Raw genomic sequence first — 57,671 nt, 5'->3', positions numbered from 1 at the left:
CCCCGAAGAGTTTATTCATCATAAGAACGAGATCCATGACTATGCCTATGAAGCATTGGGTATGGAGTATGTGAAGAATAGCTGGGTGCGCAATTGTGCTTTTCACGATTGGAATGAAGGTATTTATTTCCGTGCCGGATATCAGGTGAGCGTGTTGGAGGTGACTTTTAAAGGGAAGAAAGGACATGCTTCGGTTCATGCCCGCACCGGTTATGGCGTCTTGATCAGGAATTGTCATTTCAATGGGGCGCAGCATCATGGTGCTGGTACCGGCTATGGTGCTTCAGGAACCGTGATCACCCAGTGCGATCTGGGTACCGATCAAAATTTTGATATTCATTCCGGCCAGCCCTATGCTACCTTGTATGACGATATTGCCGGTGGTGTATTTTATAACCTGGGTGGTCCCGAACCTGGCCATCCGCATCATGCCAGGCAATTAACCCTGTGGAATTTTCAACATTCATCAAATAAAGAGCAGCATTATAATTTTTGGGATATGGATCGCCGCAGGAACTATACCATTGCAGCACCCATACTGGTAGGCTTTCAGTCTGACAGGAAAGTGGATTTTGAAAATGCCGGTATTAATCAATTGCAAGGACAATTGGTGTATCCGCGGTCTTTGTTTGAAGCACAATTGAAATTCCGGTTATCAGCCAATCAGGCGGTAGCTGGTAAGAACTGATTACCCCTTTTACAGTCTGTACCGTTCGTTTGTAAGGTAGGCTGCCTGGTGCAGCATACAGGATTTTCTTTGCCCTAAAGGGAATAATCATCCGTATAGATTTGAATGCGTATGCTGCCTGCCGCAGTGTACAAGCCTTCTTGTGCCCTGTACGGGATAATAATTGCGTTGTTTTCTATTCATTAATAAAACTGCCGTTATGAAATTTGCTTGCATTAATCAGCTATTATCCGGGTGGCGGATAAAGACATTCCACACGGGCATCTATGCCAGGCCGGTATATATGCTGGTGTGTTTTTTATTACTAGTAGGACCTGCATTTGCCCAAACGGGTACAGGTAAAACAATTACTGTTAAAGGGGTGATTAAAGATGCCAAAGGCGCTCCCCTGTCAGGTGTTAGCATTACTGAAAAAGGAGGAGAGAAAGCTACCTTGACATTTGCCGATGGGTCTTTCTCTTTATCAGTTCCCCCAATACTACGTTGCTGATCTCCTATGTGGGGTATGCCGGACAGGAGATCATTACCAGGAATATTGACCTCTTGAATATATCATTATCACTTACTCCTGGAAAGGGAGCACTGGATGAAGTGGTGGTGGTGGGTTATGGTACCCGGAGGAAGTCAGAACTTACTGGTTCAGTTGTTTCTGTCAACGAGCAATCTATCAAAGACATCCCAACCCAGAGCCTTGCTTCGGCCTTGCAGGGGCGTGCTGCCGGTGTTGATATTCAAAAGGCTGGTGGTAATAGTAAACCTGGTGCAGGGGTGTCCATATTGATACGTGGCGCCCGTTCCGTGCGCGCCAGCAATGCACCACTCCTGATCGTGGATGGAATTCCCTTTAGCGGAAGTTTCAATGACCTTAACCAGGATGATATTACTTCCGTTGAAATATTAAAGGATGCATCTGCAACCGCCATATACGGTTCACGTGGCGCCAATGGCGTATTGCTCATTAGTACCCGCCGTGGTAAAGCAGGGAAGGCTGTTATTTCCTATAATGGCTATACTGGTTTCAGCAAGCCAATCGGCGAATACAAATTGATGAATGCCCAGGAGTTTGCAGAGTTGAAAAAATGGGCCAGGTACCTCGGTGTTTGGACCACCGCCACTCCCTCTGAGAAAAAATATTCAGGGCCCAACGATCCGTTATTGATCTCCGAAGTATTTTCAGGAGAAGAGCTGGAAGGTTTGAAGGGCGAAGGAACCAACTGGCAGAAGTTGGTGTACAAAACTGGTTTTACTACCAGCCATCAATTAGGTGTATCTGGTGGTACCGAACAAACCCAGTATGCGATTTCCGGCAACTATTATAAGGAAACGGGTATTTTCCCTGGTCAGGAGTTTGAACGTTTTACAGTTAAACTAAGCGTCGATCAACAATTGAACAAAATGTTCAAAGTAGGAGTAAGCTCATTAAATAATTTTTCTACCACCCTGGGCGAAGGGTTTAATCCAATGAGCCAGGCCTTGCGTGCTTCCCCACTTATTGGGCCTTATGATGCTGATGGAAAACTGCGCAACGAATTTTTACCAGGCAGTCAAAGTCAGGTATGGAACCCCCTGGCCGATTTTTGCCAGGCGCCAAATCAGAACGGAAAAAGACTGGGTACCTTTACTACTGCATATCTGGAAGCAAACCTGGGCCAGTGGGTAAAGGGACTTAGGTACCGCCTCAATGCAGGTACCGAGATCAGATCGGAAAATTATGGCAATTTCTACGCCAGTAAAACGACCGATAGGGGTGGTGGTCAATCATCTTCCCGTAACCGCAACAGCGCTGGTACTAATTGGACTCTGGAAAACCTGTTGACTTACGATAACACATTCTTTGGCAAGCATAAGGTTAATTTTACCGGCCTTTTCAGCTCCCAACAGGATAAATCATCTTCTACCACCTTCAATAATTTGGACCTGGTGGCTGACTACCTGGAAAATTATAACCCCGAATTGGCAGGCAGCCTTACAGGTTCTGGTGGTTATAGTGAATGGGGCCTGGTTTCCTATATGGGCCGTTTGAACTATGGTTTTGACGACCGTTACCTGCTTACCCTTACCATGCGTTCGGATGGTTCGTCCCGCCTGGCCAAAGGCAATAAGTGGCAACCTTCCCTTCTGCAGCCGTTGCCTGGAATATCCACAATGAAAAATTCTTTAAAGTGGATTTCATCAACAACCTCCGCCTGCGCGCCAGCTATGGAAAAGTAGGCAATGCCTCCATTGACCCCTACGGAACAGTGCCGCAGCTCGGGGCAGTTGTTTATAATTATGGAGATGTATTTACGCGTGGTTACTATCAAACCACCGTTGGCAATAATTCGCTTACCTGGGAATACACTTCCACAGCCGAGCTGGCCATTGATTTCGGGTTACTCAATAACCGTATTGCCGGTAATATCAATCTATACAAGGCATGGACCGATAAATTGCTGTTGCCCAAAAACCTGCCGCCTACCAATGGTATTGAAGACGCCGTGTTGACCAATGTAGGTAAAACAGAAAATAAAGGGATTGAGCTGCAAGTAAGTGCGGCTGTATTTGTTCCCAAAAACCGCAATGATTTTGGCTGGAATGTAGACCTTAATTTTTCCATCAACCGCGGTAAGATCACACAGCTTGCTGATGGAAACACCCAGGATATTGGTAATGGCTGGTTTGTAGGGCAACCCATCGGTGTGTTCTATAATTATCGGAAAACAGGTATCTGGCAAAATTCAAAATCAGATTCACTGGAAGCCGTTCGCCTGGGATTAACTACCACGGGTTCATCAAGTGTAATTGGTGATATTAGAGTGGCCGATCTTAATGGAGATGGTGCTATTACCGATGCTGATCGTGAGATCATTGGTACAACACAGCCCGATTGGATTGGAGGTATGACAAACCGTTTCTCTTATGGCGGTTTTGATCTGACTGTAGTTGCGTTTGCCCGCTGGGGAGCAACCATGAACAGTACACTCCATGGTGGTGGCTTTGTAAATACCTTCCAGGGTACTTACAACAATATTAAAACACGTTATTGGACACCTTTGAATAATGAACAGGAATATCCTAAAGCCAACTATGGCCGGCAAAATCCAGCCAACCTGGGTTTGCTGGGATTCTTCGATGGCAGCTTTTTAAAAGTACGTACCATCACCCTTGGTTATACTCTTTCTCAGGCACTTCTGAGAAGGACCGGCGCCAAAAGTTTACGATTCTATGCCACCGTGGAAGATCCGTTCATCCTTTTCTCCCCTTTCCGCAATCATGAATTTGGCGGACTGGATCCTGAATCAGGCGGTGGCTCCACTAGTCCTACCGTAGGCACCAACCTGGGTATTGATACACCTCCTGCCAGACAGATATTATTTGGTCTCAGTGTTTCCTTATAACAAATGCGTTGCATGAAACCTGATACACCAATTAAAACAACAAAACAGTTTAGTATGAAAAAGTTAATCATAGCTACAAGCCTCCTCGCAGCATTAGCAGGCCTGGGGTGCAATAAATTACTGGAGGAAGAAGTAAAGTCTATCCTTACTCCTGAGTTCCTGAGTACCGAAAAAGGTGTTAGTGCCGGTGTAGATGCGGCGTATGCTGGTAATCGACTGTTATGGGGAAACCAGGACCTGTTTACCCTGACCGTTATTGGAACGGATGAATTTCAACGTGGCGTAGATGGAAACGGTGATGTGAATAATTATTCCAGCGGGTTCACCAATAGTAGTGGACAGGGCAATAATATCTGGACCAACTGCTACAAGTATATCAATGCCTGCAATGGGGTTATTAAATTCGCACCAACGGTAGATATGGATGCAAATGTGAAAAATAAGAATTGCCGAAGCAAAATTTCTCCGCGCACAATATTATTCCGTATTGGTACAATTCTGGCGGGATGTTACCATTACAACCGATTTCCTGGATCAGCCGGTAACTGCTGCCAGGCGCGAGCCCCTGGCCAGTGTTTATGCCCTGATCATTAAAGACCTGAATGAAGCCATTGCCGATCTGCCTGCTGGGCCAAGAAGCAGTGGCGTTCAGGTTGGCAGGGCAAGCAGTGCGGCAGCCCGCCATTTGCTGGCAAAAGTGTACCTGGCCAAAGCCGGTACCCCCGCTAAAGAAGCCAATGATTATGAAGAGGCCTACAAACTGGCAAAAGACCTGATCGATAAGAAGAGCACCTACGGCTTGAACCTCCTGCCCGATTTTAAAGATGTACATAAAGAAGGCAATGAGAACAATACTGAAGTGATCTGGACCGTCCAGCATACTACCAACCTTATCTACAATGGTCCTAATAACAGTGGTGGCGCCGACAATATACTCAACCACATGTTCATTGGTCAGTATGATAAACTGGGAATGAAACGAAGCAAGGAATATGGCCGCCCCTATATCCGTTGTGTGCCTACAAGATGGACAACGGAAACGGCTTTCGCCGAAAGAGTATATGATACCAGGTATGCCAAAACATTCCAGACCATCTGGTTGGCTAACTCAACCGCCAAAGCCGACATTGAGAACCTCAAATGGCCCGATCCACTTCCTCCAGGCGCTCCTCCCGGTGCAGTAGCTGGTCAACCTAAGATCAAAAAGATAGGCGATACCGCCATCTATATGCCGGGTGTTGATAAAACCGATCAGGAAATAGCCGTAGCGCCCTACCTATTAATGCCACCACGGACTTATAGCGCACAGATCGCGCCCACCGTCATGAAATATTTTGACGCTAAAAAGCGGGTTTAAATGATCCGTCCATACGTCCTGTGATCGTATACCGATTTGCCGAGACCTACCTCATCGCGGCTGAAGCAGCACTCATGACCAATCGTACTACAGAAGCTGTTGCTTATATTAATGCAGTGCGTGAAAGAGCCGCCTCTACAGGCAACGTGGCCAATATGCGCATTACCAATGCTACCCTTACAAGTGGTGGCATCGATTTCATCCTCGATGAGCGTACCCGGGAATTGGTGGGTGAGAATTTAAGATGGTGGGACCTGGTAAGAACCGGTAAACTGCTTGAGAGAGTAAAACTGTACAATGGTGATGCGGCACCCAATATTCAGCCCAAGCATATCCTGCGTCCTATACCCTTAAACCAGTTGAATAGGACCACTACGGGTGAACCCTATAGAAATGATATCTATTTCCCGGCCTGGAATTAGGAACCGGGTAGGTGCATTGCGAATCGCGAATAACTAAAGTTGTGCTTGCCGGATTGTTCTGGCAGGCACAACTTGTTTTTGAACCAGGAAAAAGGAACCTTATGCAAGTTCAACGAGTACTTTTTTCACAATGAGTATATTACTCTCTGGTACTGTTCTCGCACAGGATACGGTAAAACCCAAGCCGCCCACCCAGCGGCCTGCTGCCCGCGCTCTGGTACCGGAAGTATTACCAGGTCGGGCGTCTGGCCAATGGCAATACCGTGATCTGCAACCATAATCACCATCCTTACCTAAATATGCTTCTATGAACTGGTTTTGTAAACAATGTTTTTATTGATGTTGACCTTATACGTTGTTAAAAGTAGTAAGGCCCAGCACCGCGCCGACTGGTTGCAAAAGGCAGGAATGTGCCCGTACAAACCAATGGTCCTATTCCGGCTGAATATATCAACCAGCTGATGGCACTAAAAACCTTACAGGCAAAGTAATTAACCTCTATTTGCAGGGCCGGGGGCGGTTTATCCAATATCTGCCAAAATAGCTTAATAGTAAGCGAAATTCAGGACACAAGTAGTTGACCATTATCATTCTATTGCAGAATAATTTAGTCACTTTTGAGCAATAGCATTTCTATGATGATAAAACGATTCATGCTTGCGGGCTTGCTAGCGTCCGTACTTGCCACCCAGGCCCAGGATGAAATGTGGGATAGATCCGTCTCCGGTAAACAACATCCCCATATTCAATGGTTCAAAGATGCTAAGTTTGGTATGTTCATCCATTGGGGATTGTATTCCAAATTGGGGGCGTGTGGAACAGCAAACGGTATTATGGCAGTGGCGAGTGGCTTATGAATCAGGCAAAGATACCAGCCAATGTATATGCAGCGGAAGCGGCTACTTTCAATCCCGTAAACTTCAATGCCGGGGAATGGGCCTCCCTGGCACAGGAAGCCGGTATCAGGTACATCGTGATCACCGCCAAACACCATGAAGGTTTTGCCATGTACGATTCCAAGGTGAGCGACTTCACCATTGTAAAATCAACCCCCTATAAAAAGACCCCATGAAGGCCCTGGCCGAAGCTACCCGCAAACGGGGCATCCAATTCGGCTTTTATTACTCCCAATTCCTGGATTGGCATGAGCCCAATGGAGGCGGTAATCGCTGGGATTTTGAGGAGTCCAAAAAGATTACCAGGCTTATTACCGGGAGAAATCTATTCCCCAGCTAAAAGAATTGCTAACCCGCTATGGCCCCCTGGGTATTGTATGGTTTGATATGCCGGGCGGACTTACCAAACAGCAAACCCAACAACTGGTAGATAGCCTGCGCCTATTGCAACCGAAAAGTTTATTCAGCAGTCGCGTAGGGCAGGGGCTGGGCGATTACCGCGATTTTGGCGATTCAGAAGTGCCGCCTGCTCCCATCAACGAAATCTGGGAATCTATTTATACACACAATGATTCCTGGGGATATATAGCGCATGACATGAACTTTAAATCACCCCGCGAAATTATTCGGTTACTGGCCAATGTGGCTTCCAAAGGGGGCAACCTGATGTTGAATGTAGGACCCGATGGTGAAGGCAATATTCCTTACTATTCCGTTCAATACCTGAAAGCAACAGGCAAATGGTTACAACAAAATGGCGAGAGCATCTATGGCACTACTTATGGTTTTATTCCGGCTCAGCCCTGGGGTGTTACCACCGCCAAACCCGGTAAGCTCTATCTGCATGTACTGGACAGGCCGGCAGATGGTAAGTTATTGTTGCCTGGTTGTGCCGTGCAGGCGAATAAGGTATATACCCTGGTGGGCAAGGCGCCCCAATCTTTCACCAAAAAGGAACAGATCTCTGGGTGAAAATGCCCACTATGGCTACCAATAGCCCCAATACCGTATTGGTAGTAGAATACAGTGGCAAGCCACCCGCCTACAATGCATCAGCACCCGTAACCATATCCGCCCAATTGCCGGTTAATGTGATTGAAGCCGTACATGCAACTACTGCCGACAGCGCCCGGATAAAAAGTCTTACTTATAGTCACTATTTTGGCGACTGGAAACATACCGTATGCGTCACCAATATGATGGGGCCAAAAGATGCCGCCTCTTTTAATATTCGTGCTACCGGGGCGGCCGATTATAAGGTAGTACTGGAATATGCCTGTAATGCCGAAAGCGCCAGGCAGGAAGGCTGTGTGCAGCTAAATGGAAAGGAATACCTTTTCCGTTCCTTGCGTAGTTCAGAATTTGATAAAAGCAATCCTTTGATGTTCATTCAACATCCAGTGGCTATTACTACTATTGAAAAACCTGGTTTATATACCATTACCGTTAAACCCTTACAACAGGGCAAGGAATTGTTCAAACTGAAAAGTATCAGACTGGAGCCATCCTGGCCCCCTAAGGGGCGTTTTACCGGCCGCAGGTCATAGTTGACCGGTCATAATAGGTCAATACCGGTCATATTGGTCACTTTCGGTCTGCTGTATTGGGTACCAATTCCTTTTGCAGGTAGGTTTGCTCAAGAACGAGGGGTAAATGGAAGGGGCAGCGTATATCGTTAGTGTATGGATAGTGTATGGATGGTGTATAGATGCTGTATGGATGGTGTATGGATAGTGTATGAAAATAGTCACAACAACAAAATTGCGACCCTTGCTAAAATAGCTGAATAGGAGGTAAACTGTGCGGTATGCATATTGAGATTTTATCCGTCTATTGCAGTAGTTAAGTAAAGGTGAGCGCAGAATATAGCAAGGTTTACAAATAGCATGAGCAAGCAATTTTAATCAATTCAGCTCACTTTTACTTACGTTGATAAGTAGTAGTGAGCCACCTCCGCATTACGGGGGTGGCTCACTTTAATAAAAGCCACCTGTGTATACAAACAATTGATGTCTATGAATACAACCTTCAAAACCCTGTTGCTGGCAACAGCTGTTGTTTCGCTTGCCGGGTATACCGGTTACACCCAATCTAAAATTGATGGTGGCCTGAAGAACTGGCCCAAAGGCGCTTCACCCCTGGAAGTGGGTAAAAAGTAGCAGCCCGTTTCGTAGAATCGCCCCACCAAAATTATGGAAGGCCCCAGCCGCCCAAGTACATTACCTACCCCGAAGTGTGTGCCTGGTATGGCGCACTCACCTTTGCCAAAGAGAGCAAGGATAAAGGGTTGACCAGGCAACTGGCCGACCGCTTTGAACCCCTGTTCACCACAGAGGCCAGCATGATACCAGTACCCGACCACGTGGATTATTGCGTATTTGGTTCCGTACCCCTGGAACTGTATATGCAAACCAAAGATCAACGGTACCTCCATATGGGTAAGGCCATTGCCGATAAACAATGGGGTCCGCCCGAAGGGGCGCGCGTAAAGCCCGAAAGCCATGACTTTTATAACCGTGGTTTAACCTGGATGACCCGTATGTGGATTGATGACATGTTCATGATCACCGCTGTACAGGCACAGGCTTACCGCGCTACCGGCGATAAAAACTACATTGAACGCGCTGCCAGGGAAATGGTGGTTTACCTCGATTCACTCAAAAGCCCAATGGCCTTTTCTACCATGCACCCGATGTGCCTTTCTTCTGGGGCAGGGGCGATGGCTGGATGGCGGTAGGTATGGCCGAGTTACTCCGTTCTTTACCTAAAGACAATCCCAACCGCGGCCGTATTATGCAAGGGTACAAACTCATGATGTCTTCTTTGCTCAAATACCAGGCGCAGGAAGGGATGTGGCGTCAACTGATCGATGATGCAGCATCATGGCCAGAAACTTCCTGCACCGGTATGTTCACCTTCGCCATGATCACCGGAGTGAAAGAGGGGTGGTTAGATAAAAAGACCTACGAGCCGGCAGCCCGTAAAGCCTGGCTGGCACTGATCTCGTATATCGACGAAAAAGGGGATATCAGGGAAGTGTGCGAAGGCACCAATAAGAAAAATGATCGCCAGTACTACCTGGACCGCAAACGCAATATTGGCGATATGCATGGCCAGGCCCCCGTATTGTGGTGCGCTACCGCCTTGCTGAGATAAACCTATGGGTTGATCAGGTTGCGGTCGCTGATAACTTACAACCGTGATCCGAATGGTCAAATGTTAAATGTTTTAACAAAGGGCAGTCATTTTGGCTGCCCTTCGTTATTGAATCGTTATAATGTCCTGATCCAGTAAACTTTTGCCCACCGTTTGCAGTCTATATAAGCAAATCGTGAGTTATGAAAAAGCTACTGATGATCATAATAACAATAGGACTGGCATTAGGAGTTTCAGCGCAAAAAGTTGTTGGCCGTGGTGGTTATCATACCGTAAGACCCCGTGTTTCCGTGGGCGTCGGCTGGGGGTATTCTCCTTTTTATTCCCCTTGGTATTCGCCTTTTACAATCCCTGGTATTACCCGCCCTATGGGTATAACAATGGCTATAGACCATCCAGGTTGGACAGAACAGTACAGGACATAAAATCTGATTATGCCGACAGGATCAAATCGGTAAGAATGCAGGATGACCTGACTGGCCGCGAAAAAGGCAAACCATTCGTGAACTTAGGCAGGAAAGAGACAAAGCCGTGGTGCAGGCCCAAAAGGATTACTATTACAAACGGTCGGGGAAGAGCAGATCTTCCGGCAATAGTAACGACATGGATAACGACAACAATAACAACAGCGACAACAACAATAGCAACAGTAAGTAAGGAACTTACTGTTTACCAGTCTTCAGGGTGAGTGGCTTCAACAAGCTACCCACCCTTTTCATTTGCCTGCCTACTGTTTGCCAACAAGATTGTTGTAATATTGGAGCTGTAAATATTGAGGTGCTGGAACTGCCAATTGATAAAGCCCTTGAAATGATTGCGACCGGTGAGATCAAAGATGCCAAGACCATCATGCAGTTGCAATACGCCCAACTGAATAAACTGCTATAAACAGGAATTGTTAATTCGGGCCACCATTGATCTTATACCTTACCATCCTCTTCTATCTTTATTAATGGTACTACTACCGCAAATGTCTTTTCGTTTTCCTGTACAATAATATCATCCTGTTTTAGCAGTTTGTATTTCTTGACAATGTTGTTAAGCCCAACTTTGTTGGATGATATCCTTTTTTACGTTGAAGATTATTGGAAATGATCAATCGGGGACCGGCAATGGTGGTGATCACGATTTGCAGCGGCCGGTCCTTCAACATCATATTGTGCTTGACCGCATTTTCTACCAGCATTTGCAGCGTGAGCGAGGGGATGCGATACCAAACCAATTCATCAGGAATATCCACTTCCAGGAACAAACTATCGCCATAACGCGTTTTCAACAGGTGATAGTAAGATTGGATAAACTGCATTTCTACCCATAGCGGAGCCAGGTCGTCCTCACTATTGCGCAATAGGTACCGGTATACCTTACACATCTCATCCAGGAATTTCTCGGCTTTAACCGGGTCTTCACTGATCAGGGAAGACAAGGAGTTGAGACTATTGAATAAGAAGTGTGGGTTCACCTGTGCTTTTAGACTTTCCAGCTGCGTTTGCAGGTTTTCTTTCTTGAGCTGTTCCGCCTCGTCTGTTACCTTTTTCCACTTTTCATAAAAGGCCACTCCTTCATGGAAACTGGCGGCAAGGATAGCTACTCCGGCGCTGGAAAAGCAGGCCAGCAACATATGCCATACGTTCAACTCATATTGAAAAAGCCGACCCGGTCATAAAGCAGGAAGATCATAGCCACCGTAACAATCGTCATAAGCACATAGAGACCCATCGAGATCAATACCCGCCTGATCGTTTGATGGTACCGCGGGTATCGTGCACGCATCAAAAGCGCTATAATGTTTTGCAGGTACCAGGATATAAGGCCCCAGCCTCCGGAGAGCAAAGTAGGCCACCAAAAGATACCTGGCCCCGGGAAATACCGTTGTCCGAATACGCAATAATTGACCAGTACGATTACCGGAGGTAAAAGCAGGCCAATGATCACCCAGTCCTTTTTGGTGTAAGATGCCAGTTTCATATTGCCCGAAAGCAGGCTAAAATACCTGCTCCCGGCCGGTATATTCACCCAGGCTGCATGAATTGCAGGTAAAGTCGTTTAAATGCGTATAGAAGCGGATGAAATGAGAATGGGGTGCAACGTTCCCATCCATCCCCCTGTCAATACCCTACACACCCTCCTGCAGCAATGCCTGCTGTCACTCATTCTACAGCATAAATACAAAGTATGAGATATTTACTATTGCCAGGTTTACTCCTGGGTAGCCTATGGGCCCATGCCCAGGCCCCGCTTTTGATTCTATCGCTGCCTATCCCGTTAAAACAAAGGTGAATTCCTTCCAGGTAAAAGACATTACCGGCGATGGGGTGCCCGATCTTACCCTTATATATACCGCGATAGATGATTGGTTTGGTATATTGCAGGGTAAAACCAGTGGCAGCTTTGGGCAGGAGCAATTGCGTCCCAAGCCCCCACTTATTACCGCAATGATATTGCCGACCTCAATAAAGATGGTTATCCCGACCTCGTGATCTCCAGTTATTGGGAAAACGGTATCCGCATCTATTATGGCAATAAAGCAGGTGAGTTTATCAACAGCACCTACCTGTTTACCGGCGTACATGGACGCGAAGTACGCTGTGTGGATATTAATAACGACGGGCATATCGATATTGTCACCACCACCAGCGGATCGGGTCATACCATATCCCTCCATGTTTTTATTAATAAAGGCGATGGCACTTTCCTTCCACAGCAGATCTATCCTTCCCTGCTGGATACCTGCAAAGAAATATTTATAACCGATAAAAATAACGACGGTCTGCCCGATGTGGTAGTCAGCAGCTCTTTTTCCTGGCTGCTGTTCTACTACCAGCAACCCGATGGAAGTTTTAAAGCCCAATACCGGCCCACCAATACTACCGCCCGGGTAAATTTCTGTGATGTAAACCAGGATAACCGAGAGGACCTGCTATTGCTCTATGCTTCTTTTGACAATATGCCGGGTACTGATAGCATGCTCATTTTGCTCAATACCGGCGATACCTCCTTTTCCGAGCCCTACAAAGTGCCCCAATTCAACAGCCATAAAATACGGCCAACACAGGTTCGGATGGCAGATTTTAACCGCGATGGCTACCAGGATATGCTAGTCAATCAGGTGGACTGGCTGGGCGATTATGATGATACCCTTTTCTATATGATGGGACGGGCCAATGCCGGCTTTTATGATCCCGTAGCCATCAGCATGCCTGCCAATGTACTGTATTGCCAACTGGCCGATCTCAACAAAGATGGCTTTCCCGACCTCATCGTCAGTTGCGACAATAATACACTCTACACCTTCTTTAATAGCAATGGCAAGGCGCTGGAGACCACTACAGAACTCCTGGTATATCCCAATCCTGCCAGTAGCAGGCTCTTCTTGAAAGGCCTTCCGGAGGGCGGCATACCATTGCCCTGTACAATGCCAATGGCGCTTTATTACAAACCTTCGTCACTTCCTCCCGGTGGTGGAGTTGCCCCGTACACACTTTACCCGCTGGCGTTTATTACCTCAGCATATCCGGACCCGGTAAAAAGACAGCCCGGGCATTCAGGAAACTTTGAGGCCGGCGCTCAATAAACTTAGGAGAGGGTGGAGCGTGGAAAACGAAGGCTTTTTCGGAAATAGCCGGCCTTCGGGATGGCTTTTTGCGGAATCATTTCCGGAAACATTTGCGTACCTTTAAGGTTACCAGTATTAAAATAGCACCCTCTATTATGGAACCTGTTAACCTCAAAAGGCTGGCTAAAGAGCTCAACCTGGCTATTTCTACCGTATCCCGCGCCCTGCGCGATAGTTATGATATTAGTCCGGAAACCAAAAAACGGGTTTTTGAACTGGCGCAAAAGCTCAATTATGAGCCCAACCCGTATGCCAGTAGCTTACGCAAGCAAAAAGCCGCACCATAGCAGTCGTGATCCCCGAAGTGGCCAATAACTTTTTCTCCCTCGCCATTAATGGCATTGAATCCATTGCACAGGAAAAAGGGTACCATGTACTCATCTATCTTACCCATGAAGATTACCAGAAAGAAGTGTCCATTACCCGCCACTTGCAAAGTGGGCGGGTAGATGGGATATTGATGTCTGTATCGGCCAGTACAGAGGATAGCAGCCATATTGTTGAGCTGCACAACAAAGGCATCCCCATCATTTTCTTCGACCGGATCTGCGATGCCATTGATACATCCAGGATTACCACCGACGATTATGACAGTGGCTTTAAGGCTACCGGGCATTTGATCCAAAGCGGATGTAAACACATAGCTTACCTGTCTTTTTCACAACACCTGTCCATTACCAATAAGCGCATGCGTGGGTACCTGGAAGCACTGGAACATTATAATATCAAGCCCGATCGTAAACTGATCATCCAATGTAGCAGCGACAATGGATTGAGCTATCCCGTATTGCGTAAACTACTGTCGGGCAAAAAGCGGCCTGATGGTATTTTTGCTTCTGTAGAAAAGCTGGCCATTGCCAGTTACCATGTATGTGAAGAATTAAAGATATCCATTCCCAAAGATATAAAGGTGATCAGCTTTTCCAATCTGGAAACAGCTTCCCTGCTCAACCCCTCCCTCACCACCATCACCCAGCCCGCTTTTGATATTGGTAAAAAGCCGCTGCTGTGCTGTTTCGTATGTTGGAGAAAAACAAAACAGCTTCACTTACCGAAACCGTGGTACTTAATTCCACCCTGATACCCCGCAACTCAACAAAGGTCTAGCTATTCCAAATACCTAACCCTCCTGCATAAATGCTCATGACTAACCCCTAATTGCCAACACCTGGCGCTTAGCAACGGGTACAGTAACGGAAGTTGCGTATTTCACCTTCCCGCTTTTAATATCCTTATTGCCTTTTCCTTCTATTTTTAACAACCTGGCCTTACCGCCGGTAACCGTGAAGTCATCAATTTTGGCGCCCTGTACCCCTTCCAGTCGCAGGATCGTTGCTGCTTCTGCCACGGCAGGCAATTTCCAACCCGTCAGTTCAATATCCTGTGCGTCTTCTGCAATAAAGGCGGGACGCAGATCAGGACTTGCCAGCGTAAACCGGATCTCCTTTAATTTCAATCTCTTTACATGACGGGCCCAGATACCCCAGGCTGGAATAGTGGGGCCAAAGGTTTTTACCTCCGGATACTGATCAATCGCCTCTGGTACTACCACCCGGGCGTTTTCGACAGTGCCACCGCCCGCCAGGCTGATCTCAATATTCTCCAATGTTACATTGCTGATATAATGGCCAGGTACACCTGTGATCAGTATGCCGGAGGGGGCTTTAATTGCGCATCGGCAGCAGCTTCTGCCTTAACATTGCGGATCACTACATTTTCAAAGGTGCCCGTAGCCTGTTGCGTATCCTTGCCTTTACGGAATACTTGGAGGCGGGAGCCGAGGCGCAGCAATATGGGCGTGCGCACATTTTTCATCGTAATATCAGTGATCGTAACATTGCGCAGGTGAGCTCCGTCTACCGTGAGCAATTTGATGCCGCCATTGCGCGTATCATAGATCTCACAATGCGATATGTTGATGTCTTCAAAGGGCGCCATCGATTCCGTACCCATTTTAATGGCTGCCTGGTTGCTTTTCAGCTTCAGCCGTGTAACCGTAATGTCCTTACAGGCCATGGTGCTGGACGTGGTTTTAAAGCAAAGCGCATCATCGCCGCTTACCACATCACAATCGCGTATCTGTACCTGCTGGCACCCGTCAATGTCCATCCCATCATTATGTGCTACACCATGACTGACAATCTTCACATTTTCTATCAGTACCTGTTTGCTCTGGAAGTAATGCGAGGTCCAGGCGGCCGCATAATAGAGAGACACGCCACGTACCGTTACACCGGTGCAACGTACAATACGCAACAGGAAAGGACGGCGGCCCCATATTTTGCCTTCGCCTCTTGTGTCGGCCAGTACATGTTTGGCTTTCAATTGAGCACCCTGCCCGTCAATGGCGCCATCTCCTTCAATACCGATGTTCCTGGCATCAACCGCTACCAACAGGGCCCAACCTACATCAATGCCGAGGCCATCTGTAAAAGGGTCAATATTGTCATAGTGCTCAATATCCGTACTGCCCAGAATGAGGGCGTCTTTTTGTAATAGCAGTGTAATATTGTCTTTGATCACAATCGTACCCGAAAGGTATTTGCCTGCCGGGAAGATCACCTTACCTCCTCCCTGTTGCGCACAAGCGTCAATAGCCTTTTGTATGGCCTTTGAATCCAGCGTAGTACCATCGCCTGTAGCGCCATAGCCTTTTACATTGACGTCAGCAGCGGCAGCGTATAAGGAAGAAAATACTAATAAAAATGAGATGATCTTTTTCATATAAAATGTTTTAAGAGCTGCGAGCTGTGAGCTTCGAGCCACGAGCAAATACACTTTTTCTTTGCATTTGTCGAAGCAGACGGCTCGTAGCTCGCGGCTCGTAGCTCGCAGCTTGTATTTTAAGGTTCGTAGCCCGGGCTATCTTCCCTGTCTTGCCTTTAATTGTGCCAGGTATAAAGAAGCAGGCTGTAAACCATCTTTGTTTTGTCCTTCCCATTCTCCATCGGGACGGCCTTTCAGGCGCCCATCGTATTTTGCCCCTTTCATACCGATATTGTAATTCTTACCCGAAGCCCAGGGACTTTGTACCGCAGCTCTTTTCACCGTGCAGTTCCACAATACTTGTGTTACGCCTGCCCAGCCATGACCACTACCCCAATTGCCCCTGTCTTGCACATTGATCTCACCATCCGTAGTTATATTATCATATAAGGTGCCTACCGCCCAGCGGTGGTGTGGGCCAATATCGGCATGGGTATTTTTAGCCGTACAGTTATAGAATACGTTGGGGCCAGGTGTTTTTGAGCCCGTTACATAATCATGCCTGCCTTCCGTGGTTTGGCAGTTCATCACCAGGTTGCATTGCCCGTTGTTATTAAAGGAATAACGCCTGCCGCCGGTGATCTGCGATTTGGCATCCAGGCATTTGCTATCCGTAACCGTAAAATAGCGTGCATCATCGCCCAGGTTTACGCAGGCATAGGCAAAGTAGCGGGAGGTTACGTTCCGTACCCAGCCTTGTTCCGCTTTGTTGATGGAAATAGCATCCCAGGCATGACTTTCGGCAGTGTCGCTGCCGTATACCGATTCCATATACAGGTTTTCAACACCTACTTCACGGATACGGCCTGTAAAACTGTATTTATAAATTTCTCCACCACCATATTGTTCATCGAGTGCCTGCATGATGGGATTGTCAATGAATATTTTATGGCCTTCTATTTTAGTGATCGTTCTTTCAAACTCCAGGTTGTATTCAGCTGCTTTCCATTGCTTCGTACCGTTACGTTCCTCTATCTGGTTCATTTTGGTATCCTCTATCCACTTGTCAGTACCGGGTCTGTTTACAATGATGGCGTCGCCAGGCTGTAAACCTTGGGCATCGTTTACACTAAACGAAAAGCTGCCAACAGGTACATACCGATCAGTGATCTTGATCCGGTTGCCGGCAGGTTGTAAATTGCCGCTGCCGGTAATAGCGATCAACGGTTTTTGCGTAGTGCCCGTGGCTATCAGCTTTGTCCCGTTCTCTGTATCTCCTTCTCCCCTTAATACAATGCCACTGGCTTTGATTTGTAAGGTGACTGGTATTTGGTAGCTACCCTTTTTCAGGAGGATGGCTCCCCGGAAACCATTTTTATCCGGCGCCTTATTTGCCAGTGCATCAATGGCTGCTTGTATCTTTTGACCCGCATCTTCCGAGGGCGTAATGGTGGCGCTAACCCCTACTTCCGGAATGGCCTTATCGCCCTGGTAATAACCCACCCGGCTAAAATCGGGAATGATATTGCCCTTTTCATCAGGTGTATACCTAAGCTGGCCTTTGTTGTTGGATTGTACAAACCTGGATTCCCATTGTACATGGCGCGCAATGGTGAATGCCATGAACGATACAGTAGTAATAGCAGCCAGCGGAAGGTATTTTTAGGGATATATACAGGCATAAGTAGATGGATTGATGAATGAAAGTAAGTACAAAATCCAATCACCTGGAAGCCTTTGCCAGAATAGCTGAATGCTTTGCCAATACTGCCAAGGATGCAGGAATGGGATTTAAGCGAATTTTAAACACTCATTTTGAGATTAGGAGGATGGCGCAGATTAAGACAAAGAAATAGCCGCGAGCGAAATGCAAGCTGCGAGCCTCGAGCCACGAGGCTTTTGCTTCGACAAATACAGCATAAAAGTGTATTTGCTCGCAGCTCGTAGCTCACAGCTCGAAGCTATTTTCAAAGCACATTAAAAATCGTATGACTGTTATATGAAAAAGAACATTGTTTCCAGACCGGGCTTTTTATTGGCTACGGCTTTATTAATTACCCAAGCCCTTGTTGCACAAAACACCCGGCAGCAGGACCGCTGGGCCATTCAGCCGGATGGCAGTATCCTGTGGACAGTGAATGGACGGCTGCCTCACCGGGATCATATTGAAATGAGTGGCGAAAAAGTTTCCTGTTGGGTGCAATATCGTGTGGATACCAGCGGCAAGTTGTCCCTCAACCGTACCATGGTATTCCCTACCTTTCGCCTGCTGCCGCAACGCACCATTGCCAGTATGATGTACAATGTAACAGATTATGACCTGCCTCGTTTTCTGATCAATGATAAATTATTCAAAGCAGGTGTATACAATGCTGCAGCAGTAGACGATATGCCCGAACAGGTGATTAGCATCCGTCACAAAGGCATTATGCAGGTGCAAAGCCTGGTCGGAAAAAATAAAGACCTCTTGCTGAAACGTACTTTATTTCCTTCTGTAGATAAGCCCATCGCCCTGGAGCAATGGGTATTTGTGAATACCGGTAAGCAGCCGGTGAAAATAGAAATGGAATACCTGCAGCGTTCAGTAAAGCCGGCTGTAGAACGGTCTACTCCTGCGCAACATAGTTTTGTAGTATCCACCATTGGTGAAGGATTGAAAACAGTGGCGCCTGGCGATTCAGTGGTGTTTGCACTTAGCTACCAGGCGGTCCGCAACAATGCAACGGCTATTACTCCCAATGTAAATGCTGAAGAGCAGGCACGTCAACTGCGCGTGGCAGGCATATTGTCCCTGCTGCAATTAGAAACGCCGGATGAGATGCTGAATACCGCTTTTGCTTTTGCCAAAATAAGAGCAACTGAAAGTATTTACCTCACCAGGGGCGGTTACCTCCATGGGCCGGGTGGCTTACGGTATTATGCCGCTATATGGGCCAATGACCAGGCCGAATACATCAATCCTTTCTTTGCCTTCCTGGGTGATGAGGTAGGTAACAGATCGGCCATGAATGCTTACCGTTGGTTTGCCCATTATATGAACCCGGAGTATAAACCCATTCCCAGTTCCATCATTGCCGAAGGCGACGGGGTTTGGCAGGGCGCTAAAGACCGGGGCGATATGGCAATGATCGCTTATGGCGCGGGGCGTTATGCCCTGGCCAATGGTAATGCCGATTCTGCCCGTGTATTGTGGCCCCTGATCGGGTGGTGCCTTGAATATTGCCGCCGCCAGCTCAATGAACAAGGCGTGGTAAAGTCCAATAGCGATGAGCTGGAAGGCCGTTTCCCTGCCGGTAAGGCCAACCTCAATACCAGTGTTTTGTATTATGATGCGTTGCGTTCGGCTTCCATGTTGGGCAAGCAACTGGCTTTACCCAAGGCGCAATTGACCACCTATGAAAAGGAAGCAGCCACCCTGCGCAGCAATATCGACAAGTACTTTGGGGCTACCGTAGAAGGGTTCAATACCTATCGTTATTTTGAAGGCAATGATACCCTGCGGGCCTGGATCTGCTCACCCCTGATCGTTGATATATTCGATCGCAAGGAAGGAACCATTGCTGCCTTGTTCTCACCCCGTTTATGGACGGAAGATGGATTGGCATCCCTGGCCGGCAATAAAACATTTTGGGACCGTTCAACCCTCTATGCACTGCGGGGAGTATTTGCCGCGGGTGAAACACAAAAAGCATTTGATTACCTCAATATTATTCCCGTCGCCGCTTGTTGGGCGAACATGTACCTTATGCCGTGGAAGCCTACCCGGAGGGCAACCAGCGCCACCTGTCTGCCGAAAGCGGACTGTACTGCCGCATTTATACGGAAGGCATGTTTGGTATGCGCCCCACCGGTTTAAACAGTTTTGATTGCACACCCCGCCTGCCTGCTGCGTGGAATAAAATGGCCCTGCGTACTATACATGCTTTTGGTGCCGTGTTTGATATAGAAGTGCTGCGCGCCGCAGGAGGTATGTTGGAGATCATCATCACCAAAGCAGGTCAATCAAAAAATATACCATTAAAGAAGGCGCTACCCAGCGCATAACGATCTGACAGGCCCCTTAACAACGTAGAAAAACAAGAGGCCGGAATTCATTGCCGGCCTCCTTGTTTTTACCTATTGGTAACACCTCGTCCTGATGCTGGTTGCTAATTTATCGTTACTGTTTCTGTAATGATCCGGGTTGGCCCGGGGTTAGGATAACCATACCTTAAATAAAAGGTCCGTGATGCAGGATCGTAAGTATTATTGTAAATACCAACCCCGGCAAACCAGCAACAGTTGCAGTGGCGCCTGTATTGCCGCTGGCCGCTGTAATGGTTACCGAATTGTCAGGATTGACTGTCACATTAATGGTGCCGGAAGCAGAACCAAGATCGCCTATCAATTTATTGACCGTATTGGCATTAACAGTCGATAATTCCATTTCATCTATATCAAAATCCCTTGGTACCGTGGGGTGCTCAAAATGACCAAAGGCATGGTATACACCATCGTATGGATTTTTCACAATAATCGGTATGATGGCTGTCTTCAGGTTAGTGCTGATGGTATAGCCTGTTTTATCCACCGAACTGATCTGGTAGGCCAGCGCCCAGCTTCCTCCCAGGAATGAAGAAGGTTTGAACTTGACTTGCAGATAACCTGTATTCGACCCCTTGGGGATGGTTACTACACCGCCGGCATTCAACACCGTGATCATGGCAGGGGGTTGGGAGGTGGAAGTCAGTCCCGTTTTTGGTATTGTAGTCTATCAGCAGCTGATTGTTCTGCACCAGCGTAACGTTGATGTCCTCTGAGGCGGCTCCATTTGTAGACAGGTTTACCGGAATAGCATTGATGGTCGTATCCCTGTTGCTGTTGTCAAATATAAAGGCCAGGAAATTGCTGGCCGAACTGGCGGTTGCTTTGAGTTCGATCATGCTGGGCTGGCCGCCATGAACGGATTGTATCAACCCATCATCGAAGTCTTTATCCTTTAGGCAACTGACCATTCCCAAGCCGAGGGAAAGGAACAGTGCAAACAATGCAATTAATCTTATGGATAGTTTCATAACACGCGAATTTTGTGGTAAAGTATGTTTATGGTTGCCAGAACAACTTGGAATCAAACTGGTTTTGAGGCCCCTGTGCATTGGCATTCGTAGCATTGGTCGTGTATTCGCTTTGCGGATACAATAACCGGACCGGCAGTTGATCCCTTAACCTGCTAGGGTTAACGGAGATGTAACCCTTGTTGGGTATCATATTCAACCGGCGATGGTCACTCCATGCTTCCAGCGGATCAACACCTCCCAGGGCTATGTATTTCTGGTAGGTAATGAACTTGGCTTTTGATAAAGCCGTACCACCTGCATTGCTCCAATCGGCAATGGCCTGACTACTCATGTAGGTATTAGCCGCTGCCACTGCATTGGGCACACCCAGCCAGGTAAAGGATTCCCTCACGGCATTCTCATATGCTGTTTTAGCATCACTGCTGCCCAGGTCCCAGCCACGGGCAATGCCTTCGGCTTCCAGGAACATACTTTCAAATGATGGATAGATCCATTGGTTCTGCGTAGCGCTTCCTGCCAGTCCGGGGCCCATGCCAGAGCTGGAGGCGCCATTGGGGTTACCTGCCGCCTTACCATAAGTTGTGCCGGTGATAGCGCCGCCATTAGCCGGTGGTTTGAAAAACGAGGCAACCGTGGATCGGAAGTGGAGTTCAGCAGGCTCACAAAATAAACATTGGCCCTGGTTACAGTACTGGCTTCGGCACCTGTGGGGGTTAAGCCGTAATTGGCATAAAAGGGCGATTGCTTAGCGGCTGAATTCACATAACCCGGATTGACATCAATGCTTTCGCCTGCATGCAATACGCCGCCTTTCGCCTTGATCTTCGCTACTTCGGCTGCCGGGTTAAAGCTGGCCATTTGTGATTGCCTGATCAGCATCCTTAATTTCAGCGTATTGGCAAATTTGATCCATAAGGATGTATTGCCGCCATTCACAATGTCTACATTGGTAAAAGAGGTCCTGGGTGCCTGACCAAGATAGATGATCGCCGAATCCAGGCTTTTTTGTAAGGCTGCATACACATCGGCGGCATTGTCATAAGCCGGTTGCGTGTACTTGGAGTTTTGGAATGCCTGGCTATAAGGAATATTACCAAAAAGATCTACCAGGTCCTGGAACAACTTGGCCGAAAGCACCATGCTGGCGCCTGCCAATAAGGAATCGCCTTTGTCCTGGGCTTTGAGCTTTACCTGGTACAGGTCGAACAGTACATTGTATTGATTTTGCCACAATGGATCGCCAAAAGTAAAATCAATATTGTAGGAGGTCTCATCTTGCTGTATGGCAAAATCGCCCGATGCGGACCAATAACCCATCCAGTTTTCAATGAACTGGAAATTACCACTGGCCGAACGGGCACCGGTAGCATGTGCAGCCTGCGGGAAAATAAGCTGGGCTGTAATATTATCGTCGGTTACCCGGTTTGGATCCTGGTTCACATCCAGGTATCCCTTTTTACAGCCGGCGGAAGCCGCAATCAGTATGATAACGAATAATTTATTATATATGGTTTTCATGTATAATCAGTTTATGATTGATTAGAATTGAACGGCAATAGATCCACCAAACAACCTGGAGGCAGGTGATTGAAAGAACTGCTTAAACCAAAGGTATTGCCGGTGGATTGATAGTTAAATTCCGGATCGCCCCACTGATTAGACTTGGGTACAAACAGCAGGAGGTTTCTACCAATCGCACTCACTGTTAATTTCTTGATCACATTTTGATTACCAAACCATTTCAAGGGAAGTGAATAGGATATATTTATTTCCCTTAAGCGCCAGGCGGCTGCACTGGCAAAATAATTGGTGGCAATGGCCGTATTGAGAGCAGCCCCTGTCCAGAAATTATAGTTGCCATCCTGCGTTTGCACACTGGTATTGGGTATATATTTAGAACCATCCCAGTATACGGAGTTAGGGAATACAAACCGTTGACGGCCATATTCGGCACTACGTTTGAAATGCCTGCAAAGTCCATATCACTACCCATACCGGAATAGAAAGAATGGCCTCCTTTATAATCCCAGGTCATGCTTACCGAGAAGTTGCCAAGGGTATAAGAAGGTGTGATACCAATTACCCACAAGGGCAATGAGCGGCCTCTCACCACCAGTTCAGATGCCTGGGATGGGTAACCTGTTACTGGATCTACAATGACCCTGCCCAGTGAATCACGTACGTAGTCGGTCAATTGGAATCAAAAGCGGGCTTACCTACAATGGCAATATTATTGGCCGTAGGTGAGCTCACGGAGTTTTGAAGGAATCCATTGTTACCACCAATCACTACGGGTATATTGTTGAGCGTGCTGGTTACCTGGTTGTCATTATAGGTAGCGTTGATCTTAAGATCAATACGCCCCTTGCCGATATTCACTACCGGGTTCAGGCCCAGGTCCATTTCCACCCCATAGTTCTTGAAGCTGGCGGCATTGGCCAACCCAATGGTATAACCGGTAGTAGATGATTGCGATACTTGTAAGATCTGGTTATCTGATTTCTGATGGAAATAGGTGGCTTCCAGGTTGATCCGGTTCTTTAAGAAACCTATTTCTGCACCCACTTCAAAGGTCTTCACAAACTCTGGTTTCAGATTGGGATTGGGGATCGTGGCATTGGCTGTAAAGCCGGCGGTATTGCCATAAGGGAAACCGCCGGGTTGTGAGTAGGTAGCCTGCAAGGAATAAACGCCTACGTTTACATTACCCGATTTGGAATAAGCGGCCCTTACTTTGGCAAAGGAGATGAGCTCACTATTCTTGATTCCTGGAAGGGCATCAGAAAGTATTACTGCTGCATTCACGCCGGGATAAAGAAAGAGCGGTTGGTTTTCAACAACCGGCTATCCCAGTCATTCCTTCCGGTAAATTCTATAAAAGCATAGTCTTTATAGCTAAGTCCCACACTTCCATAAGCCGACAGTAGCCTGCTTTCTGTATTGATATTATTGGGAAATAAAGGCACTTGCGCATCACCACTGCGTACGGCCACATTGTACAAGTAGGGCACTACCAGGTTATTACCACCGATGGCCACATCCTTGTTGCGGTTTTGACGCACCATACCCCCTGCCAGGTACCTAACGTTGAAATCTTTATTGATGTCATAATCGCCATTCAAGAAATAATCCAGGTTGAGCGTGGTAGTGGTGGCTTGATCATCAAATACATTACCTGGGCGATTGGTGTATTGCGTAGCATTGCGGTGCGCAACAGCCCAGTCACTAACCACCACAGGAGCAGTCGTATTCTTGAAATTGGTAAAAGCAAGGTTCGTGCTGGCCCTTACAGTTCCTTTAAGCCAGGGCCAAAATTGGTAGCTGATATCGATATTACCGATCAGGTCATCTTCGCGGCCTTTCTGGCGCAGGTTGCCAATGACCCAGTAAGGGTTAACGGCATATTCATTGTAGTAATTAGAAAACTGTGAAAATTTATCCGTTTGCCAGTTCTTATAAGAAGTAAGTGGCACATTGCTGGGTGTTTGCAATACCGTAAAAGATACTGCCGTTATAAGCCGGGAACAAATTGGCCATGCCAGCTTCATTCACCACATTGTAATTTTGCTGTACATAGTTAATGCCATAGTTAACCGACAGGTTACCATATTTTTACCGCCATTGAAGCGTATACTCGTCCGCCTGTTTTCATCGTCTGGCATCAACCCTTTTATTTTAGCATCCTGGATACCCACATAAAAATCTTCACCTGCCAGTGATATGGAATTCTGGTAGGTAACACCTGTATTCAGAATTTCTTTTTATCCTTTTTGTAGAGGTTAGAATAAGGCCCTCTTTGGATAGAACCGTCTTCGATAGGTATGCCTATATCTTGTAGCGATCCATCGAAACGGGGGCCATATTGTTGGTTCTCATAAGGTACATAACCATAGTTGCCATATTGGTCAACGATCTCACCCGCACCGGCGCCAAACTGATCCTGCAGTTTGGGGAAATAAGCTACACGAGCCAGTTGGACCGTTGACTGCACATTAACGCTGATCTTTTGCTGGCTCCCTTCTTGGTAGTAACGAGGATTACACCGTTTACCGCATCGGGGCCATAAATGGCGGCAGAGGCCGCACTCTTCAATACCGTAAGGTCTTGAATATCATCTGGTGGGATGGAGCTTAGCAAGCCCAATGGAGTGGGGGCGCCATCCACAACCAGCATAGGTTGGTTATTACCTGTGAGAGAGCGGATACCGCGGATATTGATCTTGGCATTTTCAAATACACCACTATTGGTAGTGGCAATTGATACGCCGGATACTTTTCCGTTTAATGCTTGTTGAACATTTACCGCCTTTCCTTGAACAAGTGTGCGGCTATTCAACGACGTGGCGGCATAACCCAATTCCTTGGCTTGCCGTTTTATACCCAAACCCGTAGTTACAATAACCGTTGCTAATTCTTCACTTGTCTTGTTAAGCGAAATGGTGAGGTTGAGGCCCTGGCCTGCGGTATTAAATACCCTCGTAGAATAACCTGAAGCACTGATTTCTAATACTGCATTGTCAGGGGCTGATATCCTGAAAAAGCCGCTTTCATTGGCTGCAACACCCGTAGTGGTGCCGTTGATCTTCACTGAAGCAAATGGGATGGGGTCTCCTTTTTCATCGGTGATCCTTCCTGTAAGGATTTTGTTCTGTCCGAGCGCCATAATACACCATAGTAATACTACGGGTAGTAATAGAACTTTTCTCATGTTTTTAAATTTGATGGTAGAATTTGTTTAACATGGGCATGGACAACTAACGGTTATGAACCTTTAGTTTCCAGTTTTAACATTCCCTTATAGTTTATGGACAGGATGCTTACCGGCTGTGCTGCTTAACATGATAAGTTCATAACTTATTATTTACATACATTGCTTTCTTGTTATCACCTTGTTATTTAATGTTGGTTATTTAAAAAGATTTAGTACATTTTTGCTATTACGTTATAGCATATCAGTAACAGCCATATATAGGTGTAGGGAAGGTGCCGGCATATAAATGTTATTCGTGTGTTATTGTATCGTTATTCTGCTTGGATAAATGCGTAACATGAAATAAGTTGCAGTCAATAAAATAACATTCAGTTATTCTCATGTGTCATGTATAGTTCTGGTTAAGAACAAAAGGTCTCCGGTTTATACTGAAGACCTTTTTTATTGACCCGATTTGCCAATAAGTATTATTTATGTGGCGATGTTGCCTCGTTCTGGGGAATCTGTTTTTTACAGCAATTTGGCAACCAGCATCTAATCCGGTAGTTTTAAGTCCTGTCATTTTAAATAAATCCAACCTCAAAATGCATCGAAGGAACTTTTTGAAAACGGGCGGTATGGCCGCCTTGCCTGCGTTAAGCGCTGCCCTGCCATTAGGCGCCCTCGCTTCCGGTAGGCAATCTGCTGACGAACCAGCCCCTGTATATCTCTTTGTTGATGGCCCCTTTTATAATCCGGCTGAATATATTGCCAGGCTGCAACAGGTGAACCAGGCGGCAGCCATCAAGGCCGATTTCTATGGCGAAGGTGGGGCGGTGGAAGCACTGGAAAAAAAGTTCATGACTATAACTGGCAAGCAGGCGGCCATCTTTATGCCTACGGGTACTATGGCCAATCAATTGGCCATCTCCGTTTTAAGCGGCGAAAATACCAAGGTATTTGTACAGGAAACCAGCCATATATTCCGTGATGAAGCCGATGCTGCCCAATCCATCCATCAAAAACGCCTGATACCACTGGCTCCCAATGAACCTGCTTTTACCATGGAAGCGTTACAGGCTTCGCTCAGGGACCTCGATGAAGGCGAAGTTTTTAAGAGTGGTATTGGGGCAGTCGCTATCGAAAACCCCGTGCGCCGTTGTGATGGAAGAACCGTACCCCTTGAAGAGATCAAAAGATAGCAGCCTTTTGCCGGGAGAAGGGTTATAAATTACACCTCGATGGTGCGCGCATACACCTGGCTGCCGCTTTTACAGGTACCCCCGTTGCTGATTATGCGGCGCATTTTGACACCGTGTACATTTCCCTCTATAAATATCTAGGAGCGGCCGGCGGTGCCATATTATGTGGAGAAAAGGTGGTGATCGATAAAATGCGGCACCTGATCAAGGTACATGGCGGTACCATTTATCACAACTGGACCAATGCGGCCATGGCTATTTACCACCTGGATGGATTGGATGACCGGTTAAAGGAAGTGGTGAAAAGATCAACCAGCTTGTTTCAACAATTGAACAAATTGCCTGGCATCAGTATCACCTCCTTAAAAGGCGGCACCAATATTTTCCATTTGCAGGTAACGAAAGACATCGACCTGGCCAAATTGCGTGAATCGTTGGGTAAGCAATACAAGATCTATATAGACGGCAGGAGAGGAAATGACCCAGTCAAGATCACCGTCAATGATAGTTTGTTGGGCCGTACCGATCAGGAGTTGGTAGAAGCATTCAAGGCCAGCCTGGCCAAAGCAAAAAAGTAAAAGTTTGTATTGAGGTGACACCTTTCGTCCGCTTTGCATGGGTAAAGGTGTCACCTCTTAAGAGAAAAGGTGGGCTCCCGCAATGCTGCGGGACTGCCCGGCATGGCAGCGCGATGACTCACCTTTATTGGCAAGAGGTGACACCTTTCGTTTTCGAGGCAAGGGGAAGGTGTCACCTCTTTGTAATCAGTTTTATTTAAGCTGGTAAGCAGCTACCGTTTTGGCAAAGAAGGTGGGAACATACACGATCTTCTTTTCGGGATCATACCCAATATCGGCTGCATTCCTTTTCTCCAGGTGCGTGTCCAGCAGCGTCTCTACTTTTCCATCGGCCTGTACATAGAATATATATCCGCCCCAGGCCGTAACAATATAATCGCCATTGCCCACCGGTTCAATACCATCCGCTCCCTGCGGCAGGTCGGCTATTCTGTAAAGAACCTTTTGCGCATCGGCTTTCAGAAAGGTTTTGCCCATGCCGATGATGAGGTCATTGCCTACTGCCTTCAGCCCATTCACCCCCGGCATATTTTCCAGGTAAAGCGTGAGTACATCATTTTCCAGTTTCCATATTTTGAAGGTCTTGGAATCAGATACATATACTTCTCCTTTATCCGATACCGTAATATCGTTTAAGGAACGCGTACTGTCGTGCGTGATCTTTTTCTCCACTTTGGCATTGGCCATGTCGATCACTACTACCGCATTGAAATCGGCCACATACAGGCGGTTCTTATAAATAGCCATTCCCTTGGGGCAGTTAAGCCCCTTCACCCAGGTAGAATGATAAACCTTTCCATCCAGGCTCAAGGTACCAATACCGCCCTTGCCGTCGGCTTCCCAGGGCGCCCCATCAATAAGGGATACAAACAATATACTTTGGGAAATGTCTTTTTGCTGAAAGAGTAGTACCGACTCGGGCACCGCCACAATGGAATCAGTTTCCCATAATTTGACCAGCGAATGCGTTTGCGCCTGTGCACCCAATGCAATGAACGTTAAAAAGGAAAGGAAGTTTTTTTTCATGTTGGTTGGTTTCTGTTAGTGCCTGAAAGATAGCCAGAAAATAGAATACAGAATTCAGTATCCAGCATGTAGGATCGGGCTGTTCACTTGCCCCGGCCTTACCGCCGAATGGCGGGAGGAGGTTTTCTTCACTCGCTCGCCTCCGGCGAGGGAGGGTATTCTGTAGCCTATGGCTACCTTGCATTATTCCTCTGTCAGCTCGAATATATTGCTGCTCAGTGGCGCTATCCGGCCAGGCGCCAGGTTAAGCCCGATATGCAGAAGGTATTCGCCTGTAAGCACCTTGTCATTATCGGGGTTGGCAGCTTTGGTATCAGGAAACAGGTTGATTTCCCGGAAGCGGTATTTTTCTGCGGATCAAGTCCTTGCAGCTTTACCCGGGAAAAAATATCCTTGCGGCGCGTTTGCAATTGATAATTGAACAGGATCGCCTTGCTTTTGTTTTCTGATACATACATCAGTACCGCCCTGCTTTCTTCATAAGGCGATACCAGCCGGTACAGGTTGCCAAACCAAATCGTTTCACTGATCCGTTTATAGTTCTTCACCGCCTCCTGGCTGAACTGCAGTTCCTGCGGCGAAAAATTATTGACCCGGATATCATACCCCATTTTACCCATCATGGCCACATCCGTCCTGAACTTCAACGATTGTTGCTTGCCCATGCTGGTTACATGCGCTGAAATGGTATTGGAAGGAAAGAAATAAGAATACCCCCACTGGATGTATACCCTTTCCAGACCATCCGTATTATCACTGGGCCAAAATTCCGTGAAATACTTCATAGCCCCATAATCCGTACGTCCGCCACCCCCGGCACACAGCATGATGGGCAGGTGCGGGTATTTGGCCCTGATACGCTCCATTACTTTGTATAAACCCTGTGTATAAGCGATATAGAGGTGCGACTGTTTTTCTTTGAGGTAGGGCGAGTAAGCATTCGTCATACTCCGGTTACAATCCCATTTAATAAAGCCAATGCCGGGATCCTTCGTCATCATATCATCTACTATCTTGAATACAAATTCCTGTACCTGGGGTTCACCAGGTCCAATACCAACTGATTACGGCCATAGTTCTCTTCCCGGTTGGGCAGTTTCAATATCCAATCGGGATGCTTTTGATACAGTTCACTCTTGGGGTTCACCATTTCGGGTTCCAGCCAGATACCGAATTTGATCCCTTTATTGGCTGCTTCTTTCACCAGGTGACCGAGTCCGGAAGGCAGTTTCTTTTTGTCTTCCTGCCAGTCGCCCAGCCCTGCTTTGTCGTCATTGCGGGGAAAAGCATTGCCAAACCAGCCATCATCCAACAGGAAGAGGTCGATGCCCAGTTTCTTACCCTCATCAAACAATTCCACCAACCTTTTTCATCGAACGTGGTATGCGTGGCTTCCCAATTATTGAGCAAGGTCAGCCTGCGCTTATTGCCATCCAGCACCCCATAGTTCCGGGCCCAGTTGTGCAGGTTGCGACTGGCTTGTCCTTTGCCCTGGTCTGTCCAGGTGAAAATAAAGGCAGGTGTGGTAAAGGATTCCCCAGGCGCTGCATAATATTCCGAAGCAAAGGAGTTAATGCCTGCCCGTACCCGCAGGCCATTGCGTTGATCTACTTCAAAAGTATATTTGAAATTACCTGTCCAGGCCAATGTGCCGGCAATCAACTCACCCGTTGTCTCAGTCGATCTTTCATTGAGGGAGAGAAAAATGCCTGCGTTTGGTAAAAATTCGTGCGGGTGCCCAGCTTACTTTCGATGGACTTAATGCCATTGGTGAGTTTTTCTTCTGCCACATTGACCTCTCGGGCCCAATCGCCATGAAACTGCGTAAGCCAGTATTCTTCTCCATTGAAGTGGAGTAGGGATGAAGCATATTCTGTGAGCATGACCGGTTTCTTTTCCCGGTGTTGGATCTCGGCCCAGGATTTTATCACATCACTATGATAGTAAGCTGTATAATGAAGCGTTACTTCTACCGGGTACACCGGATCTTTCAGTACCACATCCGTTTGTGCTACTTCCTCCGTTTTGGTTGTCTGGTGAGATACGTATTTCAATTCCAGCGAGGGATTGCCATCATTGTGTACCAGCCGGATGGCAGGTTCAAACTGGTTGTCCATGCCGGCCGTGAGGTATACTTCCCGGCCGCCCGAAGGGTAGGTGGAAGGGGTTAATTTTTGCCCAGGTAGGATTGCGTAACCCGCTGGTTACCCCCTACATTCAATACCAGCGCCGAATGGCTGGTTTCAATAACGATCTGTTTGGATTGTGCAAAAAGGTTGCCGGTTAGGCATAAAAGAATGATTGCAAGCTGGTACCTGGTGAACATAGAAATAGCCAATTAATTGATCAGCAAGTAACTGATATCTCCCCGCCCGCAGGTGTCATTTGTTAGCCAGCTATTCAATGATATTGGCGAGGGAGTCAGAAAGTCGGCAAAGTCCGAAAGTCTGAAAGCTTTGTGTCCGTAAATCATTTGTGGGGGCTTGTGGGCAACAGCAGTTGCGTAGGCTGAAAACGAAGAAGCCCGGAAGGCGTGAAACCACTCTCCGGAAAAAGCTCCGGCACCAAATGGCTTCCCGTCTTCCGGACTCATTGGTCTTGACTTCCGGTCTTTCCGACTTCCGGTCTTCCGGTCTTCTTAGGTCCGTCTTCCGGACTTTCCGACTTACAGTCTTTCGGACTATTTGGTCTTGACTTCCGGTCTTCCGGACTCCTAGGTCCCGTCTTCCGGACTTTCCGACTTCCGGTCTTCCGGACTCATTGGTCTTGACTTCCGGTCTTCCGGACTTCTCTAAGCAATAAACTCTTTCTGATAACAGAGCGGGCTTTTGCCGGTGATCATTTTAAAATATTTGTGGAAGCTCGTAAAATTATTAAAGCCGCTTTCATAACAAAGCTGTTTAATGCTCAGGTTATTTTCGATGAGCAGTTTGCAGGCTTGTCCTACGCGGATCTCGATCAGGAATTGAGAATATGTTTTGCGGGTCCTGGATTTGAAATAGCGGCAGAAGGAGTTGGGGCTGATATTGGCCACTGCCGCAATTTCTTCCAATTGGATCTTACGTTTGTAGTTTTTCAATGAGTAGTCATAAATAGCGTTCACCCGTTCGTTTTCCGCATCAACCATATCGTGTTTGAAGCCAATCGAAGAAAGCATGTTGGGTTGTTTGCAGTCGGCAATCGTCATCAGTGCTTCCATGAGGATGATGATCCGTTCGGAACCGTCTGTTTGCAGCAGCCGTTCCAGCAATTCAGCTACCTGCTGCCGGGTTTTGCCCGTGATCTGCAGGCCACGCCGGGCTTTTTCCAATACCGTTTTGATATTGATATTTTCAGGTAGGTGCAGGAATTGTTCACCCCAGAAATTTTCACAAAAATGCGCCACCCGGATATCGGCCTGTACCCGCGTATCCTCTTCAAAGTACAAATCGTCAAAACGCCAGTAATGCGGCAGGTGAGCGCCGACCATTACAATATCACCCGATTTGAACCGTTTGATGCTGTCCCCAATAAATTGAGTGCCTTCTCCCTTTTTGAAGTGGATCAGTTCAATTTCGGGGTGGTAATGCCAGCGGTTGTTGATGTAAGGAACCAGGTCGCGCCTTACACTGAAGGAATGGCGGGGGCCGGTCGATACTTTAAGTAGTTGCGGTCGCATGCAAGTGTTTATTTGAAGTGCTCGGTGAAAATAACTGGTTGGGACAGGATACTGGAAGAAAAAGGTTTTAATGGTAACGGGGTTTGCGGAAAAGCCAGGCCGGCCCATCCGAAAATGCCCCGAAAATTAAGGGAAAGGAGGACCTTTTACGGAACGCTGAAAAAGGAAATGACCACCTGTTTTACAGGGATGGTAGAACCGCCAAAAGCAGGAAGCCCTTTAAGGAGTTTTGGCCGGTATAACACAGTAGTAGAACCAACCAGACATCGTGGATATGCCATGGCAAGCAATTTTAATGAACAGAATATAGCATTTAGTAACCTGGTACAAATTGGATTTTTTTTTCTCATAGAGCTATCAACCACTACCGTATTTTTTATGCAAACGTTTCCGAAAATCAGGATGGTTCAGGATACTTGTTTTCGATACAAACAGGCCCCGGGGAGCACAGGTAATGGCTTTATAATCAAGCAACCAAACAGCTAAACCGGTTTCTTGATATGCTAATTCAGCTTAGTAAAATGATAACTATATAAAACTTTGAACCGTCCCCCATATATTTATTTGTATTACAGATTTTTGGCACTTAAAAGAGAATATGCAGCATACACACAAATACCTCCAGATCCATCCCGGTGACAACGTTCTCGTGGCTTTACAAGACTTACCGAAAGGCACTTTGATCGAACTGAATAACCATCAATTTCCTTTGACAGACCCTGTGGCGGGCAAACATAAATTTTCCCTTCATCCACTGAAGCCCGGCGATAATATCTATATGTATGGTGTATTGGTAGGAAAGGCCGATGCGGCCATTCCGCAAGGCGGCGCCATCACCACCCGGAATATTCACCATGCAGCAGAAGATTTTAACCTGGGTGAGCGCAGGTTACAGTGGGAGCAGCCTGATATAAGCCGGTGGAAAGACAAAACATTTATGGGATTCCACCGCGCCGATGGCACAGTAGGAACCGGTAATTACTGGATTGTTATACCCCTCGTATTTTGCGAAAACCGCAATGTGGAAGTACTAAAGGAGGCCCTCGTGGATAAGCTGGGATACAGCAAGGTAAAAGCTTTCAGGCCGATGTGGAAGGACTGGTGAACCTGTACCAAAGCGGTAAAAGCGAAGTGGATATCCTCAACGCCCCCATGGAAGAAGTGTTTACCGAACAGGCCGCCCAACGCGTATTTCCCAATGTAGACGGCATCAAATTCCTGAACCACGATATGGGATGCGGCGGCACCCGCCTCGATGCCAATGCCCTTTGCGGGTTGCTGGCAGGCTATATTACCCATCCCAACGTAGCAGGCGCTACTGTGCTAAGCCTGGGATGCCAGCATGCACAGGCTTCCATCCTCAAGCAGGAGATCATGAAACGTGATCCGGGTTTTAATAAACCCTTGATCGTATTGGAACAGCAGAAAGAGGGGACTGAACAACAATTATTGAAAAAAGCGATCAGGCAAACTTTTGCAGGTCTCATGCAGGCCAATACCATCACCCGCCAGCCTGCTCCTTTGTCCAAGCTTTGCATTGGCCTGGAGTGCGGTGGATCAGATGGGTTTTCGGGTATTTCCGCCAATCCGGCTGTGGGTTATGTATCAGATATCCTGGTAGCCCTCGGTGGTTCTGTGATCTTATCCGAATTTCCCGAACTGTGTGGGGTAGAACAGGAGCTGAGCGACCGTTGCGTGGATGAATCTACCGCCCTGAAGTTTATGGACCTGATGCGGGTGTACAATGCACGTGCCGAAGCCGATGGTTCAGGTTTCTATGCCAATCCTTCCCCGGTAATATTCGCGATGGTCTGATTACCGATGCCATCAAATCGGCCGGTGCAGCCAAAAAGGGGGAACCTCTCCTGTAACAGATGTACTGGATTATCCCGAACGGGTTACTAAATCCGGCCTCAACCTGCTTTGCACTCCCGGCAATGATGTAGAAAGTACTACTGCCGAAGTAGGCTCCGGCGCCAATATTGTTTTATTCACTACCGGACTGGGCACTCCCACCGGCAATCCCATAGCACCTGTTGTAAAACTCTCCACCAATACGAAAACGTTTACGAAGATGCCGGATATTATGGATGTCAACTGCGGCACCATCATCGAGGGTACCGAAACGATTCCGGAACTCGCTGCCCGGATCATGGATTATGTGATCGAAGTAGCCAGCGGCCAGGTACAACCCAAAGCCGTATTGCTGGGGCAGGATGACTTTATTCCCTGGAGAAGGGGCGTGAGTTTGTAGAATCCGGAATCAATGTCGTTTAGTGTAGAAAACTATTGCCAGTTACAAACATGGGCCACACTGCAGCGCTGCATCCGCCGGGCGGCAGAGTGACTCACTTTAAAACAGCGACAAGCACAACTAAACGGCACTGACTCCAGAATATGGCATTCAGAAGCCGGGTACCCGCAAACCTGTTCTAAATTCTGTATGCTGGATTCTTAATTCTGCCTTCATACCTTATCTTCGTCACGTAAATATTCATTCATTAATTTTTCCCTGTATTCAATGAGCATGCAACAGCAAGTACCCCAGATGGAACAATCATTTCGCTGGTTTGGCCCTAAAGATCCGGTGAGCTTATGGGATATCAGGCAGGCCGGTGCTACCGGTATTGTAACTGCCCTGCACCATATACCCAATGGCGAAGTATGGCCCATAGAAGAGATCATGCAACGCAAAGAAGAGATCGAAGCTGCCGGACTGCGATGGAATGTTGTAGAAAGTATTCCCGTACATGAGCATATCAAGATACAGAAAGGTGAGTACAAGCAGTATATCGAAAACTATAAGATGAGCATCCGCAATCTGTCGCGTTGCGGTATTCATATTGTAACTTATAATTTCATGCCGGTGCTCGATTGGACGCGTACCGACCTGGCCTATACCGTAGAAGATGGTTCCAGGGCCCTGCGTTTTGAACGTGCCGCCCTGGTAGCTTTTGATGCATTGATCCTGCAACGCAAGGGTGCCAAAACCGAATACAGTGAACAGGAGTTGCAGCGTGCTACAGCACGTTTGAATGGCATGAGCGATACCGAGAAAACTTTGTTGCAACGCAATATCATTGCCGGATTGCCCGGATCCGAAGAGAGCTTTACCGTACAGCAATTCCAGGAAGCTTTGGATACCTATGATGGTATTGATGCAAAGAAACTTCAACAACACCTCATTTATTTTTTACAACAAATAACACCTGTTGCCGAAGAAGCGGGCGTGGTATTGGCCATACATCCCGATGATCCTCCTTATGCCATCTTTGGTTTGCCCCGGGTTGTGAGTTCCGAAGCCGACTTGCTGGCTTTGTTTGAGGCCGTGCCTTCCAAAGCCAATGGCCTGTGCTTTTGTACCGGTTCATTTGGTGTGCGGGCCGATAATGACCTGCCGGGCATGGTAAAGCGCCTGGGTGATCGCATTAACTTCATTCACCTGCGCAGTACCCAACGTGATGCCGATGGTAATTTTTATGAAGCCAATCACCTCGAAGGTGATGTAGATATGTACAGCGTGGTGAAAGAAATTATACAGGTAATGCGCAAACGAAATATAGCCTTGCCCATGCGCCCCGATCATGGTCACCAGATGCTGGATGATCTGAAAGAAAACCAATCCTGGTTATTCAGCCATTGGCCGTTTGCGTGGCCTGGCCGAATTAAGGGGATTGGAAATGGGTATTGGTAGAAGTTTAAACGCAGATTGAAACACTGATTACACAGATTGTAATGGATTTCGCGGATTGAATAATAAGAGGAGCCACTTTCGCTGAACGTGAAAGTGGTTCTTTTTTGGGGCCAGGGGCTCAGGTTGTATAGATTTTACGACGACACATTCCCTGGTCATTCCCTGGTGTTTGCCTGGTATTTCCCTGGTAAAGTCCTGGTCAAGTCCTGATCAACCCCTGGTCAACCCTTGGTCAACCTGTGATCAACTCTCGGCTAACTTCTGGGTAAGCTCCGGGTAAGCCTTGGGTAAGTCTTGGGTAAGCCTTGCCCATATAGTGACCAACTCCTCATCAGCGCCTGGCCAGTCTCTGATCCCCTCAATTTCCCTGTGTAAGGCAATTGTCTGGCCCTACAGTACCTGTCCGACCGTTTTCTTCACATTGGCATCCTTGTTTTGCCATTTTTTGGCGCAAAATAGATAGCTGAAGGCTTGCTTTAAGGTTGTCTTAAGGTAGCCTTAACCTTGTGTTAAGGTAGGGTGAACTGTAGGGTCACTAAAATGCCAAAAAAATGGTCCGAATTCCACTACCTGTTCCTGGCCACTAACCCAACCCTGGCAGACAGGCGCCTAATAGAAGGACTTTGGCTGACCATTGGGCGGGCTTTAAAACCGTTTTCGTTTAGAAGGTGTTTAGGATAAAATGGCGGGCTATTTGTTTTGGTTGAGGGTGAGTGTGCGATTGATTGAGATCGGGGCTTAATGAAGCTGTATTGGGGTTTAAATAGTGGGGAGTTAATAAAGGAATGCTGGTATCGTGGTATTGAACTTTGCGTGGTATTTACACAGTGTATGCCGGACTTCGGTTATCTTCCAGGTTTGGGTTGGGTCTTGTTCGTCTCTGGGTATTACCAAGACCGTACCTTGGCTTAGTCATCTTCGGGATTTCTTCGGGGCTTCCCGAAGCCACCCCAAGCGAATCCCGAATGAGTCCCGAACAAGACACGAACAAAACACGAATCAAACCCATTGATGGGGCTTTTGCGACAGGGACGCGGTCATGCTTTTATTTTGTGTCGATAACGAGGTACCCGGTCTCGTCATCAATGCTGGCGGGAATACTCCATTCAAACAATACCCTTATCAGCACCCCTTTTTCATCGTTGCTTACGCCCTCTTTAATAACCTGGCTGTTAAAATATTTATTCAACACAATGTCTTTCCCTTTCCGGGCCTCCCTGATTATTTTTGGACCATCCACCACCTTCGTAAATCCAAAGGCTAAGAAATCTGCGTTTGTAATAGTTAGTTGTTTGTTTTCTTTTAGCATCGATCCGATTTCAGATTTGTACCTGTTTTCATCATACCCTTTGGTCTTATTAAAATAATGAAACAGGTCATCATTCTGTATCGTTGAGATGACCACTCCTTCTGATAATTTAACATGGAGTACAACAAAGTAGCTGTTGCTGGAAAAATCATTCATGACTTTCGTTATAAATGCTTCATGCTTGATTTGGCTACAGGATTGCATGGATAGAAGCGTAACGTAAGCAGCAATAAAAGTTCTCATTTTGCATTTTCTCCTTGACAGGCAGTTCACAGCCATCCGTAAACTCCTGCCTTTGTTTTGGTTTTCCATTAAAGAGGCACTTAGTAAACTGTTTGCTGGTGGCTTTTAAGACAAGCCAGCCATGGAAAGTCAAAAAGGATGGGAGGGTGTATTTGATAGTGTGGGACGGGAGAATGCTGGTTGGGTTGGACAAAAGTACATAAATGCGCTCACTTCTGTGGTTTATTGCGACCTATAGGGCAACCCACGCTAAAGCTGTCTCAAAGTTTTCCAGTGCACAAATTATGCTTTGGCGGTATGTACCATTGTATTATCTTTGACTCATCATATCATCTGATGAATATGCAACATGGTATTTCCCGGCGCTCCCTGGCCGATGAAGTGGCGGCCCGTTTACAGCAGCAGATATTGTCGGGCCAGTATAAAGTGGGGGATCAATTACCCGTTGAGCCCGAACTGATGCATCAGTTTGGTGTGGGGCGCTCCTCCATACGTGAAGCCATCAAGTTATTGGTCAACTCAGGTTTACTACGTGTTCAGCAAGGCATTGGCACTTTTGTAGAAGACAATTCGGGTGTTGGTGAGCCCTGGCTCAGCGTCTGAAACGATCGGATATGAAAGAGATCAATGAAGTAAGGCAGTTGCTGGAAATGAAGATCGCAGAAAAAGCAGCCGTCAACAGAACGGCCAAAGATATCAAGACGATACAACGCTACTTCAATGCGCGTGAACAAGCAGCCGCAGTACAGGATATTGCCGGTAGCGTAGATGCGGATGTTAATTTCCACAATGCCATTGCCGAAGCCTCGGGCAATGAAATACTGGCCGATCTGTACAAATCATTTTCCACACGCATAAAAAATGACTTCTTGTCGCGGTTTGCCAGTACAGATCCATTTATTGAAACGATGCAGCTCCATAGAGAATTATTAAAAAGTATTATTGACAAAGATCCTAAAGGCGCCTGGCATTATGCGGCCCGTATCAATGGCCATATATCTGCTTAGCCTGCCCGATCAAACCCTTATCAATCCCCTTTATGAATTCAACAACAAGCGCCGCCGCCCCCAAAGCGCTGGTGAACGCTACCGTTTTCCCCATCCTGTTTACCATTAGCTTTGCGCATTTGCTCAACGATATGATGCAATCAGTTATTCCTTCCATTTACCCACTGATTAAGAGTAACCTGCAATTAAGCTTTTCACAGATCGGACTGATCACCTTCACCTTTCAGATCACGGCTTCACTGCTGCAACCCTTTGTAGGCCAGTATACCGATAAATCACCCAAGCCTTATTCCCTGGCCATTGGTATGGGATTTTCGCTTTTAGGCTTGGCTGTATTATCAATGGCTACCGGTTTTTATGGCATCCTGCTGGCAGTAGGGCTGGTAGGAGTGGGAAGTTCAATTTTTCATCCCGAAGCATCAAGGGTAGCTCACCTGGCATCGGGTGGTAAAAGAGGACTGGCGCAATCTATCTTTCAACTGGGGGTAATGCAGGCAGCGCCATTGGTCCCCCCTGCTGGCAGCCGCTATTATTATTCCGCATGGACAATCCAATGTAATATGGTTTGGCATCGCTGCCATCCTGGGCATCTTTATACTGTCTAAAATTGCAGTATGGTATAAGGAACACCTCGTACTGCGCGCCAGCAAAAAGGTTCCTGCAGAAGTAATTGATAATGGATTGACCAAAACCAGGGTATGGGTGTCATTGGGCATCCTGCTGGTACTCATCTTCTCCAAGTATTTCTATATGGCCAGTATGAGCAGTTACTTTACTTTCTACCTCATTGATAAATTCCACCTGTCCGTACAACAGTCACAGATCTACCTGTTCATCTTCCTGGGTTCTGTAGCTGCCGGTACTTTATTGGGAGGGCCCCTGGGCGATCGCTTCGGACGTAAATACATTATCTGGTTCTCCATCCTGGGCGTAGCTCCTTTTACCATCCTATTACCCCATGTCAACCTGTTCTGGACCGGAGTTCTTGCGGCCATCATTGGTGTATTACTGGCTTCAGCCTTTTCGGCCATCCTGGTGTATGCACAGGAACTGGTGCCGGGTAAGGTAGGTATGATTGCGGGCCTCTTCTTTGGATTTGCTTTTGGTATGGGGGATTGGGATCCGCCTTGCTGGGTAAGCTGGCAGATATGACCAGCATTCGTTACATATTTCAGGTATGCGCCTTCCTGCCGTTGATTGGAATTATTACAGGCTTTTTACCAGGGCTGAAGGGGAAACCTTAGCCAACTACCTGCCTGCATGGTAAAACATCGTCGCCCGGCGCATCTCCCCCAGGGAGGGATGCGCCGGGCGGCGGTGCATGCCACTACAGGCAACTTATCTTCCTGGAACCCCAATGCAAATGCGGGAGTGTCTACTTTAGTTGTCAACGAAAGTAGCGTGTATGCGGGAGGAGGGTTTACCAACATCGGGAATCTTCCTGCAATTTCGCTCGCTGCTGTTCCCCTGCTGTCAACGCTTCCGCTTATGTATGGCGACCTGTCGGCCCGTATACAGGAAACCGATGGGGTTATCTGATGGATAACCTATGAAGAGATCAATACACAGCATTTCGATATTGAACGCAGCACCGATGGCCGGCAATTTATCAGGATTGGTGCCGTACCGGGTGCCGGCAACTCAGGAAGCAATAAAAGAGTTACGGGCTGTGAGCTTCAGCCTGCGGGTCCTTTGCTTCGATAATAAAAAACGGAAGGCCTTCTTTATAAAAAGGCCTTCCGTTTTTATTCCTTAAAGCTATCCGCTTGTATTCCTTAGTTCGCAGCTCATAGCTCACCGCTCGCAGCTGTTTTAATAATGCCACCTTACAAAAGCTTCCATCGCTGCATACTTGGTCAATCCCAATTGGGCATACAGATTGGCAGTATTGCCATTGCGGTCTTCAGCACGCTGCCAGAATTCACGGGCATCACTACCCTGAAAGGGTACACTGTCTTTCTGTGACTGGTGAATGAAGATGCCATAACGTTTCTTCATAACCTGGTCAGGGCTCATGGGGATCGCCATTTCAATCTCACTGATATCCCATTCTTGCCAGGCGCCTTTATAGAGCCACATCCAACATTCATTTACCCACTCATCGCCATCATTCTTGATGCGGCGCAGGGCTTCAAATACTATATCCAGGCAAACCTTGTGCGTGCCATGCGGATCGGCCAGGTCGCCAGCGCAGAATACCTGTTGTGGTTTTATCTTACGCAGCAGGTCAATGGTCAGTTGAACATCCGCCTCGCCCATGGGGTTCTTTTCAATGGTACCTGTTTCGTAGAAAGGCAGGTTCTGGAAGTGATAGTTGTCATCACTGATACCTACATAACGGCAGGTGGCCTTGGCTTCACAACGGCGTATAAGCCCCTTGATAGCACGGATATCAGCCGTATCGATCTGGTTGGATTTCTTCCTCTTGAGGTATGTTCTTGCCTGCTCCAGTATTTCTTTACTCTTGGTACTGTCAATGCTAAACATGTCTTCAAAACCTACCGCAAAGTCCATAAAGCGCGTAACAAACTCGTCGGTAACAGCAATGTTGCCGGATGTTTGATAGGCTACATGCACATCATGCCCCTGATCGTGCAAGCGCTGAAAGGTACCACCCATAGAGATGATATCATCATCCGGGTGGGGGAGAAAATGATCACCCGTTTAGGATAGGGCTCACTGCGTTCGGGATGATTGGGCAGGTTGGCCTTGGGTTTACCTCCTGGCCAGCCTGTAATAGTATCACGCATCATGTAATACACTTGCAGGTTGATCTCATAAGCATCACCTCTTTCAACCAGCAGATCACTAATGCCATTATCACGGTAATCACTATTAGTAAGACTAAGGATCGGCTTATTTACTTTCAGCGCCATGTTCACTACCGCCTTGCGGATCATCGCTGGGGTCCACTCACAGTCACCCGTAAGCCAGGGCGATTTAAAGCGGGTCAGCTCGGCAGCAGCCAGTTCATCCAGTACAAACGTGCAATCATTGTGCTGTTGCAATAAGGAGGCGGGTATTTGTTCATCTACATGCCCTTCTACTGATTTCTGTACAACAGGTGCTTTACCGGGGCCCCAGGCCATCAATACAATGCGCTTGGCTTTGAGGATGGTGCTGATGCCCATAGTAATAGCCAGACGGGGCACTTGAGAAATATTGGCAAACTCATACGCATTGGCAATGCGGGTGGAGTTGTCCAATGTTACCAGCCTCGTGCGGGAGTATATGCTGGAACCGGGCTCATTGAAACCAATATGACCATTGTTGCCAATGCCCAGTACTTGGAGGTCAATACCACCAGCTTCTTCGATCAGTTGCTCATAACGCAGGCAATGCGCCTTGATATTTTCTTTGGATGCTTCTCCATCGGGAATATGAATATTCACCGGATCTATGTCTACATGATCAAACAGGTGCACATGCATGAAGCGGTTGTAACTTTGAAGCGCATCTTTCTCGATGGGATAGTATTCATCCAGGTTGAAAGTGATCACATTCTTAAAACTCAAACCTTCTTCTTTATGCAGCCGTACCAATTCGGCATACAGCGATTTGGGGGTGGAGCCGGTAGCGAGCCCCAAAATACATTTTTCCCATTTGGCTTGTTTGCTGCGGATCAGCTCGGCAATTTCTTTGGCTACTGATTTGGAACCTTGCTTAAGATCGGTGTAGATATTAACGGGGATCTTCTCAAACGAATCAACCATGCTCATAAAAACTTTTTTAGTGGACTGAGTTATTTGAGCGCACGAAGGTAATGGCTATTTCTATAAATCACAATGAAAAATAAACAAGCCTTTGTGTGCTGCCTTTTGCAACCGGTTGCGCAAAGCCCTATGCTGTGGGCAATACGGCCTTCATAAACGGGCAGTTTTAACGATGTCAGGAGCCTGTCGAAGCCGTCTACAAGGTTTTTCTTTCCGACTTCCGGTCTTTCCGACTTTCCGACTCTAACAAAACAGCAACGGCAGCTGCTGGATGATCTTTTTCATCGTCGATGATGTCAGGAACCTGTCGAAGCCGTCTACAAGGTTTTTCTTTCCGACTTCCGGTCTTTCCGACTTTCCGACTCTAACAAAACAGCAACGGCAGCTGCTGGATGATCTTTTTCAACGTCGATGATGTCAGGAACCTGTCGAAACAGTCTACAAGGTTTTTCTTTCCGACTTCCGGTCTTTCCGACTTTCCGACTCTAACAAAACAACAAAGGCAGCTGCTGGATGATCTTTTTCATCGTCGATGATGTCAGGAACCTGTCGAAGCCGTCTACAAGGTTTTTCTTTCCGACTTCCGGTCTTTCCGACTTTCCGACTCTAACAAAACAACAACGGCAGCTGCTGGATGATCTTTTTCATCGTCGATGATGTCAGGAACCTGTCGAAGCCGTCTACAAGGTTTTTCTTTCCGACTTCCGGTCTTTCCGACTTTCCGACTCTAACAAAACAACAAAGGCAGCTGCTGGATGATCTTTTTCATCGTCTTGATAGCCTGTGAAAGCAGGTTGCGGGCTACCTGGTAATTGATGTTCATGATATCGCTTACCTCTTCATAACTAAGATTTTGGTAGAATTTCAGGTAAATGATCTCTTTCTGGCGGGCCGACAATTGTTCCAGGGCATTGATCACCCGGGCCGTTTTTTCGGCATGTTCCTGTTTATCAATGATAAAGGTTTCATAACTGATCTCAAAATGACTGCTTTCCGGCATGTTGGCCTGCAACAGCGTATTACTTCTTTTATGGAGCGCTTTTAGTAATTTGTACTTAATGGCTTTTAATAAGTACGCCTTGACAGAGATAGAAGGTGGTGGATTTTTGCTTTGCCATAATTCTATGAACAGTTCCTGGATACAGTCTTCCAATATCGCTATATCAGCACATATTTTATTGCCATACCTGTATAGATCCGAATAATGCCGGCGGAAGAGTAGGCCCAAAGCTTCCCTGTTACCCTCGATAAAGGATTTCCAGCAGTCAGTGTCCTGTTTATGGTTAATCGGGTCTTCTGGCATTCGTTGAATAGCGGGCAAACGTAAACTAGCGGTAAAAATGAAGAAAATCAACCGTTAGTAAAAATATTTTTAAAAATAGCATTACAAATAATTCAAACCAGTCACTTATAACCGGAAACAAGCTGATTTATGGAAAAACGTTTTCAACAGTAGAGGATATTATAGCCGATGAGGGCTTTCAGGCCTGGTATTTTGGGGGTGAAGAAGCAATTGTACAGGCTTGGGAACACCGTATGAACTCCGATCCTGCCCTGGGTCCCCTCGTAGCGGAAGCAAAGGAATATATGGCGGCTTTGTCCATACAGGAGCTGGAAGTGCCAGCCGGCCAGGTTGCTGCTGCCGAACAACGTTTAATGACCCATCTGTCGGTTGAAACCACCGCACCTGTAATCCCCCTCAGGCGCCGTACCAGTCGCTGGTGGTGGGCTGCTGCCGCCATACTGGTAATAGGGGTGGGCGCTTCTTTATGGCTATACAGGTCTGCACCAGCGGCCCAGTTACACACCGCTTATGGTGAAATACGCAAACAACAGCTGCCCGATGGCTCTACCGTGATGCTGAATGCCAATAGTGAGATCAGCTACCATGAAGGCTGGCAGGAAGGCACTTCCCGCGAAATATGGCTGAAAGGGGAGGCTTTCTTTCATGTAGCCAAAACACCCGCTAAAACCCGCTTTATTGTACATACCGATCGCTTTGATATCGTAGTAACCGGCACACAGTTCAATGTAATGAACCGCGCAGGTAAAACCAATGTCATGCTCACAGAAGGAAGCATTATTTTGAAACCACGTGACGGGAAAGATATCTACATGAAACCCGGTGATTTTGTCGAATTCAATGACAAAGACCATAAATTAATAACCGCCAGAGAAGAAAATATATTGGCCTGGAAGGATAAAAAGCTGTTTTTTGAGAAAACACCCCTGCGTACTGCGATACAAAAGATTGAAGAGCTGTATGGCGTAAAGATCAGCCTGGCGAATGAAAGAATAGGCGACAAACCAATCAGTGGTATCATGATGAATGATAACCTGGATGTGTTGCTGCAGGCTTTGGAAGCTACTACCGATTTTCATGTAGTACGAAATAATAATGAGATCCTCATTACTGAATAACTGTTGATTATGGGTCGTTCCTTGTATGGATGAGAAGCCCTGTAGAAAAGGCTTTTGAAAAGTACAAACCAGGTGTTTTCCTGCTGTTCCGGAAAGCAGGAGGATAACCTATGCCATGAAAACTGTTTTTGAAAGCAGTACGACCCTAAAAAGTAAACAATCACAAACTAAACTGCTATTAACTAAAATGTTGCATTATGAGAGTTGTTCACATAAAACCAACACTGCTAGGCTGTTTACTGGGATTGCAATTGCTCTCCACACCGGGAGCCAGCGCACAGGATGTATATGCCTATGCCAGCAGTAAACAAAAGGCCATCCACGAACAGGATGATAAAAACAGGAAACCGGAAGATTCCAGCGTTAAACAACCCCTGTTCAAGGTGTTAAAAGACCTGAATAAAACAAAAGGTGTTTATTTTCTTTTCTCCGATGAAGCACTGGGCGAAAGACTCGTAAATCCTGCAAAGAAGGACAATATTGACATAGAGAAGATCCTGAACCAGGTACTGGAAAATACCGGACTAAAGTACAAAAAGGTAAATGACAAAACCTTTGTGATCCTCGCAGCCAAAGAACTGACCAGGACTGAAATGAATGCCACTACAATTGCTACAGGCGTTTCCGAAGCACAGGCTATTAATAATCGCTTAGGTGATATTGTTACCGGTAAAATCACAGATGCTACAGGGGCAGGAGTGGTGGGGGCAAGCGTTTCCGTAAAAGGTACCCTAAGAGGTACTACTACCAATGGAGAAGGTATCTTTACTGTAGAAGTAAATAAAGGGGAAACCCTTATTTTCTCTGCGGTAGGATACGCCACCCAGGAAGTAGCGCCCGGCGACCGTACAACAGTCAACGTGGTATTAGCTGCTGCCGGATCACAAATGACCGAAGTGGTCGTTACCGCATTGGGTATAAGCAGAAGGTCCAGAAGTATTACCTATGCTACCCAAAAGATCACCGGCGAAGAACTGACCGCTGTTAAAGATCCCAACCTGGTCAATAGCCTCAACGGTAAGGTGGCTGGTTTAACAGTCAACCGCAGTGCTTCGGGCGCTGGTGGTTCGGTAAGAGTCGTTATGCGGGGTAATAAGAGTACACAAAATAACTCACCCCTGTATGTAATTGACGGTATACCGATGTTCAATACCTCGGTAGCCCAACCCGAAAACCTGTTTGGACAATCATCCGGTACAGCCAGTGCTGGCCGTGATGGTGGCGATGCCATCTCAAATATTAACCCTGAAGATATAGAAAGCATGCAGGTGCTGAAAGGCGCCTCTGCCGCCGCTTTATATGGTAGCCTGGCAGCCAATGGCGCCATCCTGGTGACCACTAAAAAGGGAAGGGCAGGTACAGCCCGCGTAAATTTGGCCAGTAGTATTACGATGGACCGCGCCATGCTGAAACCAGAAGCACAGTTTTCACATGGCCAGGATGCTGCCGGAAATGAAAATGGCTGGGGCCCAAAAATGGCAAAGGCGATTATACAGATGAATTATGGCAAACAGGTGTTACCTGGATCAATAGCGAAAGCATGATGGCCGGCAGTGACCGCGCACAGAGCTATTTCTCCTATTCCAATACCGATAATAAAGGTATTATCCCTACTGCCAAATTCAACCGCCATACCTTTACTTTCCGGGAGAATGCTAAATTCTTCAATGATAAGTTAACAGTAGACGCCCTGGTTACACTTACCAAACAGAAATCTATCAACCGCCCCTCTTCAGGCTTGTACAACAATCCACAAGTGGGTATGTATTTCTTCCCCCGCAACCTGGATTTTGTATCCTATAAGGATAAGTTTGAAACATGGTCGCAGAACAGGGCCTTAATGGTCCATAACTGGTGGAATGTACGGTACGATGCCAATGAGCAGGGCAATGAATATTCCCAAAACCCCTTCTGGATCCTCAACCGTAATGTTCGGGAAGATGCCCGCGACCGTGCTTTCAGTTCCCTGACCATGCGCTACGATATCATGCCCGGCCTGGCTGTACAGGCACGCGGTAGCTATGATTTCTCCGTGGATGATTATGATGCCAGGACCTATGCCAGCACCCATTCTGTAATATCCGATTACAATGGCCGTTACACCTGGGAGCGCAGTAAGAACAAGGTAGCTTATGGTGATCTCTTGTTCTTCCTGAATAAAAAGCTAAGCACCGATCTTTCACTCTCTGCTACATTGGGCGCTTCTATCACCGATTCCCGTACCGGCGACCGCACCTTTATTGATTCTTATGGTGCTGTTAACTCAAGAGGTGAGAAACAAGGCCTCAGCATCGCCAATATATTCAACGTACAGAATATCCATTCCAGGAATACCAATAAACAACAGGCGGTACAGCGTTTTCAAACACAGTCCGTATTGGGTAGCGCCTCGTTGGGTTACAAAGACATGTTGTACCTCGACCTTACCGGCCGTAATGACTGGTCATCAACCCTGGCTTATACCGGCGATATGAGCTTCCTGTATTATTCAGTAGGCGCCACCGGTGTGTTGAGCGAAATGCTGCACATGCCCGAAGTGGTAGACCTGGCCAAAGTAAGGTTGTCTTATGCACGCGTAGGTAACAGCGTGCGCGCATTTGCTACCAACCCACCCACCTACAGGGTGAACCCCGTTACCGGTACAGTGATCAAAAATACGAGGGCTGCTTTCCCCAACAGGCCACTGAAGCCCGAGGATAACCGATCCTTTGAAATAGGTACAGAATGGAGATTATTCGATAACAGGGTAGGGCTTGACCTTACCTGGTATAAGAACGACAATTTCAACCAGTATTTTGAAACACCTGCTCCCCGTGGCGGCGACTTTAGTACCTACTTCCTGAACCTGGGTCAGATCCGCAATACCGGTTTTGAAGTAATGGTAAGCGCTTCGCCCATCAAGAGCAAAGGTTTTGAGTGGAATACCGCTGTGAATTTTGCTACCAATAAAAATACCGTCGTAAGCCTTAGCGAGGCTGGTATTACAGAAGGTAATAACAATATGTTCTTCTTAACCACTTTTGATAATACCTACAGCTCAGTAGTTCGTGAGGGTGGAAGCTTTGGCGATATCCTTGGTTTTGCCGCTGCCCGTGATGATAAGGGCAACCTGGCACTGGCCAAAGACAGCGTACCCGTAAGGGCTGCCGACAGAAAACTGCTGGGTAACCCCAACCCTGATTTTACCCTGGGTTGGAGCAATACCTTCCGCTATAAAGGTTTTGACCTGAACTTCCTGATCGATGGTCGTTTTGGTGGTGAAGTAATGAGCATTACCCAGGCCGAACTGGATGTAAATGGTTTCAGTGAGGCCAGTGCCGCTGCGCTTGATGCAGGTGGTGTACGGGTAAAGGGAACCATTGATGGCGTTCCTTTTGATGGAGTGGTGCCTGCTAAAAAGTATTATGGTGCCATTGGCGGCCGGGCTGGTATCGGTGAGTTCTATATGTATGATGCTACCGCGATCCGTCTGCGCGAAGTATCACTGGGGTACACCGTTCCACTCAAATGGAAAGGTATCCGTAGCCTCAACCTGTCGCTCATTGGCCGTAACCTCTTCTTCTTTAAACGCGAAGCACCATTTGATCCAGAGATTTCGATGAGTACCAACGATGCTTTGCAGGGTGTGGATGTATTTGGACTGCCTGCTACACGCAGTTTCGGCTTCAACGTAAAAGTAGGCTTCTAATTGACCATTTAAACGCATTCATTATATGAAACCTAATACTATTTTGTTCAACCGGTTTTTCTATGCAGCGTTACTCATCTGCGTTGTAGCAGGAGGCTGTACCAAACGATTTGAGTCCATCAATACCGACCCCTATGGGATGAATGAAGATGAGTTAAAGGGCGATTTCGCTATCTATGGCGCTCCTTTTAACCAAATGCAATTGAGCATCCATTTGTTTGCCCCAGAATGGCAATACCAATTGGCTCAAAACCTCAATGCAGATATCTTTTCGGGGTATATGATGACTCCCACAGGTTTTGCCAATAATGTGAACAATTCCAGCTATGCCATGATGGATGGATGGAATGATTTTATCTGGACCATTCCTTATGAAAATGTAATGTCGCCTGCAAGGGCCGTTATCAACAGAGCTAAAAAGATAACTACCCCAATTTTGAAGCATGGGCCATGTTGTTAAAAGTAGTGGCGGCCCACCGTGTAAGCGACATATTTGGTCCCATTGTATATACCAATTATGGTAAGATCAATGCCGATGGTAGCATTACCTACGATTCACAGCAGGAAGCGTATAATGCCTTCTTTAAAGACCTGGACGAAGCACAGGTTAAATTACGCCCTTATGCGCGTTCTGCCGACTCTGTAAGGAAGTTCAGGGCTTTCGACCTGGTTTATAACGGCGATTATACCAAGTGGATGAAACTGATCAATTCAGTACGTCTGCGATTGGCTGTAAGACTTTCCAAAGCCGATCCAACCAAGGCAAAGACCGAAGCAGAAAAATCACTGGCCGATGAATTTGGCGTACTGGAAAACATCGACGAAGATTTCATTATTAACAGCGAATCGCTCAATAACCCCATCAGCGTTATTTCCGGGGCTGGGGTGATATCAAAATGGGGGCACCCATTGAAAGCTACCTGGTAGGTTATGCTGATCCCCGGCTGCCTAAGTTTTTCGATAAAGCAACTGATGCTGCCGTAGCTGGTCAGTATAAAGGCATCCGCAATGGTATTGCCTTACCCAATAACCAGTTGTACCGTAAGTTTTCGAGTGTGACCAGCCTGGGTACCAAAATGCCCATGCTTACTTCGGCTGAAGTATGGTTTTTGCGGGCCGAAGCCAAATTAAGGGGATGGTCAGTGCCTGGTGTGCCCTCTGTACAGGATGCTTATGAAAAGGCATTCAACGTTCCCTGGAACAATGGGGCGTAGGGGGTAATTTCGATGCTTACAAGAACAGCGTTGCCAAACCTGCTGCTTATGTAGATCCTTTCAACGGCACCAACACCGTACCGGCAGGTTCACCCATACTAAGTACAGTAAGCCCCAAATGGAACAACGCAGGCGCTGCCGAAGAAAAACTGGAACAGATCATTACCCAGAAATGGATAGCCTTGTTCCCCGAATCACAAGAGGCCTGGACTGAACAACGCCGTACCGGTTACCCCAAATTATTCCCCGTAGTGATCAACAACAGCGGTGGAGTGATACCCAACGGACAGTTTATCAGGCGCATCAACTTCGCCATCAGCGAAAAACAAACCAACAATATCGGATACCAGGGCGCCGTACAAAAGCTGGGTGGAGCTGATAATATCGGTACACGCCTGTGGTGGGATAAGCCGTAAGTGAAGAGTTAGCTTTTGAGCCGCGACAAAAGTGTGCCTCTCTGCATTGCTGTATTTGCCGGGCGGCAGAGACTCACCTTGAAAGGCCCAGGCTAAATGAACGATATTTTAACAGCGATTAATTGTTGGGTATTAAACAGGAGTATTTTAAGTGTTATACGTAGTCGTTATCGAGGTACAAATAAAGCCCCTTCTTTATAGAGGGGCTTTTTCGTGCAACGTTGCCTGGTCTATCCTTGTCAGGGAGGCATAAATACCCGTTATGATACGCTGTACCCTCGTATTACTATTATTTTCAACAGTTGTTGCCTGTAAAAAGGGAAAGGTAGAAAAGGATGAGATACAGGAACCACTCGACCTCAATGTAGCCGATGAGATTGCCTACCTGGCAAAACTAAAGGCTGCCGGTGCTTTTCAACTTTTCCTGATGAAGACTGATGGCAGTGGGCTACGTACCCTTTTGGGCGATAGCCTCACCAATGAACCCCTGGCTGTTTCGCACGACGGCAATAAGTTCCTTTTTCAACCTATGATAAAAACAAAACGGGTCGGTTGTATGTAGTCGATAAAAGAGGGAGTGCCTGTATTATTGACCAGCGGCCTGAATGGATACAGCGCTATGACCTGGTCGCCGGATGATACTAGGATCTTATTCCTGAAATGGACCCTTGGTACGATTGCTGCTTCGGATGTATTTGTAATAGACAGTGATGGGAAAAACGAAAAACAGTTAACCACTGATGGCAGGAATTTATATCCCCATTGGTTTCCGGATGGCCGGAAGATCATTTACAATTCGAGGGGTAATACGCCCGGTGTTTTTGTGATGACGACCGATTGGAGCGGTTCCTGGCGTATTGGCCAGGTGGGAGCGGCAAATGCCAATCTGGTCATTTCTCCCAAAGGAGATAAAATTGCTTTTGCTTTTGACAGTCCGGGTGAAAACCGTTCACTCCTGTATGTCATGAATGCCGATGGTTCCAAAATAGCCTATGCCTGTTTGGTAGGAGACAATACGGAGATATTTGTAGTAAATCCTGATGGTTCCGAAAACAAACGCCTTACCAACACCAGGAAAATCGAATCCAACCCTGTTTGGTCCAAGGATGGCCGGCATATTGTATACCTGGCCAGTGATCCGGAGGTATACAATCCTGCTATTTATATCATGCGGGCCAATGGACATTCACCTACCCAGGTTTCCAAAACCGATGGATTTATTATGTTTCCAACCTATATCGCACAATAGCCATGAAAAAGAGAGGAGACACCTTTCTTCCGCGTCGAAAGCGAAAGGTGTCTCCTCTAAACAAAATTGAAGAGGTGACACCCTGCTGCCTCGAATAGCAGCGCGGCAGGGTGGCCCACCTTTTATTTATTTCACGCCAATCTCATCCACAAATAACCAGGCTTTGCTGCCCGATCCGGGTTTACCTTCGCTGATAATGCCATGGTTTTTTGCCACTACTTTGATGAAGCGGGCATTGGTGGCGGCAAAAGGAACAGTGATAGAAGCCATATTGTTTTCTTCCTTTTTCAGTTCACTGGTTTTACCCAATAACTCATAAGCTTTGCCATCAGCCGAAGCATATACTTCCACCCGCTGCGGAGGATAAACCCAACTGGGTTGCTGATCCAGTATGTGGATATTTACAGAGGATACAGATTGTTCCTTGCCCAGGTCGATCACCGCTTCCATATCCGGCCCTTGCCAGCCTAACCACTCATCAGAAGTAATGCCTTTGTCAGATCTTGCGCCATTAACAAGACCAAAAGTACCACCATTGCCCTGGCGGTTATCGGCCGTGGGCGTGCTGATGGTTACCTTCTTGCCGGTAGCCTTCGTAATGGTGAACTTTTGCCATACCCAGTTTGTTGGCTTGCCGTTTGCCAGCAGGGTACCACCCAACTCCGTATCCTTCGTTATCACAAAAGGTTTGGTGTAGGGCAATAAGGCTGTACCTGTTTTAGAAGGCGAGTAACTTATTTTCCCGTCAGTTGCCGCTGTTTGCAAGCTCCATACCACCCCATTGTTGTCTTTGTTTGGCGTAATGCTGGCTTTCAGGTCATAATAGGCCTTGCTGTAATTAGAACCCCAGAGGTCATATCTCTTGAACTGCGTTTGTAAGCGCTTTTCAAAACCGGGCCAGTTACGTTGCTCTTTAGGGCTCCACAATACTTCACTCAATGCCGTAGCACGGGGAAGATCATGTATTCTACCTTAGTGGGCGATTTCATGTATTCCGTCCACACATTGGCTTGTGCTCCCAATACATATTTGCCTTCCTCGGCAGTCAGTTCCTTGGGAATAGGCTCGTAATTGTACACCTTTTGTAAAGGAATAAAGCCGCCAATGGTAATAGAATCTTCATTTTTGTTTGCGAATAGTCAAAATACACATACGTAGTGGGCGTCATGATGACCTGGTGTTTTTGTTTGGCAGCTTCAATACCCCCTTTTTCTCCCCTCCAGCTCATTACAACTGCATTGGGGGCCAGGCCGCCTTCCAGGATCTCATCCCATCCAATCAACGTTTTACCCTTTCCATTGATGTACTTCTCCATCCGTTGTATAAAATAACTTTGCAGCTCATGCTCATCTTTCAGTCCCAGTTGTTTAATACGGGCCTGGCATTTGGGGCAATGTTTCCAGCTTTCCTTGGGGCATTCATCCGCACCTACATGCACATATTGAGCGGGGAATAAGGGAATCACCTCATCCAATACATCCTCCAGGAAATTAAATACGGTATCATTACCGGCACAGAATACATCATTAAACACCCCCAGGTTTCCTGTACTTTGTAAGGACCACCCGTACATCCCAGGTTGGGGAAAGCCGTAAGCGCTGCAGAAGCATGGCCGGGCATTTCAATTTCAGGGATCACCGTGATATAGCGTTTGGCAGCATAAGCTACTATTTCCTTTACTTCTTCCTGAGTGTAAAAACCGCCATAACGTATATTGTCATTACTCTTACCAGGATAACGGCCAACGATGGTACCGTTACGGTAGCCACCTACTTCAGTAAGCTTGGGGTATTTTTTGATCTCAATACGCCAGCCCTGGTCTTCCGTTAAATGCCAGTGGAAGTAATTCATTTTATGCAACGCGATATAATCAATATACTTCTTCACAAAAGGGATGGGGAAGAAGTGACGGCCTACATCCAGCATCAGGCCACGGTATTGAAAACGTGGGTAGTCCCTGATATTGACAAAAGGGATCTTTAAGGCAGCCTTTTTTCAACCGGTAATAGCTGCAACAATGTTTGCACGCCATAAAACGTACCGGCTTCATTATCGCCAGCTATATAAACCTGGTCTTTCTTCACCTGCATCACGTAGGCCCCTGGTATCGGATTTTCCATTTTCTCATAGTTGAGGTGGATGGCCCCAGGCGCATTTTTAGTGGTTATTTTCAGGCTGAACCCATATACCTGTTGCAGGTACTCATTTAAGAAATTGGCCGAATTTTCAAGGCCCGAACCATCCAATACGATGGCAGTATTCCTGGTAATGGTAAACTGACCAGCCAGTTTGGGCATTTTGACCTCTACAGGCTGTGGAATAATGTTTACCTGACTGTACAGGGCCGAACTACTGAGAAACATGGCAAGTGACAGGAGCTTTCGCATAGTGTTCATTTTGTAAAAAGGTGATGTTAGGTTTCCAAATGTAACCAATCTGAGGGGGTAATATGCAATAAGAACCTATAATTATTGTGCAATCGGTTGAGCGCAAATAAAAACACCTGCCGCTGGCGTTGGCCATGCTAGCGGCAGGTGTAAAATGACAGGGTGACTTGCCTTCCAAAGGCTTTCTTCGGCAAACTCCTGCATACGAAAGGTGAGTCACCCTGCAGCCCGGCAAAGCAGCGCGGCAGGGTGGCCCACCTTTAACAGGTATGACCAATTAATTCAACCCTATTTCAGCACCGGTAAAATGATATTGCTGCTATTGGCCGCATCATGGAAAATGCGGATGATAGCCTTTTGAAAATCGCTGTCATCAGCCTCATAAATATTCACAAACTTCTGCGGGTTGCGGTCTACCAGCGGAAACCAACTGCTTTGTACCTGGATCATGAGGCGATGCCCCTTTTTGAATGTATGTGCTACATCGGGCAGCTCAAACTTTACCCTTTCTGTTTTGTTGGGCTTGAATGCTTCCGGCGTTTCAAAACTGTTGCGGAAACGTCCCCGCATTACTTCACCCCTTACCAGCATCTGGTATCCACCCATGGGGTAAGCAGCGCCGGCATCACGTGCCGTACCAGGATAGGTAAAATCATCCGGAAAAACATCGATCAGCTTCACTACAAAATCGGCATCCGTACCCGAAATACTGGTCAGCAGGTCGGCTACCAGCGTGCCTCCCAGCATAAGATCTTCGGACAGGATGTCTGTTTGGAAGGTCAATACATCCGTTCTGCGTGAAGCAAACCGCTGGTCATCCGTCATATATTCACGGGTACGGTTGAAATGTACATCCTCTGTATAGGGCACCGGCCTGGCGGGATCACTGATGTATTCACTGAAACTGTTTTTGCCGGTGGGCTTGTCCCAACCCAGTTTACCATTGGGTTGCAGGTACAGTGCCTGATCTGCCTTATTGGCGGGTGGCCATTGTGCATATTGTTTCCATTGATTGGCCCCACTGAAAAAGATGGTGGCTTCGGCCAATTTGGAAATATCACCCTTACCCTTGAGGAAGTAATTGAAGAAGGGCAGTTCTATATTGTTTTGGTAATAATGAGAGGTGTTGGAGCCAAATTGCACATGCCCCAGTTTGGTACCATCCAGCCATGACCACTGTCCATGAAACCAGGGGCCCATCACTAATTTATTAAAAGCTGACGGAGCATTCTTTTTCTCGATGGCTTCATACAAGCGCCAGGCGCCAAAGCAATCTTCGGCATCAAACAAACCGCCCACGGTGATCATGGCGGGTTTAATATTGCCTACAAAGTTGCGGGGATTACGTGCTTTCCACCAATCATCGTGGTTGGGGTGTGCATAGAGGTCTTTCCAAAACTTGATACTGTCGCCCGTTAACCTCATAAAGTTCTTTAAGGCGCCAACACGCAAATACGTTTCATAATTATCATTTTCCGGTAACTGTAAAGCCTCTTTGGGTCCTACTGTGGTGGGCGCAGGACGGGGGTAACCAAAGCCGCCGGCATAAAAACTAAAGGCATCCATGAGCATAAAAGCACCATTGTGGTGAAAGTCGTCACCCATGAACCAATCGGTAACCGGCGCCTGGGGGCTTACTGCTTTCAGGGCTGGGTGACCACTCAGGGCGGCCATGGTGGAGTAGAAACCGGGATAGGAGATACCCATCACACCTACATTGCCATTCGTATTGGGCAGGTTCTTTACCATCCAATCGATGGCATCATACGTATCACTGGCCTCATCAATATCCTGGTTGGTTTTTTTGTCGGGATTGAAAGGCCGCACATCAACAAATGCCCCTTCACTCATCCAGCGGCCACGTACATCCTGCGTAACAAGGATGTAATTCTCCCGCGCATAGTGCCGCAAATGACTGACCCATAAGTTGGAGCGGAAATTGTTTTCTCCATAAGGTGCACAGGAATAAGGCGTGCGCATCAGCAGGATAGGATGTTTCTCCGTGGCATCCTTGGGAAGAAATACGGAGGTGAACAGTTTCACTCCATCGCGCATAGGAATATACAATTCCTTCTTGGTATAATTATCCCGTACCCAGGCCGAATCTTGAGCAACTTGTGGGCTCAGTTGGGCCTGGCAAGTAAAAAATAATAAGGCAATTGCTTAGGAAAAGGTGTAGTTTTCTCATGTAACCATTAATTTTAAAGTCTAATGTAACAAATGTTGCTCAACCCATAGTTGCCATTTATGCACCCACACCAACAACTCATCGAAAAATTCTATACCGCCTTTAGCCAGCTGGATGCCCCCGGCATGATCACTTGTTATCATGAGGAGGTTACTTTTTATGATCCTGTATTTGAGAACCTGAATGCAACAGAAGTAGCAGCCATGTGGACCATGTTGTGCAAGAATGCAAAAGGGTTTTCCCTGGTTTACCAGAAAGTGGAGGCCGGCAGTGAATATGGCAGTTGCGAATGGATAGCTACCTATACCTTTTCTGCTACTGGTCGCCAGGTTACCAACCATATCAAGGCCCATTTTAAGTTTCATGAAGGCCTTATTATTGAACATATGGACGATTTTGACTTGTGGAAATGGAGCCGGCAGGCCCTGGGATTCAAGGGCCTATTGCTGGGATGGAGCGGGTTTGTGATCAATAAAGTGCGCAAGACCGCCAGGGCAAACCTTAAAAAGTTTATGAACGCCAAATAGGTTGAAAGCCTTATGTTTACAACCTTAAAACGAGCGCCTTAGGGCGTATATAACCCGTTCATTCAAGAGAGATCTACCATTAACTATGTCAACCAGAAGAAAATTCTTACGCGCAACAATTACAGGTTCGGCCGCTGTATTATCAGCCAACTCTTTACTGGCTATTACCGAAACCAGCTATCCTGTTATCAAAGGAAACCCCATTGTTATCTCTACCTGGGATTTTGGCAAGGCTGCCAATGCCGAAGCCTGGAAAATACTGGCTGCTGGTGGCCGTGCCCTGGATGCAGTAGAAGCAGGTGTAAAAGTGCCGGAAGCCGATGAAAGCAACCAATCAGTAGGTTATGGCGGATTGCCTGACCGTGATGGGCGCGTAACCCTGGATGCTTGTATCATGGATGAACAGTATAATTGCGGTTCAGTAATGTGCCTGGAACATATTATGCACCCTATCTCAGTTGCCCGGTTGGTGATGGAAAAAACACCCCATGTGGTATTGGTAGGGGATGGCGCTTTGCAGTTTGCCCTGGCCAATGGGTTTAAAAAAGAGAACCTGCTCACGCCCGCATCAGAGAAAGCCTGGAAGGAATGGCTCAAATCCTCTAAATATGAGCCCGTGATGAATATTGAGAACAAACGCTATAATAAAGAGAAGGATCCCATGCCTGGCGGTATTAACAACCATGATACCATTGGCCTGCTGGCCATGGATACCAATGGCCATTTAAGCGGCGCCTGCACTACCAGCGGTATGGCTTATAAACTGCATGGCAGGGTAGGGGATTCGCCCATCATTGGGGCCGGCCTGTATGTAGACAATGAAATTGGTGCAGCCACCTCCACCGGTGTGGGCGAAGAAGTGATCCGCATCGTGGGGTCACACCTGGTAGTGGAACTGATGCGCCAGGGCCATAAGCCCGAAGCTGCCTGCAAAAAAGCGGTGGAACGCATCATCAGCCGCAGCCCGGAAAAGGCAAAGAAGATACAGGTAGGTTTCCTGGCCATCAATAAAAAAGGTGAATTTGGCGCCTATGCCCTCCAGCCTGGATTTACCTATGCAGTAAAGAGCGGGAAGGAAGAAACCATCTATAAAGGGAAGAGCATTTATTAATAGCTCATGGAACATTGTTTATTGAAAATGGGGCATTGAACATTTCCGGGTATGATATTTGCTCCATGTTCAATCC

At 47.1% G+C, this 57,671-nt stretch carries 64 protein-coding genes and 7 pseudogenes (1 of these 71 running past the window's edge); 44 read left to right on the top strand and 27 right to left on the bottom strand.

All coding sequences use genetic code 11. The features are described from left to right. The 17 genes from RS881_RS33210 to RS881_RS33130 all read left to right on the top strand — a co-directional run. Nucleotides 1–688, top strand: partial view of a DUF4955 domain-containing protein gene (locus tag RS881_RS33210; RefSeq protein ID WP_315824686.1) — the 3' portion only. It extends 581 nt beyond the left edge of the window; 688 of the gene's 1,269 nt are visible here — the last part of the coding sequence; its start codon lies beyond the left edge, outside the window; it ends in the stop codon at nt 686–688. A 199-nt stretch (nt 689–887) separates the two neighbouring features. Further along, complete coding sequence (locus RS881_RS33205) at nt 888–1,178, top strand: hypothetical protein (RefSeq protein ID WP_315814673.1); 291 nt, start codon at nt 888–890, stop codon at nt 1,176–1,178. Beyond that, complete coding sequence (locus RS881_RS33200; RefSeq protein WP_315814672.1) at nt 1,172–2,899, top strand: SusC/RagA family TonB-linked outer membrane protein; 1,728 nt, start codon at nt 1,172–1,174, stop codon at nt 2,897–2,899. The genes RS881_RS33205 and RS881_RS33200 overlap by 7 nt, the downstream gene beginning before the upstream one ends. Then, nucleotides 2,851–4,065, top strand: coding sequence for a TonB-dependent receptor domain-containing protein (locus RS881_RS33195; protein ID WP_315814671.1), 1,215 nt, complete (start codon nt 2,851–2,853; stop codon nt 4,063–4,065). The genes RS881_RS33200 and RS881_RS33195 overlap by 49 nt, the downstream gene beginning before the upstream one ends. 54 nt (nt 4,066–4,119) lie before the next feature. After that, on the top strand, nt 4,120–4,659 hold the full coding sequence (locus RS881_RS33190; protein WP_315814670.1) for a hypothetical protein: 540 nt from the start codon (nt 4,120–4,122) through the stop codon (nt 4,657–4,659). Continuing rightward, nucleotides 4,553–5,422, top strand: a complete 870-nt coding sequence (locus RS881_RS33185) for a RagB/SusD family nutrient uptake outer membrane protein (RefSeq protein WP_315814669.1) — start codon at nt 4,553–4,555, stop codon at nt 5,420–5,422. Before RS881_RS33190 ends, RS881_RS33185 begins: the two co-directional genes overlap by 107 nt. Nucleotides 5,423–5,442: 20 nt before the next feature. Next, a complete protein-coding gene (locus RS881_RS33180) occupies nt 5,443–5,844 on the top strand; it encodes a RagB/SusD family nutrient uptake outer membrane protein (protein ID WP_315814668.1) in 402 nt (133 codons plus the stop codon). A gap of 743 nt (nt 5,845–6,587) precedes the next feature. Then, nucleotides 6,588–6,701 carry an alpha-L-fucosidase gene (locus RS881_RS61815; protein WP_425476395.1) on the top strand — a complete coding sequence of 38 codons (114 nt, stop codon included), beginning with the start codon at nt 6,588–6,590 and terminating at the stop codon, nt 6,699–6,701. Beyond that, nucleotides 6,656–6,916 carry an alpha-L-fucosidase gene (locus RS881_RS33170; protein WP_315814666.1) on the top strand — a complete coding sequence of 87 codons (261 nt, stop codon included), beginning with the start codon at nt 6,656–6,658 and terminating at the stop codon, nt 6,914–6,916. The genes RS881_RS61815 and RS881_RS33170 overlap by 46 nt, the downstream gene beginning before the upstream one ends. After that, nucleotides 6,913–7,080, top strand: coding sequence for a hypothetical protein (locus tag RS881_RS33165; RefSeq protein ID WP_315814665.1), 168 nt, complete (start codon nt 6,913–6,915; stop codon nt 7,078–7,080). The genes RS881_RS33170 and RS881_RS33165 overlap by 4 nt, the downstream gene beginning before the upstream one ends. 5 nt (nt 7,081–7,085) lie before the next feature. After that, a complete protein-coding gene (locus RS881_RS33160) occupies nt 7,086–7,712 on the top strand; it encodes an alpha-L-fucosidase (RefSeq protein WP_315814664.1) in 627 nt (208 codons plus the stop codon). Next, nucleotides 7,709–8,287, top strand: a complete 579-nt coding sequence (locus RS881_RS33155; protein ID WP_315814663.1) for a hypothetical protein — start codon at nt 7,709–7,711, stop codon at nt 8,285–8,287. Before RS881_RS33160 ends, RS881_RS33155 begins: the two co-directional genes overlap by 4 nt. Before the next feature lie 468 nt (nt 8,288–8,755). After that, entirely contained in the window at nt 8,756–8,899 is a 144-nt protein-coding gene (locus tag RS881_RS33150; protein WP_315814662.1) for a hypothetical protein, read from the top strand. Nucleotides 8,900–8,973: 74 nt separating this feature from the next. Continuing rightward, complete coding sequence (locus RS881_RS33145; protein ID WP_315814661.1) at nt 8,974–9,477, top strand: glycoside hydrolase family 88 protein; 504 nt, start codon at nt 8,974–8,976, stop codon at nt 9,475–9,477. Continuing rightward, nucleotides 9,435–9,896 (top strand): glycoside hydrolase family 88 protein, encoded by a 462-nt coding sequence (locus tag RS881_RS33140; protein ID WP_315814660.1) that lies wholly within the window; start codon nt 9,435–9,437, stop codon nt 9,894–9,896. Before RS881_RS33145 ends, RS881_RS33140 begins: the two co-directional genes overlap by 43 nt. Nucleotides 9,897–10,427: 531 nt before the next feature. Further along, nucleotides 10,428–10,553, top strand: a complete 126-nt coding sequence (locus tag RS881_RS33135) for a hypothetical protein (protein ID WP_315814659.1) — start codon at nt 10,428–10,430, stop codon at nt 10,551–10,553. A 27-nt stretch (nt 10,554–10,580) separates the two neighbouring features. Continuing rightward, a complete protein-coding gene (locus RS881_RS33130; RefSeq protein WP_315814658.1) occupies nt 10,581–10,784 on the top strand; it encodes an NUDIX hydrolase in 204 nt (67 codons plus the stop codon). A gap of 121 nt (nt 10,785–10,905) precedes the next feature. Here RS881_RS33130 and RS881_RS33125 read toward each other — a convergent pair whose 3' ends face one another. After that, a complete protein-coding gene (locus RS881_RS33125; RefSeq protein ID WP_315814657.1) occupies nt 10,906–11,532 on the bottom strand; it encodes a sensor histidine kinase in 627 nt (208 codons plus the stop codon). Next, nucleotides 11,529–11,912: a hypothetical protein gene (locus tag RS881_RS33120; protein ID WP_315814656.1), complete on the bottom strand. Its 384-nt coding sequence runs from the start codon at nt 11,910–11,912 to the stop codon at nt 11,529–11,531. Before RS881_RS33120 ends, RS881_RS33125 begins: the two co-directional genes overlap by 4 nt. 200 nt (nt 11,913–12,112) lie before the next feature. On the opposite strand from RS881_RS33120, the gene RS881_RS33115 reads away from it, so the two are divergent. The 4 genes from RS881_RS33115 (at nt 12,113) to RS881_RS33100 (ending at nt 14,593) form a co-directional block, all read left to right on the top strand. Continuing rightward, nucleotides 12,113–12,376: a hypothetical protein gene (locus RS881_RS33115; protein ID WP_315814655.1), complete on the top strand. Its 264-nt coding sequence runs from the start codon at nt 12,113–12,115 to the stop codon at nt 12,374–12,376. Beyond that, nucleotides 12,373–13,470 (top strand): FG-GAP repeat domain-containing protein, encoded by a 1,098-nt coding sequence (locus RS881_RS33110; RefSeq protein ID WP_315814654.1) that lies wholly within the window; start codon nt 12,373–12,375, stop codon nt 13,468–13,470. Before RS881_RS33115 ends, RS881_RS33110 begins: the two co-directional genes overlap by 4 nt. A gap of 92 nt (nt 13,471–13,562) precedes the next feature. Next, complete coding sequence (locus RS881_RS33105; RefSeq protein WP_315814653.1) at nt 13,563–13,799, top strand: LacI family DNA-binding transcriptional regulator; 237 nt, start codon at nt 13,563–13,565, stop codon at nt 13,797–13,799. A gap of 5 nt (nt 13,800–13,804) precedes the next feature. Continuing rightward, a complete protein-coding gene (locus tag RS881_RS33100; protein ID WP_315814652.1) occupies nt 13,805–14,593 on the top strand; it encodes a substrate-binding domain-containing protein in 789 nt (262 codons plus the stop codon). A 66-nt stretch (nt 14,594–14,659) separates the two neighbouring features. On the opposite strand, the gene RS881_RS33095 is transcribed toward RS881_RS33100, so the two are convergent. From RS881_RS33095 to RS881_RS33085, 3 genes are all read right to left on the bottom strand, one after another. After that, complete coding sequence (locus RS881_RS33095; protein WP_315814651.1) at nt 14,660–15,118, bottom strand: hypothetical protein; 459 nt, start codon at nt 15,116–15,118, stop codon at nt 14,660–14,662. A gap of 38 nt (nt 15,119–15,156) precedes the next feature. Further along, on the bottom strand, nt 15,157–16,236 hold the full coding sequence (locus RS881_RS33090) for a glycoside hydrolase family 28 protein (RefSeq protein WP_315814650.1): 1,080 nt from the start codon (nt 16,234–16,236) through the stop codon (nt 15,157–15,159). A 138-nt stretch (nt 16,237–16,374) separates the two neighbouring features. Beyond that, entirely contained in the window at nt 16,375–17,841 is a 1,467-nt protein-coding gene (locus tag RS881_RS33085) for a hypothetical protein (RefSeq protein ID WP_315814649.1), read from the bottom strand. Nucleotides 17,842–18,217: 376 nt separating this feature from the next. On the opposite strand from RS881_RS33085, the gene RS881_RS33080 reads away from it, so the two are divergent. Further along, complete coding sequence (locus tag RS881_RS33080; protein WP_315814648.1) at nt 18,218–20,074, top strand: glucosidase family protein; 1,857 nt, start codon at nt 18,218–18,220, stop codon at nt 20,072–20,074. Continuing rightward, nucleotides 20,056–20,262, top strand: a complete 207-nt coding sequence (locus RS881_RS33075; RefSeq protein ID WP_315814647.1) for a hypothetical protein — start codon at nt 20,056–20,058, stop codon at nt 20,260–20,262. The genes RS881_RS33080 and RS881_RS33075 overlap by 19 nt, the downstream gene beginning before the upstream one ends. Before the next feature lie 166 nt (nt 20,263–20,428). Here RS881_RS33075 and RS881_RS61810 read toward each other — a convergent pair whose 3' ends face one another. Next, nucleotides 20,429–20,920, bottom strand: a complete 492-nt coding sequence (locus RS881_RS61810; protein ID WP_315814646.1) for a BT_3044 domain-containing protein — start codon at nt 20,918–20,920, stop codon at nt 20,429–20,431. An 83-nt stretch (nt 20,921–21,003) separates the two neighbouring features. Between RS881_RS61810 and RS881_RS33065 the strand changes: the two genes are divergently transcribed. After that, nucleotides 21,004–21,159 carry a hypothetical protein gene (locus tag RS881_RS33065; RefSeq protein ID WP_315814645.1) on the top strand — a complete coding sequence of 52 codons (156 nt, stop codon included), beginning with the start codon at nt 21,004–21,006 and terminating at the stop codon, nt 21,157–21,159. Nucleotides 21,160–21,300: 141 nt separating this feature from the next. Here RS881_RS33065 and RS881_RS62355 read toward each other — a convergent pair whose 3' ends face one another. The 7 genes and pseudogenes from RS881_RS62355 to RS881_RS33035 form a co-directional block, all read right to left on the bottom strand. Next, nucleotides 21,301–21,807: a SusD/RagB family nutrient-binding outer membrane lipoprotein gene (locus tag RS881_RS62355; protein WP_484557598.1), complete on the bottom strand. Its 507-nt coding sequence runs from the start codon at nt 21,805–21,807 to the stop codon at nt 21,301–21,303. 137 nt (nt 21,808–21,944) lie between these two features. After that, nucleotides 21,945–22,793, bottom strand: a pseudogene (locus RS881_RS62350) (SusD/RagB family nutrient-binding outer membrane lipoprotein); the annotation flags it as partial. Nucleotides 22,794–22,804: 11 nt separating this feature from the next. Further along, nucleotides 22,805–23,149: a hypothetical protein gene (locus RS881_RS33055; protein WP_315814644.1), complete on the bottom strand. Its 345-nt coding sequence runs from the start codon at nt 23,147–23,149 to the stop codon at nt 22,805–22,807. Between the two features lie 316 nt (nt 23,150–23,465). Then, nucleotides 23,466–24,080, bottom strand: coding sequence for a TonB-dependent receptor domain-containing protein (locus RS881_RS33050; protein WP_315814643.1), 615 nt, complete (start codon nt 24,078–24,080; stop codon nt 23,466–23,468). Continuing rightward, entirely contained in the window at nt 24,077–24,823 is a 747-nt protein-coding gene (locus RS881_RS33045) for a hypothetical protein (protein ID WP_315814642.1), read from the bottom strand. Before RS881_RS33045 ends, RS881_RS33050 begins: the two co-directional genes overlap by 4 nt. A 200-nt stretch (nt 24,824–25,023) precedes the next feature. Then, the gene (locus RS881_RS33040) at nt 25,024–25,266 is read right to left on the bottom strand and encodes a hypothetical protein (protein WP_315814641.1); all 243 of its coding nucleotides are present in this window, start codon (nt 25,264–25,266) and stop codon (nt 25,024–25,026) included. Then, nucleotides 25,236–25,982 (bottom strand): TonB-dependent receptor plug domain-containing protein, encoded by a 747-nt coding sequence (locus RS881_RS33035; protein ID WP_315814640.1) that lies wholly within the window; start codon nt 25,980–25,982, stop codon nt 25,236–25,238. Before RS881_RS33035 ends, RS881_RS33040 begins: the two co-directional genes overlap by 31 nt. Before the next feature lie 476 nt (nt 25,983–26,458). On the opposite strand from RS881_RS33035, the pseudogene RS881_RS33030 reads away from it, so the two are divergent. Beyond that, nucleotides 26,459–27,744 (top strand): annotated as a pseudogene (locus tag RS881_RS33030) (threonine aldolase family protein). 192 nt (nt 27,745–27,936) lie between these two features. Here the strand turns inward: RS881_RS33030 and RS881_RS33025 are convergent. The 7 genes and pseudogenes from RS881_RS33025 to RS881_RS32995 form a co-directional block, all read right to left on the bottom strand. Beyond that, the gene (locus RS881_RS33025; RefSeq protein WP_315814639.1) at nt 27,937–28,770 is read right to left on the bottom strand and encodes an ATP-binding protein; all 834 of its coding nucleotides are present in this window, start codon (nt 28,768–28,770) and stop codon (nt 27,937–27,939) included. A 224-nt stretch (nt 28,771–28,994) separates the two neighbouring features. Beyond that, complete coding sequence (locus RS881_RS33020; RefSeq protein ID WP_315824685.1) at nt 28,995–29,228, bottom strand: GH36 C-terminal domain-containing protein; 234 nt, start codon at nt 29,226–29,228, stop codon at nt 28,995–28,997. 108 nt (nt 29,229–29,336) lie between these two features. Then, nucleotides 29,337–30,082, bottom strand: a pseudogene (locus tag RS881_RS33015) (glycoside hydrolase family 36 protein); the annotation flags it as partial. Continuing rightward, a complete protein-coding gene (locus RS881_RS61805; RefSeq protein WP_315824684.1) occupies nt 29,971–30,417 on the bottom strand; it encodes an alpha-galactosidase in 447 nt (148 codons plus the stop codon). The gene RS881_RS61805 and the pseudogene RS881_RS33015, both read right to left, overlap by 112 nt. An 11-nt stretch (nt 30,418–30,428) precedes the next feature. Continuing rightward, nucleotides 30,429–30,887, bottom strand: coding sequence for a glycoside hydrolase family 36 N-terminal domain-containing protein (locus tag RS881_RS33005; protein WP_315814638.1), 459 nt, complete (start codon nt 30,885–30,887; stop codon nt 30,429–30,431). 50 nt (nt 30,888–30,937) lie between these two features. Further along, nucleotides 30,938–31,096 carry a hypothetical protein gene (locus RS881_RS33000; RefSeq protein ID WP_315814637.1) on the bottom strand — a complete coding sequence of 53 codons (159 nt, stop codon included), beginning with the start codon at nt 31,094–31,096 and terminating at the stop codon, nt 30,938–30,940. 465 nt (nt 31,097–31,561) lie between these two features. Next, the gene (locus RS881_RS32995; protein ID WP_315814636.1) at nt 31,562–32,428 is read right to left on the bottom strand and encodes an AraC family transcriptional regulator; all 867 of its coding nucleotides are present in this window, start codon (nt 32,426–32,428) and stop codon (nt 31,562–31,564) included. A gap of 598 nt (nt 32,429–33,026) precedes the next feature. Here RS881_RS32995 and RS881_RS32990 point away from each other — a divergent pair. From RS881_RS32990 to RS881_RS62635, 5 genes and pseudogenes are all read left to right on the top strand, one after another. Then, nucleotides 33,027–33,533: a UxaA family hydrolase gene (locus RS881_RS32990; RefSeq protein WP_315814635.1), complete on the top strand. Its 507-nt coding sequence runs from the start codon at nt 33,027–33,029 to the stop codon at nt 33,531–33,533. Further along, the gene (locus RS881_RS32985) at nt 33,518–34,243 is read left to right on the top strand and encodes a UxaA family hydrolase (RefSeq protein ID WP_315814634.1); all 726 of its coding nucleotides are present in this window, start codon (nt 33,518–33,520) and stop codon (nt 34,241–34,243) included. The genes RS881_RS32990 and RS881_RS32985 overlap by 16 nt, the downstream gene beginning before the upstream one ends. A 16-nt stretch (nt 34,244–34,259) precedes the next feature. Next, entirely contained in the window at nt 34,260–34,682 is a 423-nt protein-coding gene (locus RS881_RS32980) for a UxaA family hydrolase (RefSeq protein ID WP_315824683.1), read from the top strand. A gap of 267 nt (nt 34,683–34,949) precedes the next feature. Next, nucleotides 34,950–35,993, top strand: a pseudogene (gene uxuA / locus RS881_RS32975) (mannonate dehydratase); the annotation flags it as partial. Nucleotides 35,994–36,075: 82 nt separating this feature from the next. Next, nucleotides 36,076–36,141, top strand: a complete 66-nt coding sequence (locus tag RS881_RS62635) for a hypothetical protein (RefSeq protein WP_527250438.1) — start codon at nt 36,076–36,078, stop codon at nt 36,139–36,141. A gap of 1,026 nt (nt 36,142–37,167) precedes the next feature. Here RS881_RS62635 and RS881_RS32970 read toward each other — a convergent pair. Next, entirely contained in the window at nt 37,168–37,587 is a 420-nt protein-coding gene (locus RS881_RS32970) for a hypothetical protein (RefSeq protein WP_315814632.1), read from the bottom strand. A 423-nt stretch (nt 37,588–38,010) separates the two neighbouring features. Between RS881_RS32970 and RS881_RS32965 the strand changes: the two genes are divergently transcribed. The 5 genes from RS881_RS32965 (at nt 38,011) to RS881_RS32945 (ending at nt 40,220) form a co-directional block, all read left to right on the top strand. After that, nucleotides 38,011–38,277 (top strand): FadR/GntR family transcriptional regulator, encoded by a 267-nt coding sequence (locus tag RS881_RS32965; protein ID WP_315814631.1) that lies wholly within the window; start codon nt 38,011–38,013, stop codon nt 38,275–38,277. Nucleotides 38,278–38,288: 11 nt separating this feature from the next. Beyond that, entirely contained in the window at nt 38,289–38,681 is a 393-nt protein-coding gene (locus RS881_RS32960; RefSeq protein ID WP_315814630.1) for a FadR/GntR family transcriptional regulator, read from the top strand. A gap of 32 nt (nt 38,682–38,713) precedes the next feature. After that, a complete protein-coding gene (locus RS881_RS32955) occupies nt 38,714–39,286 on the top strand; it encodes an MFS transporter (RefSeq protein ID WP_315814629.1) in 573 nt (190 codons plus the stop codon). Further along, on the top strand, nt 39,195–39,833 hold the full coding sequence (locus RS881_RS32950) for an MFS transporter (protein ID WP_315824682.1): 639 nt from the start codon (nt 39,195–39,197) through the stop codon (nt 39,831–39,833). The genes RS881_RS32955 and RS881_RS32950 overlap by 92 nt, the downstream gene beginning before the upstream one ends. A gap of 108 nt (nt 39,834–39,941) precedes the next feature. Beyond that, a complete protein-coding gene (locus RS881_RS32945) occupies nt 39,942–40,220 on the top strand; it encodes a hypothetical protein (protein ID WP_315814628.1) in 279 nt (92 codons plus the stop codon). 273 nt (nt 40,221–40,493) lie between these two features. Here the strand turns inward: RS881_RS32945 and nagB are convergent. After that, nucleotides 40,494–42,394, bottom strand: a pseudogene (gene nagB, locus RS881_RS32940) (glucosamine-6-phosphate deaminase). Between the two features lie 727 nt (nt 42,395–43,121). Continuing rightward, nucleotides 43,122–43,622: an RNA polymerase sigma factor gene (locus tag RS881_RS32935; protein ID WP_315814627.1), complete on the bottom strand. Its 501-nt coding sequence runs from the start codon at nt 43,620–43,622 to the stop codon at nt 43,122–43,124. 308 nt (nt 43,623–43,930) lie between these two features. Between RS881_RS32935 and RS881_RS32930 the strand changes: the two genes are divergently transcribed. The 7 genes and pseudogenes from RS881_RS32930 (at nt 43,931) to RS881_RS32895 (ending at nt 51,382) form a co-directional block, all read left to right on the top strand. Further along, nucleotides 43,931–44,815 (top strand): FecR family protein, encoded by an 885-nt coding sequence (locus RS881_RS32930; RefSeq protein WP_315814626.1) that lies wholly within the window; start codon nt 43,931–43,933, stop codon nt 44,813–44,815. 197 nt (nt 44,816–45,012) lie between these two features. Continuing rightward, nucleotides 45,013–46,359 (top strand): TonB-dependent receptor plug domain-containing protein, encoded by a 1,347-nt coding sequence (locus RS881_RS32925; RefSeq protein WP_315814625.1) that lies wholly within the window; start codon nt 45,013–45,015, stop codon nt 46,357–46,359. Further along, nucleotides 46,356–48,503 (top strand): TonB-dependent receptor domain-containing protein, encoded by a 2,148-nt coding sequence (locus RS881_RS32920; RefSeq protein WP_315814624.1) that lies wholly within the window; start codon nt 46,356–46,358, stop codon nt 48,501–48,503. The genes RS881_RS32925 and RS881_RS32920 overlap by 4 nt, the downstream gene beginning before the upstream one ends. Nucleotides 48,504–48,528: 25 nt before the next feature. Next, entirely contained in the window at nt 48,529–48,963 is a 435-nt protein-coding gene (locus tag RS881_RS61800; protein ID WP_425476299.1) for a SusD/RagB family nutrient-binding outer membrane lipoprotein, read from the top strand. Further along, nucleotides 48,954–50,133: pseudogene (locus tag RS881_RS60265) on the top strand (SusD/RagB family nutrient-binding outer membrane lipoprotein). Before RS881_RS61800 ends, RS881_RS60265 begins: the two are co-directional and overlap by 10 nt. 262 nt (nt 50,134–50,395) lie before the next feature. Then, a complete protein-coding gene (locus RS881_RS32900; RefSeq protein ID WP_315814622.1) occupies nt 50,396–50,695 on the top strand; it encodes a hypothetical protein in 300 nt (99 codons plus the stop codon). A 15-nt stretch (nt 50,696–50,710) separates the two neighbouring features. Further along, on the top strand, nt 50,711–51,382 hold the full coding sequence (locus tag RS881_RS32895) for a TolB family protein (protein ID WP_315814621.1): 672 nt from the start codon (nt 50,711–50,713) through the stop codon (nt 51,380–51,382). Nucleotides 51,383–51,508: 126 nt separating this feature from the next. Here the strand turns inward: RS881_RS32895 and RS881_RS32890 are convergent, their stop codons facing one another. The 4 genes and pseudogenes from RS881_RS32890 to RS881_RS32875 form a co-directional block, all read right to left on the bottom strand. After that, complete coding sequence (locus RS881_RS32890) at nt 51,509–52,321, bottom strand: discoidin domain-containing protein (protein ID WP_315814620.1); 813 nt, start codon at nt 52,319–52,321, stop codon at nt 51,509–51,511. After that, a pseudogene (locus tag RS881_RS32885) lies at nt 52,318–53,308 on the bottom strand (beta-N-acetylhexosaminidase). Before RS881_RS32885 ends, RS881_RS32890 begins: the two are co-directional and overlap by 4 nt. Before the next feature lie 53 nt (nt 53,309–53,361). Then, nucleotides 53,362–53,769 (bottom strand): glycoside hydrolase family 20 zincin-like fold domain-containing protein, encoded by a 408-nt coding sequence (locus tag RS881_RS32880; RefSeq protein ID WP_315814619.1) that lies wholly within the window; start codon nt 53,767–53,769, stop codon nt 53,362–53,364. A gap of 288 nt (nt 53,770–54,057) precedes the next feature. Further along, nucleotides 54,058–55,824, bottom strand: a complete 1,767-nt coding sequence (locus RS881_RS32875; RefSeq protein WP_315814618.1) for a CocE/NonD family hydrolase — start codon at nt 55,822–55,824, stop codon at nt 54,058–54,060. A gap of 192 nt (nt 55,825–56,016) precedes the next feature. Between RS881_RS32875 and RS881_RS32870 the strand changes: the two genes are divergently transcribed. Together RS881_RS32870 and RS881_RS32865 are read left to right on the top strand one after the other, a co-directional pair. Continuing rightward, a complete protein-coding gene (locus tag RS881_RS32870; RefSeq protein WP_315814617.1) occupies nt 56,017–56,484 on the top strand; it encodes a nuclear transport factor 2 family protein in 468 nt (155 codons plus the stop codon). 85 nt (nt 56,485–56,569) lie between these two features. Further along, the gene (locus RS881_RS32865) at nt 56,570–57,595 is read left to right on the top strand and encodes a glycosylasparaginase (RefSeq protein WP_315814616.1); all 1,026 of its coding nucleotides are present in this window, start codon (nt 56,570–56,572) and stop codon (nt 57,593–57,595) included. Nucleotides 57,596–57,671: the final 76 nt, after the last annotated feature.

It is taken from the genome of Paraflavitalea speifideaquila (genome assembly GCF_032395985.1).
GTDB classification, from domain to species: Bacteria; Bacteroidota; Bacteroidia; order Chitinophagales; family Chitinophagaceae; genus Paraflavitalea; species Paraflavitalea speifideaquila.
The sequence above is the reverse complement of the archived record's forward strand: the minus strand, read 5'-3'. Positions and strand labels throughout refer to the sequence as shown.

Bases quoted from the DNA above. Each gene is read 5' to 3' on its own strand.
- RS881_RS33205 (WP_315814673.1), top strand. From the start codon at position 888: ATGAAATTTGCTTGCATTAATCAGCTATTATCCGGGTGGCGGATAAAG.
- RS881_RS33190 (WP_315814670.1), top strand. From the start codon at position 4,120: ATGAAAAAGTTAATCATAGCTACAAGCCTCCTCGCAGCATTAGCAGGC.
- RS881_RS33165 (WP_315814665.1), top strand. From the start codon at position 6,913: ATGAAGGCCCTGGCCGAAGCTACCCGCAAACGGGGCATCCAATTCGGC.
- RS881_RS33150 (WP_315814662.1), top strand. From the start codon at position 8,756: ATGAATACAACCTTCAAAACCCTGTTGCTGGCAACAGCTGTTGTTTCG.
- RS881_RS33115 (WP_315814655.1), top strand. From the start codon at position 12,113: ATGGGCCCATGCCCAGGCCCCGCTTTTGATTCTATCGCTGCCTATCCC.
- RS881_RS33090 (WP_315814650.1), bottom strand. From the start codon at position 16,236: ATGAAAAAGATCATCTCATTTTTATTAGTATTTTCTTCCTTATACGCT.
- RS881_RS33085 (WP_315814649.1), bottom strand. From the start codon at position 17,841: ATGGCATTCACCATTGCGCGCCATGTACAATGGGAATCCAGGTTTGTA.
- RS881_RS33080 (WP_315814648.1), top strand. From the start codon at position 18,218: ATGAAAAAGAACATTGTTTCCAGACCGGGCTTTTTATTGGCTACGGCT.
- RS881_RS33075 (WP_315814647.1), top strand. From the start codon at position 20,056: ATGCGCCCCACCGGTTTAAACAGTTTTGATTGCACACCCCGCCTGCCT.
- RS881_RS61810 (WP_315814646.1), bottom strand. From the start codon at position 20,920: ATGATCACGGTGTTGAATGCCGGCGGTGTAGTAACCATCCCCAAGGGG.
- RS881_RS62355 (WP_484557598.1), bottom strand. From the start codon at position 21,807: ATGGGCCCCGGACTGGCAGGAAGCGCTACGCAGAACCAATGGATCTAT.
- RS881_RS33045 (WP_315814642.1), bottom strand. From the start codon at position 24,823: ATGAAGCTGGCATGGCCAATTTGTTCCCGGCTTATAACGGCAGTATCT.
- RS881_RS33035 (WP_315814640.1), bottom strand. From the start codon at position 25,982: ATGAGAAAAGTTCTATTACTACCCGTAGTATTACTATGGTGTATTATG.
- RS881_RS33025 (WP_315814639.1), bottom strand. From the start codon at position 28,770: ATGAAAAAAAACTTCCTTTCCTTTTTAACGTTCATTGCATTGGGTGCA.
- RS881_RS33020 (WP_315824685.1), bottom strand. From the start codon at position 29,228: ATGTATGTATCAGAAAACAAAAGCAAGGCGATCCTGTTCAATTATCAA.
- RS881_RS33005 (WP_315814638.1), bottom strand. From the start codon at position 30,887: ATGGACAACCAGTTTGAACCTGCCATCCGGCTGGTACACAATGATGGC.
- RS881_RS33000 (WP_315814637.1), bottom strand. From the start codon at position 31,096: ATGTTCACCAGGTACCAGCTTGCAATCATTCTTTTATGCCTAACCGGC.
- RS881_RS32995 (WP_315814636.1), bottom strand. From the start codon at position 32,428: ATGCGACCGCAACTACTTAAAGTATCGACCGGCCCCCGCCATTCCTTC.
- RS881_RS32990 (WP_315814635.1), top strand. From the start codon at position 33,027: ATGCAGCATACACACAAATACCTCCAGATCCATCCCGGTGACAACGTT.
- RS881_RS32970 (WP_315814632.1), bottom strand. From the start codon at position 37,587: ATGAATGATTTTTCCAGCAACAGCTACTTTGTTGTACTCCATGTTAAA.
- RS881_RS32965 (WP_315814631.1), top strand. From the start codon at position 38,011: ATGAATATGCAACATGGTATTTCCCGGCGCTCCCTGGCCGATGAAGTG.
- RS881_RS32960 (WP_315814630.1), top strand. From the start codon at position 38,289: ATGAAAGAGATCAATGAAGTAAGGCAGTTGCTGGAAATGAAGATCGCA.
- RS881_RS32955 (WP_315814629.1), top strand. From the start codon at position 38,714: ATGAATTCAACAACAAGCGCCGCCGCCCCCAAAGCGCTGGTGAACGCT.
- RS881_RS32945 (WP_315814628.1), top strand. From the start codon at position 39,942: ATGGTAAAACATCGTCGCCCGGCGCATCTCCCCCAGGGAGGGATGCGC.
- RS881_RS32930 (WP_315814626.1), top strand. From the start codon at position 43,931: ATGAACTCCGATCCTGCCCTGGGTCCCCTCGTAGCGGAAGCAAAGGAA.
- RS881_RS32925 (WP_315814625.1), top strand. From the start codon at position 45,013: ATGAGAGTTGTTCACATAAAACCAACACTGCTAGGCTGTTTACTGGGA.
- RS881_RS32920 (WP_315814624.1), top strand. From the start codon at position 46,356: ATGATGGCCGGCAGTGACCGCGCACAGAGCTATTTCTCCTATTCCAAT.
- RS881_RS61800 (WP_425476299.1), top strand. From the start codon at position 48,529: ATGAAACCTAATACTATTTTGTTCAACCGGTTTTTCTATGCAGCGTTA.
- RS881_RS32900 (WP_315814622.1), top strand. From the start codon at position 50,396: ATGATACGCTGTACCCTCGTATTACTATTATTTTCAACAGTTGTTGCC.
- RS881_RS32880 (WP_315814619.1), bottom strand. From the start codon at position 53,769: ATGCGAAAGCTCCTGTCACTTGCCATGTTTCTCAGTAGTTCGGCCCTG.
- RS881_RS32875 (WP_315814618.1), bottom strand. From the start codon at position 55,824: ATGCGCGATGGAGTGAAACTGTTCACCTCCGTATTTCTTCCCAAGGAT.
- RS881_RS32870 (WP_315814617.1), top strand. From the start codon at position 56,017: ATGCACCCACACCAACAACTCATCGAAAAATTCTATACCGCCTTTAGC.
- RS881_RS32865 (WP_315814616.1), top strand. From the start codon at position 56,570: ATGTCAACCAGAAGAAAATTCTTACGCGCAACAATTACAGGTTCGGCC.